General features: G+C 63.5%; 53 protein-coding genes (2 of these 53 running past the window's edge). 42 read left to right on the top strand and 11 right to left on the bottom strand.

Going from position 1 to position 57,552, the window contains the following annotated elements; translation table 11 throughout:
- Positions 1–1,386, top strand: partial view of a cation:proton antiporter domain-containing protein gene (locus ABIE49_RS22415; RefSeq protein WP_192736290.1) — the 3' portion only. The gene continues 423 nt to the left of window position 1, outside the view; 1,386 of the gene's 1,809 nt are visible here — the last part of the coding sequence; the start codon falls outside the window, past its left edge; the stop codon is at positions 1,384–1,386.
- A 60-nt stretch (positions 1,387–1,446) separates the two neighbouring features.
- Here ABIE49_RS22415 and ABIE49_RS22410 read toward each other — a convergent pair whose 3' ends face one another.
- Positions 1,447–2,406 (bottom strand): ABC transporter substrate-binding protein, encoded by a 960-nt coding sequence (locus ABIE49_RS22410; protein ID WP_354066922.1) that lies wholly within the window; start codon positions 2,404–2,406, stop codon positions 1,447–1,449.
- Positions 2,407–2,656: 250 nt separating this feature from the next.
- On the opposite strand from ABIE49_RS22410, the gene murJ reads away from it, so the two are divergent.
- The 17 genes from murJ to trmB all read left to right on the top strand — a co-directional run bounded on the left by murJ (position 2,657) and on the right by trmB (position 18,714).
- Positions 2,657–4,216 (top strand): murein biosynthesis integral membrane protein MurJ, encoded by a 1,560-nt coding sequence (murJ, locus tag ABIE49_RS22405; RefSeq protein ID WP_192736288.1) that lies wholly within the window; start codon positions 2,657–2,659, stop codon positions 4,214–4,216.
- A gap of 53 nt (positions 4,217–4,269) precedes the next feature.
- Positions 4,270–5,322: a tryptophan--tRNA ligase gene (trpS, locus tag ABIE49_RS22400; protein WP_192736287.1), complete on the top strand. Its 1,053-nt coding sequence runs from the start codon at positions 4,270–4,272 to the stop codon at positions 5,320–5,322.
- 93 nt (positions 5,323–5,415) lie between these two features.
- Positions 5,416–5,910, top strand: a complete 495-nt coding sequence (locus tag ABIE49_RS22395; protein WP_192736286.1) for a universal stress protein — start codon at positions 5,416–5,418, stop codon at positions 5,908–5,910.
- Between the two features lie 123 nt (positions 5,911–6,033).
- A complete protein-coding gene (locus ABIE49_RS22390; protein ID WP_192736285.1) occupies positions 6,034–6,603 on the top strand; it encodes a NifU family protein in 570 nt (189 codons plus the stop codon).
- 239 nt (positions 6,604–6,842) lie between these two features.
- The gene (gene tsaB / locus ABIE49_RS22385; RefSeq protein WP_192736284.1) at positions 6,843–7,541 is read left to right on the top strand and encodes a tRNA (adenosine(37)-N6)-threonylcarbamoyltransferase complex dimerization subunit type 1 TsaB; all 699 of its coding nucleotides are present in this window, start codon (positions 6,843–6,845) and stop codon (positions 7,539–7,541) included.
- A 17-nt stretch (positions 7,542–7,558) separates the two neighbouring features.
- Entirely contained in the window at positions 7,559–8,044 is a 486-nt protein-coding gene (rimI, locus tag ABIE49_RS22380; RefSeq protein WP_354066921.1) for a ribosomal protein S18-alanine N-acetyltransferase, read from the top strand.
- A 154-nt stretch (positions 8,045–8,198) separates the two neighbouring features.
- Positions 8,199–8,651 (top strand): Fur family transcriptional regulator, encoded by a 453-nt coding sequence (locus tag ABIE49_RS22375; protein WP_192736282.1) that lies wholly within the window; start codon positions 8,199–8,201, stop codon positions 8,649–8,651.
- A 53-nt stretch (positions 8,652–8,704) separates the two neighbouring features.
- Complete coding sequence (locus ABIE49_RS22370) at positions 8,705–9,382, top strand: HAD family hydrolase (RefSeq protein ID WP_192736281.1); 678 nt, start codon at positions 8,705–8,707, stop codon at positions 9,380–9,382.
- 66 nt (positions 9,383–9,448) lie between these two features.
- Complete coding sequence (locus tag ABIE49_RS22365) at positions 9,449–10,132, top strand: HAD family hydrolase (protein ID WP_354066920.1); 684 nt, start codon at positions 9,449–9,451, stop codon at positions 10,130–10,132.
- Between the two features lie 108 nt (positions 10,133–10,240).
- A complete protein-coding gene (miaB, locus tag ABIE49_RS22360; protein WP_354066919.1) occupies positions 10,241–11,659 on the top strand; it encodes a tRNA (N6-isopentenyl adenosine(37)-C2)-methylthiotransferase MiaB in 1,419 nt (472 codons plus the stop codon).
- A 4-nt stretch (positions 11,660–11,663) separates the two neighbouring features.
- On the top strand, positions 11,664–12,719 hold the full coding sequence (locus tag ABIE49_RS22355) for a PhoH family protein (RefSeq protein WP_192736280.1): 1,056 nt from the start codon (positions 11,664–11,666) through the stop codon (positions 12,717–12,719).
- Positions 12,720–12,802: 83 nt separating this feature from the next.
- Positions 12,803–13,327, top strand: coding sequence for an rRNA maturation RNase YbeY (gene ybeY, locus ABIE49_RS22350; protein ID WP_249133323.1), 525 nt, complete (start codon positions 12,803–12,805; stop codon positions 13,325–13,327).
- A 1-nt stretch (position 13,328) separates the two neighbouring features.
- Complete coding sequence (locus ABIE49_RS22345) at positions 13,329–14,447, top strand: hemolysin family protein (protein WP_249150260.1); 1,119 nt, start codon at positions 13,329–13,331, stop codon at positions 14,445–14,447.
- Entirely contained in the window at positions 14,444–16,054 is a 1,611-nt protein-coding gene (lnt, locus tag ABIE49_RS22340) for an apolipoprotein N-acyltransferase (protein WP_192736277.1), read from the top strand. The genes ABIE49_RS22345 and lnt overlap by 4 nt, the downstream gene beginning before the upstream one ends.
- 248 nt (positions 16,055–16,302) lie before the next feature.
- Positions 16,303–16,719 carry a helix-turn-helix domain-containing protein gene (locus ABIE49_RS22335; RefSeq protein ID WP_192736276.1) on the top strand — a complete coding sequence of 139 codons (417 nt, stop codon included), beginning with the start codon at positions 16,303–16,305 and terminating at the stop codon, positions 16,717–16,719.
- Positions 16,720–16,840: 121 nt separating this feature from the next.
- Positions 16,841–17,974 (top strand): M20 family metallopeptidase, encoded by a 1,134-nt coding sequence (locus tag ABIE49_RS22330; RefSeq protein WP_192736275.1) that lies wholly within the window; start codon positions 16,841–16,843, stop codon positions 17,972–17,974.
- Entirely contained in the window at positions 17,971–18,714 is a 744-nt protein-coding gene (gene trmB / locus ABIE49_RS22325; RefSeq protein ID WP_192736274.1) for a tRNA (guanosine(46)-N7)-methyltransferase TrmB, read from the top strand. Before ABIE49_RS22330 ends, trmB begins: the two co-directional genes overlap by 4 nt.
- 132 nt (positions 18,715–18,846) lie before the next feature.
- Here the strand turns inward: trmB and ABIE49_RS22320 are convergent, their stop codons facing one another.
- Positions 18,847–19,929 carry a DUF2336 domain-containing protein gene (locus ABIE49_RS22320; protein WP_192736273.1) on the bottom strand — a complete coding sequence of 361 codons (1,083 nt, stop codon included), beginning with the start codon at positions 19,927–19,929 and terminating at the stop codon, positions 18,847–18,849.
- A 337-nt stretch (positions 19,930–20,266) separates the two neighbouring features.
- On the opposite strand from ABIE49_RS22320, the gene rimP reads away from it, so the two are divergent.
- The 9 genes from rimP to ABIE49_RS22275 all read left to right on the top strand — a co-directional run bounded on the left by rimP (position 20,267) and on the right by ABIE49_RS22275 (position 31,534).
- Positions 20,267–21,052 (top strand): ribosome maturation factor RimP, encoded by a 786-nt coding sequence (rimP, locus tag ABIE49_RS22315; RefSeq protein WP_192736272.1) that lies wholly within the window; start codon positions 20,267–20,269, stop codon positions 21,050–21,052.
- 3 nt (positions 21,053–21,055) lie between these two features.
- Complete coding sequence (nusA, locus tag ABIE49_RS22310) at positions 21,056–22,669, top strand: transcription termination factor NusA (protein ID WP_192736271.1); 1,614 nt, start codon at positions 21,056–21,058, stop codon at positions 22,667–22,669.
- A gap of 15 nt (positions 22,670–22,684) precedes the next feature.
- Complete coding sequence (locus ABIE49_RS22305) at positions 22,685–23,368, top strand: RNA-binding protein (RefSeq protein ID WP_192736270.1); 684 nt, start codon at positions 22,685–22,687, stop codon at positions 23,366–23,368.
- 59 nt (positions 23,369–23,427) lie between these two features.
- Positions 23,428–26,079 carry a translation initiation factor IF-2 gene (gene infB / locus ABIE49_RS22300; protein ID WP_192736269.1) on the top strand — a complete coding sequence of 884 codons (2,652 nt, stop codon included), beginning with the start codon at positions 23,428–23,430 and terminating at the stop codon, positions 26,077–26,079.
- A gap of 184 nt (positions 26,080–26,263) precedes the next feature.
- Complete coding sequence (rbfA, locus tag ABIE49_RS22295; RefSeq protein WP_192736268.1) at positions 26,264–26,677, top strand: 30S ribosome-binding factor RbfA; 414 nt, start codon at positions 26,264–26,266, stop codon at positions 26,675–26,677.
- A gap of 134 nt (positions 26,678–26,811) precedes the next feature.
- Entirely contained in the window at positions 26,812–27,834 is a 1,023-nt protein-coding gene (gene truB, locus ABIE49_RS22290) for a tRNA pseudouridine(55) synthase TruB (RefSeq protein ID WP_354067572.1), read from the top strand.
- A 2-nt stretch (positions 27,835–27,836) separates the two neighbouring features.
- Positions 27,837–28,106: a 30S ribosomal protein S15 gene (rpsO, locus tag ABIE49_RS22285; protein WP_074272228.1), complete on the top strand. Its 270-nt coding sequence runs from the start codon at positions 27,837–27,839 to the stop codon at positions 28,104–28,106.
- Between the two features lie 315 nt (positions 28,107–28,421).
- Positions 28,422–30,581 (top strand): polyribonucleotide nucleotidyltransferase, encoded by a 2,160-nt coding sequence (gene pnp / locus ABIE49_RS22280; RefSeq protein ID WP_192736266.1) that lies wholly within the window; start codon positions 28,422–28,424, stop codon positions 30,579–30,581.
- Between the two features lie 200 nt (positions 30,582–30,781).
- Positions 30,782–31,534 carry a superoxide dismutase gene (locus ABIE49_RS22275; protein ID WP_192736265.1) on the top strand — a complete coding sequence of 251 codons (753 nt, stop codon included), beginning with the start codon at positions 30,782–30,784 and terminating at the stop codon, positions 31,532–31,534.
- 86 nt (positions 31,535–31,620) lie between these two features.
- Here the strand turns inward: ABIE49_RS22275 and katG are convergent, their stop codons facing one another.
- The gene (gene katG, locus ABIE49_RS22270; protein WP_192736264.1) at positions 31,621–33,762 is read right to left on the bottom strand and encodes a catalase/peroxidase HPI; all 2,142 of its coding nucleotides are present in this window, start codon (positions 33,760–33,762) and stop codon (positions 31,621–31,623) included.
- Positions 33,763–33,865: 103 nt separating this feature from the next.
- Between katG and ABIE49_RS22265 the strand changes: the two genes are divergently transcribed.
- Both ABIE49_RS22265 and ABIE49_RS22260 read left to right on the top strand, forming a co-directional pair.
- On the top strand, positions 33,866–34,801 hold the full coding sequence (locus ABIE49_RS22265; protein ID WP_192736263.1) for a LysR substrate-binding domain-containing protein: 936 nt from the start codon (positions 33,866–33,868) through the stop codon (positions 34,799–34,801).
- Between the two features lie 278 nt (positions 34,802–35,079).
- Complete coding sequence (locus tag ABIE49_RS22260) at positions 35,080–35,676, top strand: glutathione S-transferase family protein (protein ID WP_192736262.1); 597 nt, start codon at positions 35,080–35,082, stop codon at positions 35,674–35,676.
- Between the two features lie 144 nt (positions 35,677–35,820).
- Here the strand turns inward: ABIE49_RS22260 and fabB are convergent, their stop codons facing one another.
- Positions 35,821–37,044, bottom strand: a complete 1,224-nt coding sequence (gene fabB, locus ABIE49_RS22255; protein WP_192736261.1) for a beta-ketoacyl-ACP synthase I — start codon at positions 37,042–37,044, stop codon at positions 35,821–35,823.
- Positions 37,045–37,123: 79 nt separating this feature from the next.
- On the bottom strand, positions 37,124–37,651 hold the full coding sequence (gene fabA / locus ABIE49_RS22250; protein WP_192736260.1) for a 3-hydroxyacyl-[acyl-carrier-protein] dehydratase FabA: 528 nt from the start codon (positions 37,649–37,651) through the stop codon (positions 37,124–37,126).
- A 383-nt stretch (positions 37,652–38,034) separates the two neighbouring features.
- On the opposite strand from fabA, the gene irrA reads away from it, so the two are divergent.
- Positions 38,035–38,490, top strand: coding sequence for an iron response transcriptional regulator IrrA (gene irrA / locus ABIE49_RS22245; protein ID WP_283813786.1), 456 nt, complete (start codon positions 38,035–38,037; stop codon positions 38,488–38,490).
- Between the two features lie 208 nt (positions 38,491–38,698).
- Here irrA and ABIE49_RS22240 read toward each other — a convergent pair whose 3' ends face one another.
- Complete coding sequence (locus ABIE49_RS22240; RefSeq protein ID WP_192736259.1) at positions 38,699–39,226, bottom strand: SH3 domain-containing protein; 528 nt, start codon at positions 39,224–39,226, stop codon at positions 38,699–38,701.
- Positions 39,227–39,671: 445 nt separating this feature from the next.
- Here ABIE49_RS22240 and ABIE49_RS22235 point away from each other — a divergent pair, with 445 nt between their 5' ends.
- The 3 genes from ABIE49_RS22235 to ABIE49_RS22225 all read left to right on the top strand — a co-directional run bounded on the left by ABIE49_RS22235 (position 39,672) and on the right by ABIE49_RS22225 (position 41,648).
- Positions 39,672–40,673, top strand: coding sequence for a 2-hydroxyacid dehydrogenase (locus tag ABIE49_RS22235; RefSeq protein ID WP_192736258.1), 1,002 nt, complete (start codon positions 39,672–39,674; stop codon positions 40,671–40,673).
- Positions 40,674–40,692: 19 nt separating this feature from the next.
- Positions 40,693–41,364 carry a nucleoside/nucleotide kinase family protein gene (locus ABIE49_RS22230; protein ID WP_210337284.1) on the top strand — a complete coding sequence of 224 codons (672 nt, stop codon included), beginning with the start codon at positions 40,693–40,695 and terminating at the stop codon, positions 41,362–41,364.
- Between the two features lie 137 nt (positions 41,365–41,501).
- Positions 41,502–41,648 carry a bacteriocin gene (locus ABIE49_RS22225; RefSeq protein WP_192736257.1) on the top strand — a complete coding sequence of 49 codons (147 nt, stop codon included), beginning with the start codon at positions 41,502–41,504 and terminating at the stop codon, positions 41,646–41,648.
- A 125-nt stretch (positions 41,649–41,773) separates the two neighbouring features.
- Here ABIE49_RS22225 and ABIE49_RS22220 read toward each other — a convergent pair whose 3' ends face one another.
- Positions 41,774–42,694: a LysR family transcriptional regulator gene (locus ABIE49_RS22220; protein WP_192736256.1), complete on the bottom strand. Its 921-nt coding sequence runs from the start codon at positions 42,692–42,694 to the stop codon at positions 41,774–41,776.
- Between the two features lie 121 nt (positions 42,695–42,815).
- Between ABIE49_RS22220 and ABIE49_RS22215 the strand changes: the two genes are divergently transcribed.
- The 3 genes from ABIE49_RS22215 (at position 42,816) to ABIE49_RS22205 (ending at position 44,724) form a co-directional block, all read left to right on the top strand.
- Positions 42,816–43,817, top strand: coding sequence for an aldo/keto reductase (locus tag ABIE49_RS22215; protein WP_192736255.1), 1,002 nt, complete (start codon positions 42,816–42,818; stop codon positions 43,815–43,817).
- 145 nt (positions 43,818–43,962) lie between these two features.
- On the top strand, positions 43,963–44,175 hold the full coding sequence (locus tag ABIE49_RS22210) for a hypothetical protein (protein WP_192736254.1): 213 nt from the start codon (positions 43,963–43,965) through the stop codon (positions 44,173–44,175).
- 114 nt (positions 44,176–44,289) lie between these two features.
- Entirely contained in the window at positions 44,290–44,724 is a 435-nt protein-coding gene (locus tag ABIE49_RS22205; RefSeq protein ID WP_192736253.1) for a hypothetical protein, read from the top strand.
- 19 nt (positions 44,725–44,743) lie between these two features.
- Here ABIE49_RS22205 and ABIE49_RS22200 read toward each other — a convergent pair whose 3' ends face one another.
- Complete coding sequence (locus ABIE49_RS22200; RefSeq protein WP_192736252.1) at positions 44,744–45,544, bottom strand: HesA/MoeB/ThiF family protein; 801 nt, start codon at positions 45,542–45,544, stop codon at positions 44,744–44,746.
- 262 nt (positions 45,545–45,806) lie between these two features.
- On the opposite strand from ABIE49_RS22200, the gene ABIE49_RS22195 reads away from it, so the two are divergent.
- Positions 45,807–47,180 carry a serine protease gene (locus ABIE49_RS22195; RefSeq protein ID WP_192736251.1) on the top strand — a complete coding sequence of 458 codons (1,374 nt, stop codon included), beginning with the start codon at positions 45,807–45,809 and terminating at the stop codon, positions 47,178–47,180.
- Positions 47,181–47,200: 20 nt separating this feature from the next.
- Here ABIE49_RS22195 and ABIE49_RS22190 read toward each other — a convergent pair whose 3' ends face one another.
- The 3 genes from ABIE49_RS22190 to mutM all read right to left on the bottom strand — a co-directional run bounded on the left by ABIE49_RS22190 (position 47,201) and on the right by mutM (position 52,133).
- The gene (locus tag ABIE49_RS22190; protein ID WP_192736250.1) at positions 47,201–49,303 is read right to left on the bottom strand and encodes a HAMP domain-containing methyl-accepting chemotaxis protein; all 2,103 of its coding nucleotides are present in this window, start codon (positions 49,301–49,303) and stop codon (positions 47,201–47,203) included.
- Positions 49,304–49,510: 207 nt separating this feature from the next.
- The gene (ggt, locus tag ABIE49_RS22185; RefSeq protein ID WP_192736249.1) at positions 49,511–51,190 is read right to left on the bottom strand and encodes a gamma-glutamyltransferase; all 1,680 of its coding nucleotides are present in this window, start codon (positions 51,188–51,190) and stop codon (positions 49,511–49,513) included.
- Positions 51,191–51,239: 49 nt separating this feature from the next.
- A complete protein-coding gene (mutM, locus tag ABIE49_RS22180; RefSeq protein WP_192736248.1) occupies positions 51,240–52,133 on the bottom strand; it encodes a bifunctional DNA-formamidopyrimidine glycosylase/DNA-(apurinic or apyrimidinic site) lyase in 894 nt (297 codons plus the stop codon).
- Positions 52,134–52,212: 79 nt separating this feature from the next.
- Between mutM and ubiE the strand changes: the two genes are divergently transcribed.
- The 5 genes from ubiE to ABIE49_RS22155 all read left to right on the top strand — a co-directional run.
- Entirely contained in the window at positions 52,213–52,974 is a 762-nt protein-coding gene (ubiE, locus tag ABIE49_RS22175) for a bifunctional demethylmenaquinone methyltransferase/2-methoxy-6-polyprenyl-1,4-benzoquinol methylase UbiE (protein ID WP_192736247.1), read from the top strand.
- Positions 52,971–54,545 carry a 2-polyprenylphenol 6-hydroxylase gene (ubiB, locus tag ABIE49_RS22170; protein WP_192736533.1) on the top strand — a complete coding sequence of 525 codons (1,575 nt, stop codon included), beginning with the start codon at positions 52,971–52,973 and terminating at the stop codon, positions 54,543–54,545. The genes ubiE and ubiB overlap by 4 nt, the downstream gene beginning before the upstream one ends.
- A 55-nt stretch (positions 54,546–54,600) precedes the next feature.
- The gene (gene coaBC / locus ABIE49_RS22165) at positions 54,601–56,064 is read left to right on the top strand and encodes a bifunctional phosphopantothenoylcysteine decarboxylase/phosphopantothenate--cysteine ligase CoaBC (protein ID WP_210337282.1); all 1,464 of its coding nucleotides are present in this window, start codon (positions 54,601–54,603) and stop codon (positions 56,062–56,064) included.
- A complete protein-coding gene (gene dut, locus ABIE49_RS22160; RefSeq protein WP_192736246.1) occupies positions 56,061–56,519 on the top strand; it encodes a dUTP diphosphatase in 459 nt (152 codons plus the stop codon). Before coaBC ends, dut begins: the two co-directional genes overlap by 4 nt.
- Before the next feature lie 120 nt (positions 56,520–56,639).
- On the top strand, positions 56,640–57,552 hold the 5' portion of the coding sequence (locus ABIE49_RS22155; RefSeq protein ID WP_192736245.1) for an alkaline phosphatase family protein. It continues 887 nt past the right edge of the window; the window shows 913 of its 1,800 coding nt (coding positions 1–913); the start codon lies at positions 56,640–56,642; its stop codon lies beyond the right edge, outside the window.

Genomic DNA, 57,552 nt, shown 5'->3' with positions numbered 1-57,552 from the left:
TCGACCGCGATCGTCATCGAGGTCCTTTCCAACCAGGGCCGGCTTGGCACCACGGCCGGCCGGACCAGCTTCGCCATTCTGCTGGCGCAGGATCTGGCGGTCATTCCGGTCCTGGTCTTCATCTCCATCCTGGGCAAGGGCTCGAGCAGCTCGGTCGTGACCAGCCTCGCCCTCGCGCTGGTCAATGCCACCGTCGCGGTTGTCGCGATGGTCATCTTCGGACGTCTGCTGCTGCGGCCGCTGTTCCGGCTGGTCGCGGCCACCGGCGCCAGCGAATTATTTGTGGCGGCCACCCTGTTCGTCATTATCGGCACCGGCGTCGCCGCCGCCGTGGCCGGCCTTTCGATGGCGCTGGGCGCCTTCATCGCCGGATTGCTGCTCGCCGAGACGGAATTCCGCAAGGCCATCGAAACAACCATCGGCCCATTCAAGGGACTGCTGCTTGGCTTCTTTTTCTTTACCGTCGGCATGAACATCGATGTGCGCGAAGTCGCACGCGAACCATTCTGGCTCGTTGCCTCCGTCATCGGCCTGATCGTAATCAAGGCCATCCTGCTCACCGGCCTCGCCCGGACCTTTCGGCTGCCTTGGCATGCGGCGATCGAAACCGGCCTGCTGCTGGGCCCCGGCGGCGAGTTCGCGTTCGTCGGCATCGGCCTTGCCACCTCGCTCGGCCTGATCAGCGCCAATGTGTCGAGCTTCACGCTCGCGGTGACGTCGATCACGATGGCGCTGATTCCGGTGCTGGCCCTGGTCGCACGGCGGCTGACGCCGAAGTTTCGCGAGCCCAAGGCAATGGATCCGGAGCTCAGCGTTGCACCGAGTGGAGGCGCCGGGCACGCCATCGTCATCGGGCACGGCCGGGTCGGTGAGGTCGTCTGCTCCCTGCTGGGCCGGCACAATTGTACCTATCTCGCCGTCGACAACGACGCCGATGCGGTCCCGGCCCAGCGCAGGAGCGGGCGCGAGGTCTATTACGGCGACGCGACAGACCCGGAATTTCTGAAGAGCTGCGGCGTGATGAAAGCAAAGGCCGTCATCGTAACGGTGGCCGCCAAGGACGCGATCGACGAAATCGTTCATCAGGTACGCGCGCTGAGGGCGGATATCGTCATCGTCTCGCGCGCCCGCGATGCCGACCATGCGCGCCACCTTTACGAGATCGGCGTGACCGACGCCGTGCCCGAGACCATCGAAGCCAGCCTGCAGCTGTCGGAGGCGGCGCTGATCGGGCTGGAGCAGGCGATCGGACCGGTCATTGCCTCCATCCACGAGAAGCGCGATGAATTCCGGCGCGAGCTGCAGCAGGCGGCTGCAAAAAGCCCCGCCGAAACCACGCGTGCGATCCGCCCGAAAAGCTTTCGATCGCCGAGGGCAGGACTTTAGCGACAGCGTCGCCAGGTCCGCTTTGTTTCGTTCGCGTCATTTTGACCGCGCGTCGGCGGATTATTCAATGACTACGTCGGCGGTCGCAAGCAGCGTGTCGGGAACCGTTATCCCCAGCGCCCGAGCTGTCTTGAGGTTCACTGTGAGTATCAGGCGGGTCGGCTGCTCGACCGGCAGGTTGGCCGGCAGGGCGCCCCCGAGAATCTTGCGCACAAAGTAGGCTGTGCGGCGAGAGATCTCACCCAGCGGCAGGCCGTAGCTGACGAGCCCCCCGGCGGCCGTTATGGCAGCAGTGGCGGAGATGACGGGGATGCGATGTTCAAGCCCCCTGGCGGCAATCGGTTTGCCCAGACTGCTGGTGGCAGCATCCGGGATGACGAGGATCGCATCCGGCTTGCGCACGAGGATGGCTACGAATGCGGCATCCAGCATGGCAGGCGTGCTGACTTCGAAGGAGCGCAGCGAAAGCCCGATAGGGCCGGATTGGTCTCGAAGGACGCGCAGCATGGCCAGATTTGATGGATTTCCGGGGTTGTGCACGACCACGACATCTGCCGCCTGGGGAAGCAGAGCGCGCAGATATTGCAGGAGCTTCGTAGCGCTATCCTGATTCAAGGTTGCCAATCCGGTGGTGTTGCCACCCGGACGCGCAAGGCTGGCCACGATCCCCGTGCCGACCGGATCATTGATCCCCATCATCACGATCGGAATCACCGTCGTCGCGCGTTGTGCGGCCTGCACGGCCGCAATCGTGTTGCCGAGGATCACCTGCGGCTGCTTTGCCACGAGTTCCCGGGCCAACGACGGAAAGCGACTGTAGTCACCCTCAGCCCAATAGGATTCGAAAATGTAATCCTTGCCTTCCAGCATTCCGCTTTCCGTCAACGCGCGTTTGAATTCGTCAACAAGCGCGAGACTGCCTTCTTTCGATCCGGCAGCAAGAAAGGCCACGCGTGCCGGCGCTGCACGCTGTGCCCGTGCCGCGAATGGCGAAACCAACACGCATGCGGCACTGGCCATTCCGATGAACTCGCGCCGCCTCATAAAACCCCCTGAAGGAAACGCGTCATCGACGGCCAGACCATAACAGTTTGTGGCCGGACAGCGAGGGAAACCAACCGGTCATGGGTTGCTGCGTTCAAAGGTCCGCCAGGGCTCCAGGCTGACCTCATCGTGCAGGGGCGGAATGCCCGCCGCACCCTCGACAGCGGACATCCTCAGACGCGCCGGGGCTAGCGCCAGCACCGCAAACCGCTGCTATAGAGCAGTCATGATCCGCTCCTTCCTCACGGTATCGACGGGAACGCTGGCCTCGCGCCTGCTCGGATTCGTGCGCGATTCGCTGGTCGCGGCGCTGCTTGGCGCCGGCGCTGTCGCGGATGCGTTCCTGGCGGCCTTTCAACTGGTCAATGTGATCAGGCGGCTGCTTTCCGAAGGCGGGCTGAACGCCGCGCTGGTGCCGGCGTGGCTGCGCGTGCGCGAGACCGGTGGCGCGGTGGCGGCGGCCGCCTATGCGGGCCGCGTGCTCGGCACCGTCACGGCCGCCTTGCTCGTCGCCACCGTGCTGCTCGGACTGTTGATGCCGCTGGTGATCATGGCGCTGGCGCCGGGGTTTTCCGGCCATCAGACGCTGCAGCTTGCCGTCGACAATGCCCGCCTGATGCTGCCGTACCTCGCCTTTGCCGGGCCGGTGACCGTGATGATGGCGCTATTGAACGCGCAAGGCCGTTTTGCACTCACCGCGTTCTCGCCGCTGCTGTTCAATATCGCGCTGATCGCGGTCATGGCCGTGCTGCTGGCATCGCGCTCCGATGCGGTGCTTGCCGCACAGATCCTCGCCGCCACGGTCGGCGTCGCCGGCCTGCTGCAACTGTCCATCCTGGTGCTGCGGCGTGGCGGCAACATCGCAACGCCGCTTCGGGTCTCGTTCGATGCGGAAATCCGCGGCTTTCTCGGCAAGGCGATCCCCGGCATGATCGCGAGCAGCACGCCGCAATTATTGATGGTCGCCGGCGCGATCGTCGCGTCGTCATCGCCCTCGGCGGTGTCGTGGCTCTATTTCGCCAACCGCCTGGTCGAACTGCCGCTCGGCATTGTCGGCGTCGCCATGGGCACGGTTCTGATTCCGGAAATGACGCGCGCGTTGCGCGGCGGCGATCAGGCCGCGGTCGCGCACGCGCAATCGCGCGGCCTCGAACTCGCGGTCGGGCTGGCATTGCCGGCGATGCTGGGGCTGATCGTGCTGAGCGAGCCTGTCGTGCGCATGCTGTTCGAACACGGCGCCTTCACCGCCGATGACACCGCGGCAACGTCTCGCGCCCTGATGTGGCTGGCGCTCGGGCTGCCCGCCAATGTGCTTGTCAAAGCGCTGTCGCCGGCGTTCTTTGCGCGCGAGGACACGCTGACGCCGCTGCTTGCGACGCTCAAGGGCGTGCTGTTTGCCATCGTCCTTTCCGTCCTGCTCGGCCATTGGTTCGGCGCCGGCGGCATCGCCGCCAGTCTCGCGATCGGGGCATGGAGCACGGCCTTCAGCTTGATCCGCAGGGGCGGCGAAACCTTTGGATTTTCGATCGACGCCGCCGCGCGGCGGCGGTTGCCCGGCATCCTTGCCGCCGCGCTGGCGATGGGCGCGGCCTTGTGGCTGGCGACGCGGTTCACACCCGCGCTCACCCAGGGGTCGCACGGCCTGGTACAGGCGATCATCCTGCTCCTCCTGATTATCGCCGGGATTGCGGTTTACGGCCTGTTTTTGCGGCTTTTCGGCATCGCCGGCTGGCGCGAGACGGTTAACGCGATCCGGCAGAAACGGCCCCGCGACTTGCGCGACTAAGCCTTAAATGGCAAACGAGCGCGCCAAACCGACAATTCGCAGGAAGCATTACCATGGCCATGGTTGAACGGGTTTTTTCAGGCGTCCAGCCGACGGGCAATCTGCATCTCGGCAATTACCTCGGCGCGTTCGTCAACTTCGTGAAGTTGCAGGAAACGCACAACTGCATCTATTGCGTCGTCGACATGCACGCGATCACGCAAGGGGTCGACGTCTGGGGCGGTCCAGCCGAACTGACGCGCTGCACCCGCGAGGTGACAGCGGCCTTTATCGCCAGCGGCGTCGATCCGAAAAAGCATATCGTATTCAACCAGAGCCAGGTCACCGGTCATGCCGAGCTCGCCTGGATCTTCAATTGCGTGGCGCGGATGGGATGGCTCAACCGCATGACGCAGTTCAAGGACAAGGCCGGCAAGGATCGCGAAGCGGCCTCGGTCGGGCTTTACGATTATCCGGTGCTGATGGCCGCCGACATTCTGGTCTATCGCGCCACCCACGTGCCTGTCGGCGAGGACCAGAAGCAGCATCTCGAACTTTCCCGCGACATCGCGCAGAAGTTCAACAACGACTTCGCCGACTCGATCCGCGGCCATGGCTTCAACGACGGATTGTTCTTTCCGCTGCCCGAGCCCGTGATCACCGGGCCCGCGACGCGGGTGATGAGCCTGCGCGACGGCACCAAGAAAATGTCGAAGTCGGATTCGTCTGACAATTCGCGGATCAATCTGACCGACGATGCCGAGACCATCGCGGCGAAGATCCGCAAGGCCAAGACCGATCCGGAACCGTTGCCGTCGGAGGAAAAGGGGCTGGAAGGCCGGCCCGAGGCCGACAATCTCGTCGGCATCTATGCGGGCCTGTCAGGCCTCAGCAAAGCCCAGGTGCTGGCCGAATTCGGCGGCGGGCAGTTCTCCAACTTCAAGAACGCGCTGGTGGAACTTTGCGTCACCAAACTCGCGCCGATCGCCTCGGAAATGAAACGGCTGGTCGCCAACCCCGATCATGTCGATTCGATCCTGATCGACGGCGCCGAGCGCGCCGAGGCGATCGCCACTGAGACCATGAAAGCCGCCAAGGACATCGTCGGCTTCATCCGCAAGCGGTAGAATCTGGCGCGATCACCGGATTCGCGACGGCGCTTGTCTGATACGGCTGCGCCGTGGCAGCATGCGTCGGTTTGGCGCAGCACCGGGACATGCATGACCACCCAGCGACGAAGCTACGAGACGGGTCACAAGCCAAAATGTCTCGTCATCGTTGACGACACTGCGGAGTGGGACCGCGCGGTTTACTATGCCAGCCGCTGGGCGATCCGGGTCGGCGGCGGCGTGGTGATGCTGCGCATCATCGAGATCGAGGACCAGAACCAGCAATGGCTGGGGGTTGCCGACATCATGCGCGCCGAAGCCGAGGACGCCGCCAATGAGGCGCTCGACCGCGCCTCCGGCCGCGCCAACGGCATCGCCGCGATCACGCCGGAGCGGGTGATTCGCGAGGGCAATCCGACCGAACAGATCCTCGACGTGATCGACAAGGACGTCGATATCTCGATGCTGGTGCTGGCGGCCAATCCGGGCGCCGAAGGCCCCGGGCCGCTGATCGCCATGATCGCACAGGCCGCCGGCTCGTTCCCGATCCCGGTCACCATCGTTTCCGGCGACCTCAAGGACGCCGAAATCGACGCGCTTTCCTGAGCGAAATGAGGGAATTGCGACCAAGAAGGGCTGGTCTGCGCCCCTTGACCGTGCGCCGGCCGTCGCCATCTGCTAAAGGAAACCCACGCGCCGGCCTTGAACCGGCGACGCCGGAGAGATCAGATGTTTATCCAGACCGAAGCGACCCCCAATCCCGCCACCCTGAAATTCATTCCGGGCCGTACCGTGCTCGACACCGGCACGATGGAATTCGCCAACCGCGAAGCCGCCGCGCGCTCGCCGCTGGCCGAACGGCTGTTCGACGTGCAGGGCGTCAAGAGCGTGTTCTACGGTGCCGATTTCGTCACCGTGACCAAGGACGACAGCGACTGGCAGCACCTCAAGCCGGCGATCCTCGGCGCCATCATGGAACATTACATGTCCGGCGCGCCGCTGCTGGCCGACGGCACCGCCGGCAATGACGAGGCGCTCGACGAGGAAGAGGAATTCTTCAACGAGGCCGACGCCGATACCGTGGCGACCATCAAGGATTTGATCGAGACGCGGGTGCGCCCCGCGGTCGCCAATGACGGCGGCGACATCACCTTCCGCGGCTTCAAGGACGGTGTCGTCTATCTCAACATGAAGGGCTCCTGCGCCGGCTGCCCGTCCTCGACGGCAACCCTGCAGCACGGCATCCAGAACCTGCTCAAGCACTTCGTGCCCGACGTGGTCGAAGTCCGGCCGATGTGAGCTGGCTGCGTAGGGTGGGCAAAGGCGCATTTGCGCCGTGCCCACCACCTATCGACGAGCCGTTATTTTGAATGGTGGGCACGCTCCGCTTTGCCCACCCTACGAAGTCATCACCTGCCCGGGCCCTCCCGGGCATTCACATTTTTGAGCGGTTACAAAGCCGTGGACGGCCGGGTCAAGCCCGGCCGTGACAGTGAGAACACCGCGCCTTTTATCGCGAAAAATGTTACCAATCGTCCATGTTAATCCTAGCCATCGATACCGCGCTTGATGCCTGCGCCGCGGCCGTGCTCGATACCGACACGACGAAGATCATCGCGCAGGAATCGCTGCCGATGAAGCGCGGCCACGCCGAAGCCCTGATGCCGCTGATCGCGCGGGTGATGAAAGCGTCCACCATCGCGTTCACGTCGCTCGACCGTGTCGCCGTGACCAAGGGGCCCGGCAGCTTTACCGGATTGCGTGTCGGCCTGTCGGCCGCCCGCGGCATTGCGCTGGCGGCCGGCAAGCCGGTGGTGGGATTGACGACGCTGACCGCTTACGCGGCGCCTTTCGTCGGCGAGAACAGCGAGCATCCGATCATTTCCGCGATCGATGCGCGCCACGATCATGTGTATTTTCAGGTGGTCAGCGGCGACGGCGGTTCGCTGGTCAAGCCGAAAGTGGCGCCGATTTCGGAAGCACTCGACGCCTCCCGCTTTGGCGCGCCGCACCTGGTCGGCAATGCCGCGAAAATCCTCGCCGACCGCTGGCCATCCGATGCGCCGCCGCCGTTCAGGATCGACGCACAGCCGGCGCCCGACATCACCTGGGTGGCGTGGCTGGGCGCCGCGGTCAGCCCGGAAATGTCGCCAGCCAGTCCGTATTATCTGCGCGCGCCCGATGCCAAGCCGCCAAAGGACCCGTTGCCGCAAGCCTCGCAGCCAGCATCATCATAATGGCCGTGAGAATCGCCTTGGGATCCCTGATTTCCGAATGGTGGCGCGGCGGCACGCCGGTGATTGAGCCGGCCAGCCAGCGCGACGCGGCACGGCTGGCGCAGCTGCATGGCGCCTCGTTTCACCGCGGCTGGGGTGAAGGCGAGTTCGAGGCGATGCTGACCGAGCGAAACACGCTGGTGCATCGCCTCCGGCAGGGGCGCAAGGTGATCGGTTTTGCGGTCTCACGCATGGCCGCGGACGAAGCCGAAATATTGTCGATCGCGATCGATGCCGGCGAGCGTGGCCGCGGCCTGTCGCGCAATTTGCTGCTGACCCACCTTGGCCATCTCGCCGGCCGCGGCGTGCGTTCCATCTTCCTGGAAGTGGAGGAAAACAATCAACCGGCGCGGCGGCTGTATGAATGGGCCGGATTCGGCGTCGTTGGGCGCCGCGAACGCTATTATCAGCAGCCCGGCGGGGAGCAATTGAATGCACTTCTGATGCGGCGCGACTTGTCGTAAACTGCGGGCGGTGGCAAAACACCCCCTGTTCTCTAGAACCTGTTCGGTTCTGACGGGATCAGAACCGAACAGGCTCTAGCTCTTTGTTTTGACGCGTTTTCTTTACGCGAACCGGTACCCACTCGCTTGAAAACGCTATGAGGCCCGAGACCATATGCCCGTCCTGAAATCCCCGCCCGCGCACAAGAATACCGGTATCGAGGCACGCTGCGCCGCCACCGGCATGCGCATGACCGAGCAGCGCCGCGTCATCGCGCGGGTGCTGGCGGATTCGGTGGATCATCCCGACGTCGAGGAACTTTACCGGCGCTGCGTCGAGGTCGACGACAAGATCTCGATCTCGACCGTGTACCGCACCGTAAAGCTGTTCGAGGACGCCGGCATCATCGAACGGCATGATTTCCGCGAGGGCCGGGCGCGCTACGAGCAGATGCCCGACAGCCACCACGATCACCTGATCAACCTGCGCGACGGCAAGGTGATCGAGTTCACCTCCGAAGAGATCGAGAAGCTGCAGGCCGAAATCGCCCGCAAGCTCGGCTACAAACTGGTCGATCACCGGCTCGAACTGTATTGCGTGCCGCTGGACGAAGATAAGTCGTCATAGCGTTTTCAAGCGAAGTGGGTACCGGTTCGCGTGAAGAAAACGCGTCAAACAAAATGCAGATTCCACAGCTCATCATTTTCGATTGCGACGGCGTGCTGGTCGACAGCGAGGTCATTTCATGTCGCGCGCATGCGGAGATGCTGACGCGTCACGGCTATCCGATCACGGCGGACCGGGTGCTGCAGCGGTTCCTCGGCGTCTCCGATCGTGAGGCGCGCCTGACCATCGAGGCCGAACTGGGTTGCAGTCTCCCGGACGATTTCGAAGCGCAGATGAAACAGGCCGCGCTGCAACGATATGCTGACGAGCTCGGAGCAATTCCCCATATCGGCGAAGCGCTTGCCGCAATCGACCTTCCGAAATGCGTGGCATCGAGCGGTACGCCGGAGAAGATTCGCCATGGCCTGACCTGCGCCGGGCTCTACGACGTCCTTGCGCCCAACATCTTTTCCGCCACGCAGGTCACGCGCGGCAAGCCTGCCCCGGATCTGTTTCTGTTCGCTGCCGAACAGATGAATATCCGGCCGGCTCAATGCCTTGTCATCGAGGACAGCGTTGCCGGCGTCACCGGTGGCCGGGCCGCCGGGATGACCGTGCTTGGCTTTCACGGCGGCAGCCATTGCGGCGCAGGTCACGCTGAATTGCTGCGTGACGCAGGCGCTGCGGTCACTTTCGGCGATATGCGGCAATTGCCCGATCTGATCGAGCGGATTGGGCCCGATCAGGCATAGTCATTCCGGGACGTGCGAAGCACGACCCCACATTCAGGTTCCCTGAACCGCCGAGGATGAAGCCGCGTGCAAACCTTGAACGCCAATTTCGATCTCATCATTTTCGATTGCGACGGCGTGCTGGTCGACAGCGAGGTGATCTCGTGCCGCGTTCACGCCGAGGTGCTGACGCGTCACGGCTATCCGATCACCGCCGAGCAGGTGCGTCAGCGATTTCTCGGGCGCACATCGCTCGATGCAACCACCGAAATCGAGCGGGAACTCGGGCGGCCGTTGGCCGAAACGTACGAGCATGAACGGCAAACGACATTGTTTACAGCGCTCGCGGAGGCTGTTGAACCAATCCCGCATCTTCACGAGACGCTCGACGCCATCGACCTGCGCAAATGCGTCGCCTCCAGCGCCGTGCACGAAAAGATTTTCACGAGCCTGTCACGGGTGAAACTGTACGAGCGCTTTGCCCCTCATATCCTTTCGGGATCGCAGGTGCGCAACGGCAAGCCGGCACCGGATCTGTTTCTGCTCGCGGCGAGGCAGATGGAAGTCCCGCCGGCGCGATGCCTCGTGATCGAGGACAGCGTGGCCGGCGTCACCGGGGGCCGGGCCGCCGGGATGACCGTGCTCGGCTTTCACGGCGGCGGCCATTGCCGTCCGGACACCGCGGATACGCTGCGCGCGGCGGGCGCCGCGGTCACTTTCGACGATATGCGGCAATTGCCCGATCTAATTGCGCGGATTGGGGCCGATTAGGCCCGGAATGATCGGCGCAAGTCGCTGGATTTTCGGCCATTTAGGCTATAATTGACCCGGTAGACGGGCGCCGCATGGGCGCCCGCGCCAACTCCGCATTCAGGTTCCATGAAGCCGCCGCGCAAGCTGCATATCAAGTCATATGGCTGCCAGATGAACGTCTACGATGCGCAGCGCATGGTGGACACGCTGGCGGGCGAAGGCTTTGTCGAGACCGACAGCGCCGAGGATGCGGATCTCGTCATCCTCAACACCTGCCACATCCGCGAGAAGGCTTCCGAAAAGGTCTACTCCGAACTCGGGCGCCTGCGTGTCGCCAAGGATGAAGCCGCGCGCCAGGGACGTGAGATGCGCATCGCGGTCGCGGGCTGCGTCGCGCAGGCCGAGGGCGAGGAGATCATCCGCCGCGCGCCGACCGTGGACGTCGTGGTCGGCCCGCAGAGCTATCATCATCTGCCGCAGCTACTGGCGCGTGCCAAAAGCCACGGCCGCGCGCTGGAGACCGAATTCCCGGTCGAGGACAAGTTCGGCTTTCTGCCGCCGCCGAAGCCCGCGGCGATCCGCGCGCGCGGCATCTCGTCGTTCGTCACCGTGCAGGAGGGCTGCGACAAGTTCTGCACCTTCTGCGTGGTGCCTTACACGCGTGGTGCGGAAGTCTCCCGGCCAGTTGCAAAAATCATCGACGACGTGATGCGGCTTGCCGACAATGGCGTGCGCGAGATCACGCTGATCGGGCAGAACGTCAACGCCTATCACGGCGAGGGCCCGGACGGACAGACCTGGCCGCTTGGCGCGCTGCTCACTCGCCTCGCCGAAATCCCCGGCATCGTGCGCCTGCGCTATTCGACCAGCCATCCCCGCGACGTCGATGATTCGCTTCTGGAAGCGCATCGCGACCTGCCCGAACTGATGCCGTTCGTGCATCTGCCGGTACAATCCGGCTCCGACCGCATTCTGGCTGCCATGAACCGGAAGCATACCGCCGATGATTACCGCCGGGTCATCGACCGATTTCGCGCCAGCCGCCAAGATATTGCATTTTCATCGGATTTTATCGTCGGCTTCCCCGGCGAAACCGAGGGAGAATTTGCCGCCACCCTCGCGCTTGTCACGCAAATCGGATACGCTGGGGCTTATTCGTTCAAATATTCGCCGCGGCCCGGCACGCCGGCGGCGGACATGCGGGAGACGGTGTCAGCGACAGAAATGGACGAGCGATTGGGGCGGCTTCAGGAATTGATCGACAGCCAGCAATCGGCCTTCAACAAGGCCATGATTGGCAAGACTGTCGACGTGCTGTTCGAACGCGCGGCCCGCAACCCCGGCCAGATCGTCGGCCGCACCGCCTATCTGCAGCCTGCGCATGTGATGGCATCGCCGGATATCATCGGAAAAGTGCTGCCGGTCTCCATCGACAGCCTGGAGCGCTACAGCCTGCTCGGCGAACTCGCTGGCGCCTCCGCGCGCCCCACTTTATCGACGCTTTCACCCACGACCGATTCTTCTCAAGTCAACGCGGGAGCCTGAACCCTTGCCCAAAAGCGCATCGGATTCATCTTCGCTTGCTCCCAGCCGCAAATTTGATCGCGACATGCAAATACCGCCCGAAACCCAAGTCGTCATCGACTTCGACGACAACCGCGCCGCTTCCGCGCTGGTCGGCCCTTACGGGCAGAATCTCGCGCTGATCGAACGCCGACTCGGCGTCGTCGTGGATTCGCGCGGCAATCACATCACCATCGCCGGATCGCGCGACGGCTGCGACGCGGCGCGGCGCGTGCTCGAGACACTCTACGCCCAGGCGGTGCAGGGACAGGATCTGGCGCAGGGCGACGTCGAAGGCGCCATCCGCGCCGTGATCGCGCAGGGATCGCTGTTTGAATTCGATGCCAAGGCCGCCAAGAACGCCTTCGAGACCATCAATCTGCGCAAGCGCCCGGTGCGGGCGCGAACCGCCGCGCAGGATTCCTACATCCGCGCGCTGAAGCGCCACGAAATGGTGTTCGGCGTCGGCCCGGCCGGCACGGGCAAGACCTGGCTTGCGGTGGCGCATGCCGCGCAATTGTTCGAGCGCAAGGAAGTCGATCGCATCATCCTGACGCGGCCCGCGGTCGAAGCCGGCGAACGGCTCGGCTTCCTGCCCGGCGACCTTCGCGAAAAAGTCGATCCCTATCTGCGGCCGATCTACGACGCGCTGTATGACCTGATGGACGCGCGCGTCGTCGAGCGCGCGCTGCAGGGCGGCGAAATCGAGATCGCGCCGCTCGCCTTCATGCGCGGCCGCACGCTGACCAACGCCGTCATCATCCTGGACGAGGCGCAGAACACCACCTCGATGCAGATGAAGATGTTTTTGACCCGGCTTGGCGAGAACAGCCGCATGATCATCACCGGCGATCCCTCGCAGGTCGACCTGCCGAATGGCCAGACCTCGGGACTTGCCGAGGCCGTCAAGCTGCTCGACGGCGTCGAGGGGATCGCACAGGTGAAGTTCACCGCCGAAGACGTCATCCGCCATGAACTGGTGGCGCGGATCGTCGCCGCCTATGAGGGCTTGCCGCAAAAACCGGCGACCGGCAGATCCTGATGGCCAGACCTTTGGCTTTGGGCCCGCAGCAGGCGGGCCCGGGCCGCAACCAAAATGCTGGACTACAAAACCCTGGAACGAAATTGTCTTCCGTCCACCCCGTAACCGAAGTCCTCGTGGTCGCCGATTGCTGGCAGACCGAGCCCGACGCCGAGGCGGTGATCCATCGCGCCATCAACGCGGCCGCCGAAATCGCCGATGCCGATGTCGGCGAAGCGGAACTGGCAGTCATGCTGACCGACGATTCCGGGATTCGAACCCTGAACAGCAATTGGCGCGGCATCGACAAGCCGACCAATGTGCTATCGTTTCCGGCGTTGCAGCCGACCGGTGCGGGAACGCCCGACGATGCACCGCGCATGCTCGGCGATATCGCCATCGCCTATGAGACGACGCGCAAAGAGGCCGACGACGAACAAAAACCGTTCGATCACCATCTCAGCCATCTTGCGGTGCACGGCTTCCTGCATCTGATCGGCTACGATCACGAAAAAGACGACGACGCCGAAGCCATGGAGGGTCTCGAGCAGGAGATCCTCGCGCAGCTCGGCATTCCGGATCCATATGCGGATCGCGATCCCCATGCGGACCGGGAGCGGATGGACTGACATGCCGGACTCCGACCCTACCCACGACAATCCGCGCAACACGCCCAACCTTCCGGCCGTGGTGCAGGATGGCGAGGTGCTGCGCCCGACAGCGGAAAACTGGCTGACCCGCGCGATCCGCACGCTGTTCGGCTGGAAGCCGGGATCGGTCCGCGCCGATCTGCAGGTCGTGCTCGATGCCTCGACGCCGGACGAGGTCGGCTTTTCCGCCATCGAGCGCACCATGTTGCGCAATATCCTCGGGCTGCACGAACGGCGCATCGCCGACGTGATGGTGCATCGCGCCGACATCGTCGCGGTCAAGCGCGACATCCCGCTCGGCGAATTGATGAGCCTGTTCGAGAGCGCGGCGCATTCGCGCCTCGTCGTCTACAACGAGACCCTCGACGACCCCGAAGGCATCGTGCACATCCGCGACCTCCTGGCGTTCATGACCGCGAAGGCGCGCGTCGGCGACACCACCAAGGCGAAGCGCAAGAAACCCTTCCCCGCGGGCCTCGATCTGCGCGCGGTCGACCTGGCGCAGCCGCTGGCGGACGCCAACATCATTCGTAAGCTGCTCTACGTGCCGCCGTCGATGCGGGCGATCGACCTTCTGGCGCAGATGCAGGCCTCGCGCATCCATCTGGCGCTGGTGGTCGACGAATATGGCGGCACCGACGGGCTGGTGTCGATCGAGGACATCGTCGAGCAGATCGTCGGCGAAATCGACGACGAGCATGACAGCGACGAGCCGCCGGCGATCGTGCGGCAGGCAGACAATTCATTCATCGCCGACGCGCGCGCCAGCCTCGAGGACGCCCGTTCGGTGATCGGCGAGGACTTCATCACCGGCGAGGCCGGCGAAGAGGTCGCAACCCTTGGCGGCTATCTGGTGTCGCAGGTCGGCCGCCTGCCGGTGCGCGGCGAAGTCATTTCAGGGCCCGGCACTTACGAGATCGAAGTGCTCGACGCCGATCCGCGGCGGGTCAAGCGGCTGCGCATTGCGGTTCGCAAGGAACGGCCCGCCCCCCGCACGCAGCGCGAAAGCCGCCGCCGTGAAGCTACGCCCGACGCCAATGCGCCGCAGGCCAATGACAATGCGCCGCCATCGTCCAGCGATGGAGCCGGCTCGCAGTGATATCAGCCAACAAACTTCGCACCGCCGGTCTTGCGATCATCCTGGCGTGGGGATGGAAGCGCGCCGCCCTTGCTCTGGTGGCCGGCGCATTGTCGGCGCTCGCTATGGCGCCGTTCAATGCATGGCCGGTGCTGTTCCTGACCTTTCCGGTCGCGGTCTGGCTGATCGACGGCGCCGGTGCAGGGCGATGGCGCGGTGTGCCGGCGGCGGCGATGTCGGGCTTCTGGTTCGGGCTCGGCTATTTCGTCGTCGGACTTTACTGGATCGGTTACGCCTTCCTGGTCGATGCGCCAACGTTCGCCTGGCTGATGCCGTTCGCGGTGCTCGGCCTGCCGGCCTATCTCGCACTGTTCACCGCGGCAGGCTTTGCGCTGGCGCGCCTGCTCTGGACCCGCGACGCTTCGCGCCTGCTCGCGCTCGCGATCAGCCTGACGATAACAGAGTGGCTGCGCGGCCATCTGCTGTCGGGATTTCCCTGGAATTCGTTCGGCTACGCGCTGTCGGAACCGCTGGCGCTGGCCCAGACGGCATCGCTGATCGGGCTGTGGGGGATGACGTTCCTCACGGTGGCGATCTTCGCAAGCCCGGCGGTCCTGATTGATGGCACCTCACGGGGACGAAAACCATGGCTCGCGCCGGCGGCGGCGCTCGGCCTGCTCGCGGTCATGGCCGTGTTCGGCGCCGTCAGGCTGTCGATGCAGCCGACCGTGCTGACAAAGGTTAAGCTGCGCATCATGCAGCCCAATCTGCAGCAGGACGTCAAATTCAATTACGCCGCCAAGGCGGAGGTGATGCAGAAGTACCTGACGCTCTCCGACCGCGCTTCCGGACCACAATCGACCGGCGTGAGCGATGCACAGATTTTGATCTGGCCGGAATCGGCGTTTCCGTTCTTTTTGACCCGCGAAGCCGATGCGATGGCGCAGATCGCCGAGTTGCTGCCGAGGGGCACCGTGCTGATCACCGGCTCGGTGCGCGCGCCCGACCTCCCGCCGGGCGTGCGAGTCACGCGTGCCTACAACTCGATATATACAATCGACCATGACGGCAGCGTGCTGTCGGTCTATGACAAGCTGCACCTGGTGCCGTTCGGCGAGTATCTGCCGTTCCAGAGCCTGATGGAAAAACTCGGCTTCGTGCAGTTAACGAGGGTCCAGGGCGGGTTCATTCCGGGCACCCGCCGCCGCAACATGGAAATACCGAACGCCCCGCGCGCGTTGCCCCTGATTTGCTATGAGGCGGTATTTCCCGGAGATATAACGACGGGGGACGAACGCCCGGGCTGGATCATCAACGTCACCAATGACGGCTGGTTTGGAATTTCGACCGGCCCCTATCAGCATCTGCAGCAGGCGCGCCTGCGCGCCATCGAAGAAGGCCTGCCCGTTGTTCGTGCAGCAAATACAGGCATTTCTGCCGTGATCGATCCGTCGGGGCGTATTGTCGCACGGCTCGGCCTTGGCATTGAAGGCGTGCTGGACGCCAACCTGCCGACGGCTTTGTCGCCGACGATTTACGCGCGCATTAGAGATATTCCAGCAGGCATGATGGTGGCTGTTGCGTTGCTGCTGGTCACCCGGCGCCGCTTTGCGAGGCGAAAAGCCTAAAGTTTTTCATATTGCCGGTGTTGCGGCCGCCGCAAAAACTCAACCTGCTCCAATCCACTAACTAGTTGACAGACCGACCGCGCAATTCGCATTCTGGGTTCCGCAACCAAAAACAAGAACCAGTCAGTTCATTGCTCAAATTGTCCGCAGTTCAACCCGATCCTCCGAGCAGGATTTGACGGTACCGGCGCCTGAGGCATAGTCCGCTATGCCTCATTCCCCGGCGCGTAATCCCAGGAGTGTTGGAGATGTCCACCAAAGCGCCAGACCCTGTTGACAAATATGTCGGCAGCCGCGTTCGCATGCGACGCATCATGCTGGGCATGAGCCAGGAAAAACTCGGCGAGGCATTGGGCCTCACCTTCCAGCAGGTTCAGAAATACGAAAAGGGCACCAACCGGGTCGGCGCCAGCCGCCTGCAGCGGATCTCGGAAATCCTGCAGGTGCCGGTATCGTTTTTGTTCGACGGCGGGCCGAGCGGTGCCGTCAATGCCGACGGCTTCGGTGAATCCGGTTCGCCCGCCTACGTTTCCGACTTTCTCGCCACTTCCGAAGGCCTGTCTCTGACGCGGGCGTTTACGCGCATTACCGACGCCAAAATGCGCCGCAGTATCGTCGAACTGGTCGAACAGATCGCCGCGCGCGAAGGCCCCGACCAGCGTTGATTTCAGCTGCCATAACCGGATGTTCCGATTGACGCGCCCGCCGGCGCGAGCGCATGACATTTGGCTGAAATTGCTTGGACCGAAAATCCTTGGGCCGAAATTCCTTGAAGGCAAAGCGCTGATGACCGGAACCACCACCAATCCGTTTGATTCCAGTTCGATCCTCGACGGCATCCGCCGCTGGGTCGAAATCGAGACGCCGACCGAGGTGCCCGCACAGGTCAACAAGCTCGCCGACCTCGTCACTGACGGCTACCGAGACCTGCCCGCGACCGTCGAGCGGATCGCAGGAAAGAACGGATGCGGCGATCATCTGGTCGCGCGTTCGTCATGGGGGCAGGACGCGCCGGGCATCCTGGTGCTGAGCCATCTCGATACCGTGCATCCGCTGGGATTCATCGAGCGGCTGCCGTTCAAGATCGAGGGCGACAGCGCCTTCGGTCCCGGCATTTATGACATGAAGGGCGGCGCCTATCTCGCCTACCATGCCTTTCGTCAGATTTGTGCCGACAGCGCGCGCTCTACGCTCGGCATCACCCAGATGTTCGTCTCCGATGAAGAAATCGGCAGCCCGACGTCGCGTGCCCTGATCGAGACGGAGGGGCGCAAGGCAAAATATGTGCTGGTGACCGAGCCCGCCCGCGACGGCGGCAAAATCGTCACCGGGCGCAAGGGCGTCGCGCGCTTCGAAGTCTTCATCAAGGGCGTGCCGTCGCATGCCGGCACGCGGCCCGAGGACGGCCGCAGCGCCATCCGCGAACTCGGCAACGTCATTCAGACGCTGGAGGCGATGAACGACCTCAAGCGTGGCGTGTCCGTCAATGTCGGCGTCGTCAGGGGCGGCACCAAGCCGAACGTGATCGCGGAGGAGGCCTATGCCGAGGTCGACATGCGCGTGCCCGGCATTGCCGATTCCGAAGAACTGGTCCCAAAAATCCTCGGCCTGAAATCACGCACCGAAGGCGTCAGCGTCACTGTCACCGGCGAGCTGAATCGCCCGCCTTACGAAAAGGGCAACGCCGGTGCGGCGCTCTTTGAGCACGCCAAGACGCTGGCGGCCGAAATCGGTTTCGATCTGGTCGACACCTTCACCGGCGGCGGCAGCGACGGCAATTTCACCGCACCCCACACGGCGACGCTTGACGGCCTCGGGGTCGACGGCAAGGGCGCGCATACCCATTACGAGCAGATGTACATCTCCTCGATCGAGCCGAGGGCGCGGCTGCTGCACCGGCTGTACCAGACGCTGCGATGACGGTCTCACCCCGCGACATCGGCGATCGCGACGCGCCGGCGGATGACGGCGCCGCCGCGCATGCGCACGGCTCGTTCTTCGGCCGCCGCAAGGGTCACAAGCTGCGCATCCATCAGGCCGACCTGATCGACAATCTGCTGCCGCATCTGGCGCTGGATATCGGGACGCCCGCGCCCGATGATCTCACCGACATCTTCGAGTCGAAGCCCGACGCCGTCAGGCTGGAAATCGGATTCGGCGGCGGCGAACATCTGATCGCCGAAGCACAGGCGTTTCCCGATATCGGATTCATCGGCTGCGAGCCCTATGTCAACGGCATGGCGAAAATCCTGACGCAGATCGAAGCCCACAACATCGGCAATATCCGCCTGTACGCCGGCGACGCCGCCGAACTGCTTGCATGGGCGCCGCCGCGATCCCTGGCGCGGATCGATCTGATCCATCCCGATCCCTGGCCGAAGCGCCGGCACTGGAAGCGGCGCTTCGTGCAGGACGCCACGGTGGCCGCGATGGCCCGCATCATCAAATCAAATGGCGAGTTTCGCTTCGTAAGCGACATCGATGATTACTGCGCATGGACGCTGGCGCATCTGTTGCGTTCGCCGGATTTTTCCTGGATGGCAGAACGCGCCGCCGACTGGCGCGAGCCGTGGGCGGGCTACACGATGACGCGCTACGGACGGAAGGCCGAGCGTGAGGGACGCGTTGCGGCGTATTTGAGGTTTCGGCGGGTGGGATAGAAAATGCTCTCCATCGTCATTGCCTGCGACAAACGCGCAGCGTTTGCGCAAGGGAGCAAAGCGACGAAGCAATCCATACTTGCTTTGTGGCGCGGTGGATTGCTTCGCTTCGCTCGCAATAACGGCCCAAGCTCAAACCGTCGGGCGGGTCTTCCAGAAGCCGACGACGCGCTCGGCGGTCGTGGGCATCAGGCGCGCGAAATTCATGCGGGCGCTTTCGATATCGGCTGATGACGCCGTCCGGTTCGGGCCCAGCCGCAGCAAGATCAAAGCACGCACGGTGGCCCATTCGAGGCCGACCGCCTTGCCGGCGATCAGGATCGGATCGTAGCGGTCGCCGGCAATCAGCCGGTCGAGGGTCGCGATCTTCACGCCGGTCATCGCCGCCAGCGCAGCGACGGATTCCTCGTATTTGTTTGCCTTGGCGAAATTGAGCAGCGCACTTTCGACCAGTTGGCCCTCGCGATGCAGCGACAGGATCGTGCGCTGCGCTGCCTCGAAGTCGCGGCCGCTGTCGGTTCGTTCGACAGCGCCGGAGATTTCGTTGATCGCCCGCTTGATCGCCACCTGCCGCGCCGGCTTGACGACTGTGAACAGGCGGCGGCGGACCACATCGATCGTTCCGGCCAGAAGGTCCTTCAGTTGTTCGCCGGAGAGATCGTCGCGCTGGCCGATCTTGAGCGTCAGCACGCCGTCCTGGCTGGCGCGCTTGATCAAGGTCGAATAGCCGTCCGACGAGAACGCTGCACCGGCATTGCCCGCCGCGCGCCTGACGACATCGCGGTCGCCGCGGCGCACGATGACATCGGTAAGGTCGGGAGAGAGCGTCGGCCGATCCGACATCGCCAGCAGATGGCCCTGCCCCTTCACGCTGGCGATTTCGACCAGGATCTGTTCGTCGATGACAGGCGAGCGCCGCAGCAGCGGGCCGGCAATGGCAATTTCGTCCTCATGGGCGAGCTGCCCGACCAGCCCGCGCGGCGCGTTGACAAGCAGCGACAGCCGCTCGGCGAGTTCGGCCCGCGCGGCAAGGTCGGCATGGGGGACCAGGCTGCTCAATACGCCGTCGAACAGATCGACATGATCGGCGCCGAAATTGGCAGCCCCCTGCAGGAATAATTCACTGATCCGGCGCGCGGCGTCGGCGCGGCGCTTGGGATCGCCGCCCCTGACGATGTCGTCCAGTCCTGGGATCAGCGTTGTCGCTGGCGTCATAAACCTATCCAAACCGGCCGAATTGGCTGGTTTTCGGCAATCTAGGTACCGTTCGTGAATGAAGGGTTAGGCTTTGGCCCGCCCGGACAGGACTCAAAATCTCCCTTAACGGGGCGTGCAAGGCCTTGCCGGATTGCGGAAAAACCGCTATATCCGCCGCAACTTATGGTTCTCATACGATCGCGTATTGAGAGTGGGCCCTTCGGGACCCGCTCTTTTTTATTACCTGAACGAGCCCAGCCCAGAAGGGGCTGCACGGCACGGTTCAGGGAACCGGCCGGATCCGGGTTAGACCCGGCCTAACCTCATGTAAGTAAAGACGCTTTTGACCCTGGACATGACCGAGCCAACTGCTGTTTCAGAGGATCTTGACCTGCTCGCCGAGCCGCGGCTCGTGGTCGAGCCGGGCGTCGCCGCGCGAGTTTCCGCCGTGGCAGGACCGGTATTGCAGGGCATGGGCTACCGGCTGGTACGGATCAAGATTTCCGGCGAGGCCGGCTGCACGGTCCAGATCATGGCCGAACGGCCCGACGGCACCATGCAGATCGAGGATTGCGAGGCGATTTCGCGTGCGCTGTCGCCGGTGCTGGACGTCGCCGATCCGATCGAGCGCGCTTATCGGCTGGAGATCTCATCGCCCGGCATCGATCGTCCGCTGGTGCGCCGTTCGGACTTCGAACGCTATGTCGGTCATCTCGTAAAGGTCGAGATGGCGCTCGCCCATCAGGGCCGCAAGCGCTTTCGTGGCACGCTGCAGGGCGTCGAGGGCGACGCGGTGCGGCTTCATCGCGATGACATCCGCGCGGAAGAAGATGCGGACGTGCTGCTTGTCATGGAAGACATCTCCGACGCCCGTCTGGTGCTCACCGACGAGCTGATCGCCGAATCGATGCGCCGCGGCAAGGCCGCCGAGCGCGAGCTGCGCCAGAATCTCGGGCTCGAGCCGCCGCCTCCGCCGCACGCCAAAAAAAGCGATCCGGCCAAGAGCAACAAGCCGAAGCCCAAGACACTGAACAAGACACTGAAACCGCTGAAGAAGCCGTTACCGAAGAATACCAAGAAACATCGCCTCGCCGCGCAAGGTTTGCCCGGCGGCGAATTCGATCCCACCGAAGGAGACTGAGCCATGGCAGCTGTCAGCGCCAATAAACTCGAACTGCTGCAGATCGCAGACGCGGTTGCCCGCGAAAAGTCGATCGACCGCGGCATCGTGATCGCGGCGATGGAAGACGCCATCGCCAAGGCGGCCCGCGCCCGCTACGGCAGCGAGACCGACGTTCACGCCGAGATCGACGCCAAGAAGGGCGAGCTCCGGCTGTCGCGCCACATGCTGGTCGTCGACGTGGTCGAAAATTCATCGAACCAGATTTCGCTGGCCGATGCGCAGCGCGCCAATCCGGGCGCCCAGGTCGGCGACACCATCGCCGACACCCTGCCGCCGCTGGAATATGGCCGCATCGCCGCCCAGTCCGCCAAGCAGGTGATCGTGCAAAAGGTGCGCGAGGCCGAGCGCGACCGGCAGTACCAGGAATTCAAGGACCGCATCGGCGATATCGTCAACGGCATCGTCAAGCGCGTCGAATATGGCAGCGTGATCGTCGATCTCGGCCGCGGCGAAGCCATCGTGCGCCGTGACGAGATGCTGCCGCGCGAAGTGTTCCGCAACGGCGACCGCGTCCGCGCCTATATCTTCGACGTCCGCCGCGAAACCCGCGGGCCGCAGATTTTCCTGTCCCGCACCCATCCGCAGTTCATGGCAAAGCTGTTCGCGCAGGAAGTGCCGGAAATTTATGACGGCATCGTCGAGATCAAGGCGGTCGCCCGCGATCCTGGTTCGCGCGCCAAAATCGGCGTTATTTCGCGGGATTCCTCGGTCGATCCGGTCGGCGCCTGCGTCGGTATGCGCGGTTCGCGCGTGCAGGCGGTGGTGAACGAACTGCAGGGCGAGAAGATCGACATCATTCCGTGGTCGCCCGATATCGCGACCTTCGTCGTCAATGCGCTGGCGCCCGCCGAAGTCGCCAAGGTCGTGATCGACGAAGACCGCGAGCGTATCGAGGTCGTGGTGCCCGACACCAACAACCAGCTGTCGCTGGCGATCGGCCGCCGCGGACAGAACGTGCGGCTCGCTTCGCAGCTGACCGGCTGGGACATCGACATCCTCACCGAGCAGGAAGAATCCGAGCGCCGTCAGGCCGATTTCGAGAACTCGACGCGGGTGTTCATGGAAGCGCTGAATGTCGACGAAGTGGTCGGCCAGCTGCTGGCGTCGGAAGGCTTCACCTCGGTCGAGGAACTCGCGCTGGTCGACGTCAAGGAACTCGCCGGCATCGAGGGCTTCGACGAGGAAACCGCCAACGAACTGCAGAGCCGTGCAAAAGAATACCTGGAACAGCTCGAGACCGAGCTGGAAAACAAACGCAAGGAACTCGGTGTGGATGACGCTTTGAAGACGGTACCCGGCGTGACCTCGAAGATGCTGGTCAAGTTCGGCGAGAACGACATCAAGTCGGTCGAGGATCTGGCCGGTTGCGCCACCGACGATCTGGTTGGCTGGACCGAGCGCAAGGAAGGCGCCGAGCCGACCAAGTTCCCCGGCATTCTCGACGCCAACGAAATCTCGCGCGACGATGCCGAGCGCATGATCATGCAGGCCCGCGTCATCGCCGGCTGGATCACCGAGGCCGACCTTGCCAAGCAGTCCGAGGCGGCGGAAGCCACCGAAGACCAGACGGCGTAAGGAGATGCCCCGCGCATGCTCGCCATGGCTGACCCCGATCTCGACAACGGACCGCGGACCGACAAGTCCGCGACGATGCGGATGTGCGCGGTCACCCGTGAGGTGCGCCCGATCGACGAACTGATCCGGTTCGTGGTCTCGCCCCAGGGCGAGGTCGTTCCGGATCTGAAGCGCAAGCTTCCCGGCCGCGGCCTGTGGGTCTCGGCATCGCGCCGGACCGTTGCGGAAGCGGTGCGGCGTAACCAATTTAGCAGGGGTTTCAAGCGCGACATCCGGGCCGCTGCGACCCTCCCCGCCGACACCGAGGCTTTGCTGGTTCGAAGCTGCACCGAGGCGCTGGCGATGGTCGCCAAGGCCGGCCAGGTCGTCTCCGGTTTCAGCAAGGTCGAGGGCGCGCTCCGGGACGGGGAGGCCCAGGCCCTTATCCACGCTTCCGACGGGGCGGCCGACGGAATCCGCAAATTGGACGCGATCGTGCGGCAAAAGCGCGGAAATGCGGATGAATCGGCGGAATTTCCGATCGTCAATGTTCTGACGTCGGCAGAATTGGATTTGGCACTGGGGCGGTCAAATGTGATACATGCTGCCCTGCTCGCGGGCCCGGCGAGCAAGACGTTCCTGTCGCGCTGCCAGATCCTGGTCCGATACCGGATGGCCGAAGACGACAAGACCGCCCGAGCGGCCAGAAATTCTGACTAACAAGACTTGCTTTAACGACTGTGCGAATGCGCACAACGCAACAAGATTAGGACTGCTGAATGGTTGATACCAAAACGCCTGGCGACAAGACTTTGAGTGTCCCGACCAAGACCTTGACGCTCAAGCCGCGCGTCGAGACGGGCACCGTACGCCAGAGCTTCAGCCATGGCCGGACCAAGCAGGTCGTGGTCGAGAAGCGCGGCAAGCGCCGCCTCGGCGGCGACGCCCCCGCCGGCGAAACCCAAGCGCCCGAACCGGTGGTCGCCAAGCCTGCGCCGGTCGTCGCCAAGGCACCGAGCCGGCCCTCCGCGCCAGCCGCACCCCGCGCCGGCTCCGGCGTGGTGCTGCGCACGCTGACCGAGGATGAACGCTCCGCGCGCGCCAGCGCCCTGGCCGACGCCAAGGTCCGTGACATCGAGGAACGTCGTCTCGCCGAAGAAGAAGCCAAGCGCCGCGCAAGCCGCGAAGGCATTGAGCAGGCCGAGCGCGAAGCCGCCGAAGCGCGCCGCAAGGCCGAGGAAGAACGTCACCGCATCGAAGAGGAAGCCAAGCGCAAGGCGGAAAGCGAAGCCAAGAAGCGATTTGGTGAAGCCGAAGCCAAGACCGCGACGACGACCGCACCCGGCACGACCACCACCACCACCGCGCGTCCCGCGGCCCGGCCGACGGCGTCCGCAGTGCCGCCCGCGCGCGCGCCGGGCGTCGCCGCCGACGCTTCCGATGAGGATGAAGGTCCGCGCCAGATCCGCCGTGGCCCCGGCGGCGCCATGCGCCCCGCCGTGCCGCCGAAGACGACCCACAAGCCCGGGCCGCAAAAGGAACGCGGCCGCCTGACGCTGGTCACCGCCCTCGACGCCGACAATGTGCGCGAGCGTTCGATCGCCTCGTTCCGCCGCCGCACCCAGCGCCTGAAGGGACATGCCTCGAACGAGCCGAAGGAAAAGATCATCCGCGAAGTGGTGATCCCGGAAGCCATCAACATCCAGGAACTCGCCAACCGCATGTCGGAACGCGCGGTCGACGTCATCCGCCTGCTGATGAAGCAGGGCGCGATGCACAAGATCACCGACGTGATCGACGCCGACACCGCGCAGCTGATCGCCGAGGAATTGGGCCACACCGTCAAGCGCGTGGCCGCGTCCGACGTCGAAGAGGGCCTGTTCGACATCGTCGACGATTCCACCGACACCGAACCGCGTTCGCCGGTCGTGACCGTGATGGGCCATGTCGACCACGGCAAGACCTCGCTGCTCGACGCGCTCCGCCATGCCAACGTGGTTTCGGGCGAAGCCGGCGGCATCACCCAGCATATCGGCGCCTATCAGGTGACCTCGCCGGAAAGCGGCAAGAAGATCACCTTCATCGATACGCCCGGCCACGCCGCGTTCACCGCGATGCGTGCGCGCGGCGCCAAGGTCACGGATATCGTGATCCTGGTGGTGGCGGCCGATGACGGCGTCATGCCGCAGACCATCGAGGCGATCAACCACGCCAAGGCGGCGAAGGTTCCGATGATCATCGCGATCAACAAGATCGACAAGCCCGACGCCAAGCCGGAGCGCGTGCGCACCGAGCTGTTGCAGCACGAGGTTCAGGTCGAGTCGTTCGGCGGTGAAGTCGTCGACGTCGAGGTGTCAGCCAAGAACAAGACCAATCTCGACAAGCTGCTGGAAATGATCGCGCTGCAGGCCGAACTGCTCGACCTCAAGACCAACGCGGAACGTCCCGCCGAAGGTACTGTGATCGAAGCCAGGCTCGACCGCGGCCGAGGTCCGGTTGCGACCGTGCTGGTGCAGCGCGGAACCCTGCGCATCGGCGACATCATCGTGGCCGGCGCCGAAATGGGCCGCGTCCGCGCCCTTATCAACGACCAGGGCGTCAACATCGACGAGGCCGGACCTTCGGTTCCGGTCGAGGTGCTCGGCTTCAACGGTCCGCCCGAAGCCGGCGACCGCCTCGCGGTGGTCGAGAACGAAGCCCGCGCCCGCCAGGTCACGAGCTATCGCGCCCACCAGAAGCGCGAAAACGCGGCTGCCTCGATTTCCGGCATGCGCGGTTCGCTCGAACAGATGATGTCGCAGCTCAAGACGTCGGGCCGCAAGGAATTCCCGCTGATCATCAAGGCCGACGTGCAAGGTTCGCTCGAAGCCATCCTGGGATCGCTGGAAAAGCTCGGCACCGACGAAGTCGCCGCCCGTATCCTGCATGCGGGCGTCGGTGGCATCTCCGAATCCGACGTGACGCTGGCGGAAGGTTTCAACGCCGCCATCATCGGCTTCTCGGTTCGCGCCAACAAGGAAGCGGCGGCCGCGGCCAAGCGCAACGGCATCGAGATCCGCTATTACAACATCATCTACGATCTGGTCGACGACATCAAAAAGGCGATGTCCGGCTTGCTCGCACCGACGCTGCGCGAAACCATGCTGGGCAATGCGCAGATCCTGGAAGTGTTCAACATTTCCAAGGTCGGCAAGGTCGCCGGCTGCCGTGTCACCGACGGTACCGTGGAACGCGGCGCCAACGTTCGCCTCATTCGCGACAACGTCGTTGTGCACGAAGGCAAGCTCTCGACGCTGAAGCGCTTCAAGGATGAAGTGAAGGAAGTGCAGTCCGGTCAGGAATGCGGCATGGCGTTCGAGAATTACGGCGACATGCGTGTCGGCGACGTCATCGAGTGTTATCGCGTGGAGACGATCCAGCGGAGCCTGTAAGTCTGAACCTTACGGCTTCGTCGGAAGACATTGTACTAGTTCGACGTCATGCCCGGTCAAAAGCGCGAAGCTAAGTCTTCGCACTAATGTATCGGGCATCCACGTCCCAGAGAATTCAGCAGCAAGAACGACGTCGATGGCCGGGAATAGCCCGGCCATCAGCAATTATTTTCGAGAGACGGCCATGCCCCGCCACCACAGCAAGAGTTCCGCCCCCGGCGGCTCGCAACGCCAATTGCGCGTCGGCGAAACCGTGCGCCATGCGGTTGCCGATATTCTGGCGCAAGGTAGCGTGCATGACCCCGATCTCGAGGGGCACATCATCACGGTTCCGGAGGTGCGCATGTCACCGGACCTGAAGCTTGCAACCGTCTATGTGATGCCGCTCGGCGGACGCGACACCGATGTCGTGCTCGCGGCGCTGGCGCGCAACAAGAAGTTCCTGCGCGGCGAGATTGCGCACCGCGTTAACTTAAAGTTTGCGCCTGATCTTCGCTTTCGCGTCGACGAACGATTCGATGAAGCGGAACGGATCGAGAAATTACTGAGAACACCTGCGGTGCAAAGAGACCTCGCACCCGATTCGGACGACAAGTGATGATTGTGAGCACTGCCAACAGCGTGATCGGTTCGGAAAACGCCGAATCGCATGACGTGGAAAAAAATATTTTTACCGAGGCCCGCAACGACGGCAACAGCCGCGTTGGCGAAGAGGTACGGCGCGGCGACGATATGCGTCGCGGCAATAACGATCCGCGTCAGAAGCATCAGGGCAAGCAACGTCAGAACAATCAGCCGCGCCGCGACAAGCGCGACGTCCATGGCTGGGTGATTCTCGACAAGCCGATCGGCATGACCTCGACGCACGCGGTCGCCGTGCTCAAGCGCCTGTTCCAGGCCAAGCGCGCCGGCCATGCCGGTACCCTCGACCCGCTCGCCTCCGGCGGTCTGCCGATCGCGCTCGGCGAAGCCACCAAGACGGTCCCGTTCGTGATGGACGGCCGCAAGCGATATCGCTTCACCGTGAGCTGGGGCGAGGAACGCGACACCGACGACACCGAGGGCCGGGCGACCAGGACCAGCGATCTCAGGCCTTCTGCCGATTCCATCCGGGCGCTGCTGCCGCAATTCACCGGCCTGATCGAGCAGATCCCGCCGCAATATTCCGCGATCAAGGTCCAGGGCGAACGGGCCTATGATCTGGCCAGAGACGGCGAAACCGTCGAACTGAAGCCGCGTCCGGTCGAAATTCACGAATTAACCCTTGTAGAACATACGGATAGCGGCCAATCCGTGTTCGAGGCCGAGTGTGGCAAGGGAACCTATGTCCGGGCGCTGGCCCGCGATATCGGCCGGATTCTGGGCTGTTTCGGCCATATCAGCGCCTTGCGACGGACCCTGGTCGGTCCATTCCGCGAAGCGGACATGATTCCGCTGGAACAGTTGGAGGCTTTGTGTAATAGAGCCGCGTCGGGCGAGGGCAGCCTCGCCGACGCGCTTTTGCCCGTTGAGACCGCGCTGGACGACATCCCGGCACTGGCCGTCACACGGGCTGATGCGGCAAGGCTCCACCGGGGCCAGGCCGTTTTGTTGCGCGGACGGGATGCGCCCAATTGTAGCGGCACAGTCTATGTCACGGTGGCAGGCCGGCTTCTGGCCCTCGCCGAAATTGGCAATGGCGAACTCATCCCCAAGCGTGTGTTCAACCTGACCGGACTGACAGCCAGTTCCGGTCGTAACGATGAGAAAGTTTGACGATGTCGATTACCGCCGAACGCAAAGCGGAAGTCATCAAGACGAATGCCAACAAGGCCGGCGACACCGGCTCGCCCGAGGTTCAGGTTGCGATCCTGTCGGAACGCATCAACAACCTCACCGGGCACTTCAAATCCCACGTGAAGGACAATCATTCGCGCCGGGGTCTTTTGAAGATGGTCGCCACGCGCCGTTCCCTGCTTGATTACATCAAGCGGAAGGACGAGGCGCGCTACAAGGCGCTGCTCGAAAAGCACAACATTCGTCGTTGATCCCAGAGTACGCGCGCGCCTGTTGCGCGCGTTTTCGTATGGTCTTCCGGAAGAAACCCGGACTCCGGATTTTCGGAGACGATCATGCGCAAGGGCATGAAGAAACTCATGCCCAATAGACGTCCAGCAGCAATCCGGCCGCTGGGCAGGGCAAGGTGCCCGGACTACCGAGAGGATGGACGCCATCCGAAATATAAAGACCATGGCAGGATCGCCGGATGCTGATCTCGTGTTGCGATCAGTGTCTCGCAATCTTGCGCATGGTCTTTGTGTTTCAGGCGCCCCTGCTTTCGCGAAACCATGAAAGAAATCGAAATGTTTAATGCTCATTCAGTCGAGATCGACTGGGGTGGACGTCCCCTCAAGCTTGAAACCGGAAAGATCGCCCGTCAGGCCGACGGCGCCGTATTGGCGACCTATGGCGAGACCATCGTGCTCGCTACGGTCGTCGCGGCCAAGAACCCGCGCGAAGGCGTCGACTTCCTGCCGCTGACCGTCGACTACCAGGAAAAGACCTATGCCGCGGGCCGCATTCCCGGCGGCTATTTCAAGCGCGAGGGCCGGCCGACCGAAAAGGAGACCCTCGTCTCCCGCCTGATCGACCGTCCGATCCGTCCGCTGTTCGTCGACGGCTGGCGCAATGAAACCCAGGTCATCGTCACCGTGCTGTCGCATGACATGGAGAACGATCCCGACATTCTGGCGCTGGTCGCGGCCTCCGCGGCGCTGACGATCTCGGGCGCCCCGTTCAAGGGCCCGATCGGTGCGGCCCGCGTCGGCTTTGCCAACGACGAGTATGTGCTCAACCCCACGCTCGACGAAATGCTCGAGACCCAGCTCGACCTGGTCGTCGCCGGCACCGCCGACGCCGTGCTGATGGTGGAATCGGAAGCCAAGGAACTCAACGAAGACATCATGCTCGGTGCTGTCATGTTCGGGCACCGGCACTTCCAGCCGGTGATCAAGGCGATCATCGAGCTCGCCGAGAAGGCCGCGAAAGAGCCGCGCGAGGTCAAGGTCGTCGACGAGAGCGCGCTCGAGAAGGAAATGCTCGGCCTGATCGAGCAGGAGCTGCGCTCGGCCTACGCTATTCCGATCAAGCAGGACCGCTACGCGGCGGTCGGCAAGGCCAAGGAAAAGGTGATGGCTCACTACTTCCCGGAAGGGCAGGAGCCGCAATACGACAAGCTGCGCATCGCCGGCGTGTTCAAGGAACTCGAATCCAAGATCGTCCGCTGGAACATCCTCGACACCGGCAAGCGCATCGACGGCCGCGATTCCAAGACCGTGCGCAGCATCATCGCCGAGGTCGGCGTGCTGCCGCGCGCCCACGGTTCGGCGCTGTTCACCCGCGGTGAAACCCAGGCGATGGTCGTGACCACGCTCGGCACCGGCGAGGACGAGCAGTACATCGACTCGCTGTCAGGGACCTACAAGGAGCAGTTCCTGCTGCACTACAACTTCCCTCCCTACTCGGTCGGTGAAACCGGACGCCTCGGCGGCACCAAGCGCCGCGAAATCGGCCACGGCAAGCTCGCCTGGCGCGCAATCCATCCGGTCCTGCCGCCGCACCACGAATTCCCCTACACGGTGCGCGTGGTTTCCGAGATCACCGAATCCAACGGATCGTCGTCGATGGCGTCGGTCTGCGGCGCTTCGCTGGCGCTGATGGATGCGGGCGTTCCCCTGAAGCGGCCGACCGCGGGTATCGCGATGGGCCTGATCCTGGAAGGTTCGCGCTTTGCAGTCCTGTCCGACATCCTCGGTGACGAGGATCATCTCGGCGACATGGACTTCAAGGTGGCCGGCACCGACCAGGGCATCACCTCGCTGCAGATGGACATCAAGATCGAAGGCATCACCGAGGAGATCATGAAGGTCGCACTCGGCCAGGCCAAGGATGGGCGTATCCACATCCTCGGCGAAATGTCGAAGGCGCTCACCAATGCCCGCGCCGAACTCGGCGAATACGCGCCGCGCATCGAGACCTTCAAGATCCCGACCGACAAGATCCGTGAAGTGATCGGCACCGGCGGCAAGGTGATCCGCGAGATCGTCGAAAAGACCGGCGCCAAGGTCAACATCGAGGACGACGGCACCGTGAAGGTCGCCTCCAACGACGGTGAGGCGATGAAGGCCGCGATCAAGTGGATCAAGTCGATCGCCTCCGATCCAGAGATCGGCCAGATCTACGAAGGCACCGTGGTCAAGGTGATGGAGTTCGGCGCGTTCGTGAACTTCTTCGGCGCCAAGGACGGTCTCGTCCACATCAGCCAGCTCGCCGGGGCCCGGGTGCAGAAGACCTCCGACGTCGTCAAGGAAGGCGACAAGGTCAAGGTCAAGCTGCTCGGCTTCGACGATCGCGGCAAGACGCGGCTGTCGATGAAGGTGGTCGATCAGGCGACCGGCGAGGACCTCGAAGCCAAGCAGAAGGCGGCGGAAGCCTCGGCGCCCCGCGAAGCGGCCGGCGAGTAAGCGCCTCGACATCGAAAATCAGAAAAGGGCGGCTTCAAAGCCGCCCTTTTTATTTGCCGCAGATGTGATCGTGCGCTCTTACGCCGCAGCGCCTAACCCATTTAAAATGAAACCGGAATGGGGCTGACTTCGCAGCTGGAAGCTGGACCCGTTACGATCGTCCGAACCGAGCAACAGGCTCGTCACGCAGGGAGAGACTTATGTCCGCACTTTCGCGCCGTCATTTTTTCAGCGCCGCCGCCGGCCTCGTTGCCGTCGCGGCGGCACCGCGTGTCGTCTTTGCCCAGGCGCCCGCCGCGACACCAGCGGCTGCCCCGGCCGCGGCAGGCCCGTTCACGCTGCCGCCGCTCCCTTACGCCTTCAACGCGCTTGAGCCGCATATCGATGCCAAGACCATGGAAATCCACCATGGCCGGCACCATGCCGCATACGTCAACAATCTGAACACCCTCGCCAAGACCAATGCGCAGCTCGGCACCAGCAAGGTGACGGATATTCTCGGCAATCTGAACGCCCTGAACGACGACATCAAATTCGGCGTGCGCAACAATCTCGGCGGCCATGCCAACCACACCATGTTCTGGGAAATCATGGCCCCGGGCGGCGGCAAGCCGGAAGGCGAGGTGCTGGCCGCGATCGACAAGGACCTCGGTGGCCTGGAAAAATTCCAGAACGACTTTAACGCCGCTGGCGGACGTCAGTTCGGCTCCGGCTGGGTGTTCGTGACCGTTGCCAAGGACGGCAAGCTTGCGATCGAAACCCGCCCCAACCAGGACAGTCCGATCATGGACGGCAAGCGCGCGCTGCTTGGCAACGACGTCTGGGAGCACGCCTATTATCTCAACTACCAGAACCGCCGCGCCGATTATCTCAAGGCGTGGTGGAACACGGTGAACTGGACCAAGATCGCGGAGCGCTATGCCGCGGCGAAGGCCGGTACGCTCGGCGTCTGATCGCGCTGTTCATTCCAAAGGTAAAAGGGCGGCTCGTGAGCCGCCCTTTTTTTTGTCAGTGTTGCGCTCGTCCAGTGCTCAGGTGATCAGAAACGATCGGCGTTCATCACCTTGGTCCAGGCCGCCGCGAAGTCCTTGGCGAACTTCTCTTTCGAGTCCGCGCAGGCATAGACCTCGGCGAAGGCACGAAGCTGCGCGTGCGAGCCGAAGATCAGGTCGACGCCGGTAGCCGTCCATTTGACCGCCTTGGTCTTGCGGTCGCGGCCCTCATAGACGTTGTCGCCCGACGGCTGCCACTCCGTGCTCATGCTGAGCAGATTGACGAAGAATTCGTTCGTCAATGTCCCCACCTTGCTGGTGAAGACGCCGTGCTTCGATCCGCCGGCATTCGCGCCGAGCACGCGCAGGCCGCCGACCAGCGCGGTCAGTTCGGGCCCCGTCAACCGCAGCAATTGCGCCCGGTCCACCAGCGCTTCCACGGGCGCCAGGAACTGATGCTTCTTGCCGTTGACGTAGTTGCGGAAGCCGTCGGCACGCGGTTCGAGCGGGGCAAAGGAAGCAACGTCGGTTTGATCCTGCGACGCATCCATGCGCCCCGGCGTGAACGGCACCTTGACGTCGACGCCGGCGTCCTTTGCGGCCTTTTCAACCGCCGCGGAGCCGCCGAGAACGATCAGGTCGGCAAGCGAAACCTTCTTGCCGAACTCCTTCTGGATCGCCTCGAGCTTCTGCAGCACCGTGTTCAGCTCGGCGGGCTGGTTGACCTCCCAGTCCTTCTGCGGGCTGAGACGAATACGCGCGCCATTGGCGCCGCCGCGCTTGTCGGAGCCGCGGAACGTCGATGCCGACGCCCATGCGGTCGAAACGAGCTGCGACACCGACAGGCCCGAGCCGAGAATCCTGGTCTTCAGCGCGGCGATATCAGCATCGCCGATCAGCGGATGATCCACCGCCGGAATCGGGTCCTGCCAGATCAGCGTTTCCTTCGGCACCAGCGGGCCGAGATAACGCACGACCGGACCCATGTCACGGTGCGTGAGCTTGAACCAGGCACGCGCGAACGCATCCGCGAACTGGTCCGGGTTTTCGTAGAAGCGCCGCGAAATCTTCTCGTAAGCGGGATCGAAGCGCAGCGACAGGTCGGTGGTCAGCATCATCGGCACATGCTTCTTCGACTTGTCGAAGGCGTCCGGGATCGTGGCTTCCGCGCCCTTCGCCTTCCACTGCTTGGCACCGGCCGGGCTCTTGGTCAGCTCCCATTCGTTCTCGAACAGGTTCTTGAAGAACAGATTGCTCCACTGCGTCGGCTGCTGCGTCCAGGTGACTTCGGGACCGCCGGTGATGGTATCGGCGCCGATGCCGGTACCATGCTTGCTCTTCCAGCCGAGGCCCTGATCCTCGAGAGCGCCGCTTTCCGGGTCCGAACCCACCAGCGACGGATCGCCGGCACCATGGGCCTTGCCGAAGGTGTGGCCGCCGGCAATCAGAGCAACGGTCTCTTCGTCGTTCATGGCCATGCGGAAGAAAGTTTCGCGGATGTCTTTCGCCGCCGCGAGCGGATCCGGGTTGCCGTTCGGGCCTTCCGGATTGACGTAGATGAGGCCCATCTGCACGGCGCCGAGCGGTTCGGCGAGCTGGCGTTCGCCGCTGTAGCGTTCATCGCCCAGCCAGGTGCCTTCGGGGCCCCAGAACAGCTCTTCGGGCTCCCAGACATCGGCGCGACCACCCGCAAAACCAAACGTCTTGAAGCCCATCGATTCGAGCGCGACGTTGCCGGCGAGAATCATCAGGTCGGCCCACGAGATCTTGCGGCCGTATTTCTGCTTGATCGGCCACAGCAGCCGGCGTGCCTTGTCGAGGTTGGCGTTGTCGGGCCAGCTGTTCAGCGGCGCGAAGCGCTGCTGGCCGGCCCCGGCGCCGCCGCGGCCGTCCGTGATGCGGTAGGTGCCGGCGCTGTGCCACGCCATGCGGATCATCAGACCGCCATAGTGACCGAAATCGGCCGGCCACCATTCCTGCGATTCCGTCATCAACGCGGTCAGGTCCTTGACCACGGCATTGAGGTCGAGGGTCTTGAATTCCTTGGCGTAATCGAACGCCTCGCCCATCGGATCGGACAGGGTGGAATTGCGGTGCAGAACCGAAACGTCCAGCGCGTCCGGCCACCAATCGCGGTTCGAGTGTCCGCCCTTGCCGCCCGAGAACGGGCATTTTGTTTTGTCGTCCATGATTGCCTCCTAAGGGCCGCTTCCTGTCAGATTGGAAGCACTCTAAGAGCCGCTTTCCATCAGGGGAAGTTGATTTTAATGATCGACACGATAAGATATTCTGATGATACAGATGACGCTCAGACAGCTTCGCTATTTTGATGCGCTGGCCCGTCACGGCCATTTCGGGCGCGCGGCGGAAGCCTGTTCGATCTCGCAGCCGGCCCTGTCGATGCAAATCAAGGAAATGGAGCAAGCGCTCGGCGGCGCGCTGCTGGAACGAAGCGCGCGACAGATCACGCTGACGGAATTCGGCGAAGAGATCGTCCAGCGTGTCCGCGACATCCTGCGCTCGGTCGATGAACTCGGCGACTTCGCGCGCGCGGCGCAGGACCGGCTTGCCGGACGGCTGCGCATCGGCATGATCCCGACGATCGCGCCTTATCTGTTGCCGAAAGTGATCGAGAACCTCGCGCGCATGCATCCGGAACTCGACATCCACGTGCGCGAGACGCTGACGCCGAAGCTGATCAAGGAGGTCGTGGAGGGCCGGCTCGATACGGCGATCGTGGCATTGCCGGTATCGGAGCCGTCGCTGACCGAGGTCGCGTGCTTTTCCGAGAACTTCCTCTTGGTGCGGCCGGGCGAGGACGAGGGAACGCCGGTGCCGAGCCACGAGACGCTGCGCGAGATGCGACTATTGCTGCTCGAAGAGGGGCATTGTTTCCGCGACCAGGCGCTGTCGTTCTGCAACATGCAGTCGCCGCCGCGCGAGGTGCTGGACGCAAGCTCGCTGTCCACGCTCGTTCAGATGGTCGGCGCCGGCATCGGCGTCACCCTGATTCCGGAAATGGCGGTCACGGTGGAAACCCGCTCGGCACAGGTCTCGGTCGCGCGGTTCTCTAATCCGCAACCGTCGCGAACCATCGGCATGGTGTGGCGCAAGACAAGCCCGCTGGCCGCACAGCTGCAGCAAATCTCGGAAGTGGTCTGCCTCGCCGCCGACGCCTTGCGCGAACAGCGCAAGGCGAGACCCTCGTTGCGGAAATCGCGGGTGTGATAAGCGGCGGCCTCACGGCCGCGCTTTATTTTTTGCTGGCCATTTATCTTGCTAGCCATGCCTCCTGCTGCCCAACTACCCCAAAGACAATTGAGCAGGGTGGCTGGTGACTCTCCGCGATTCGCGCGAAATCGCCGGCCAGTCGACCGCACGAAATAAAGTTGACCAACATATCGCTCGACGTTGATCCGTTCGTCCTAGGCGTAGTGCATTGCCAATTCGCGTCAGACGCGCAATGAAGATGGCATTGTCCGCCCCCGGCGATGAAAGGTTCCGCCATGATGCAGCTTTATTGGTCGCCCCGCTCGCGTTCGTTTTCCTCGCTGTGGCTGTTCGAAGAGACCGGGCAACCCTATCAACGCGTGCTGACGGACATCTCGACCGGCGCGCAGCGCAAGCTCGAATATCTTGCGATCAATCCGATGGGCAAGGTGCCGGCGCTCCGGGATGGCGAGGCCACGCTTGCCGAGGCCGCAGCGATCGCGGCCTATGTCGCCGAGCGCTATCCGGAAGCGAAGCTGGCGCCGCCGCTCGGAGATCCGCTGCGCGCAAAGTATCTCTACTGGCTGTTCTTCAGCCCCGGTTGTATCGAGCCTGCGATCGTGCAGCTCGCGACCAAGATCGAGATGAATCCGGTCGCGGCCGGCTGGGGCGATTCGCAACGCGTGATCGACGTGCTCGACAACGCACTGGAGAAAGGTCCGTGGATTCTCGGCGACAATTTTTCCGCAGCCGACATCATCATTGGCTCCGGGCTGAATTTCGCCGTGCGGCTGTTCAAGATGGTGCCGTCACGGCCCTCGTTCGACGCCTACATCGATCGATGCGCGGCGCGCCCGGCGTTCCAGCGCGCAGAGAAGATCGCGGCGGGATAGGCGTTCACGACTGTCGTCACCGGCAAATGTCGTAGGGTGGGCAAAGGCGCGCCTTCGCGCTGTGCCCACCATCTATCGATAGAACGTTGGCTTGGATGGTGGGCACGCTTCGCTTTGCCCACCCTACGGACCCGCGCTTGGGGGTCACGCATCCATGCGCTTGAACACCAGCGTGGCGTTGGTGCCGCCGAAGCCGAACGAGTTCGACAGCACGGTGCCAAGCTTGGCGTTGTCGATGCGCTTGCGCACGATCGGCATGTCGGCAAACACCGGGTCGAGCTCGGTGATGTTGGCGCTCTCGCACACGAAACCGTTGTTCATCATCAGCAGCGAATAGATCGCTTCCTGGACGCCGGTGGCGCCGAGCGAATGTCCAGTCAGCGCCTTGGTCGCCGAGATCGGCGGGCATTTTTCGCCGGTGCCGAACACCTTGCGGATCGCCTCGATTTCCGGCGGATCTCCGGCGGGCGTCGAGGTGGCGTGCGGATTGATGTAGTCGATCGGCGTCTTCACGGTCTCCATCGCCATCCGCATGCAGCGCTCGGCGCCTTCGCCCGACGGTGCCACCATGTCGTAGCCGTCAGACGTCGCGCCATAGCCGACCACTTCGGCGTAGATGCGCGCGCCGCGCGCCTTGGCATGCTCAAGCTCTTCCAGCACCACCACGCCGGCGCCGCCCGCAATGACGAAGCCGTCGCGGCTGACGTCATAGGGACGCGACGCGGTGGCGGGCGTGGCGTTGTATTTCGAGGACATCGCGCCCATGGCGTCGAACAGCACCGACAGCGACCAGTCGAGTTCCTCGCAGCCGCCGGCGAAGATCACATCCTGCTTGCCGATCTGGATCGTCTCATAGGCATTGCCGATGCAATGGTTGGACGTCGCGCAGGCCGACGAGATCGAATAGTTCACGCCCTTGATCTTGAACCAGGTCGCCAGCGTGGCTGAGGCGGTCGACGACATCGCCTTCGGCACCGCGAACGGCCCCACGCGCTTGGGACCCTTGGTCCTGGTGATATCGGCCGCTTCGACGATGGTTCGCGCGGACGGGCCGCCGGAGCCCATGATGATGCCGGTACGGACGTCGGAAACTTCGGTCGGGCTGAGACCGGCATCCTGGATCGCCTGCTCCATCGCGATGTGATTCCACGCCGCGCCCTCGCCGAGAAAGCGCATCGCGCGCCGGTCGATGACATCGGCGGGATTGAGGGACGGAGCGCCCTGCACCTGCGATCGGAAGCCGAGCTCGGCGTATTTTTCCGCGCGCGTGATCCCCGATTTCGCCTCATGAAGGCTCGCAAGCACTTCCTGCGTGTTATTTCCGATGGATGAGACGATGCCCATCCCCGTGATGACAACCCGCCTCATGATCGCCTCGTCCTGTCGTTTGCGTTTTGTGTGATGGCCGCCGTCAAACCGAATGCCGCCTTATTGGAGAGCCGGTAACTTACGCTCCCGGCAATGCGGCACCCTGCTTTAGCAGCCCCACCCTCAGATCCTTCGCGCGATAGATAATCTCGCCGTCGGCCGAAAGCCAGCCGTCGGCGATACCCAGCCAGAGCTTTAGACGCATCACGCGCTTGATATCGACGTTGTACACAATCTTGCGGACGTTCGGCATCACTTGACCGGAGAACTTCAGTTCGCCGAGGCCCAACGCCCGGCCGCGGCCCTCGCCGCCGGTCCAGCCGAGATAAAAGCCAACCATCTGCCACAGCGCGTCGAGGCCGAGACAGCCCGGCATCACCGGATCGCCTTTGAAATGGCAGCCGAAGAACCAGAGATCCGGGTTCACGTCGAGTTCGGCACGAACGATGCCCTTGCCGTATTCCCCGCCGGTTTCGGAAATTTCGGTGATGCGATCGAACATCAGCATCGGCGGCAGCGGCAATTGCGCATTTCCCGGGCCGAACAGCTCGCCACGGCCGCAGGCCAGCAAATCCTCGTATTCGTAACCGCCGCGGCGATCCAGCATCGTTTCAGCCTCTCTAAGATGTCCCGATGAGCGCTTTCGAGCGAACCGGACCGGTTTCCCGCGGGAGAATGACCGTTTCCCGCAAATTGGCGCTACTTAGGGTGCCACCGGCAAATGTCCCTGCCGAATATGCATATGTGGTCCGCGCGCTCTGTAACATAGGCCTTGGGGGCGGCAAAGCACTGGATACGGGCTAAAAACACCATGTCCCATCGTGGGTTCCGCCTTAACCTTGGGACCGTTCTAGTTGCGAAAAACTTGCATCTAAAGGATTTCCTTTTATATTGGGCAAGAATATTGCCCAAGTTTGTCAGCGTGGTACCGAAGTGGAAATGAACGACCAGGTCTCGACTGTGAACGACGACGCCGCTGACTTAGCCGCGATGGATCCGGCCGCCCGTGCCGCCGGACATCAACCGGCGTTGACCGGCTGTCCCTGGCATGACGTCAACGAAATGCTGCAAGCTGCAGGCCTGCGGCCGACCCGCCAGCGGATGGCGCTCGGCTGGCTGCTGTTCGGCAAGGGCGCGCGGCATCTGACCGCTGAAATGCTGTACGAGGAAGCGACCCTGGCCAAGGTGCCGGTCTCGCTCGCCACCGTCTACAACACCCTCAACCAGCTCACCGATGCCGGCCTGCTGCGTCAGGTCAGCGTTGACGGCACCAAGACCTATTTCGACACCAACGTGACGGCGCATCACCACTTCTATCTCGAGAACAACCACGAGCTGGTCGACATTCCCGATCCGCATCTGGTGCTGTCGCGGATGCCGGACGTGCCCGAAGGCTACGAAATCGCCCGCGTCGACATGGTCGTGCGGCTGCGCAAGAAGCGCTGAGCTTTTTCAGCTCGTCGTCCCGGCCTTGAGCCGGGACCCATAGCCACAAATGTTTGTTGTTTAGGGAAGGCGTCTACTCTCGCGCCTCATCGAGGATTGGTAGGGTGGGCAAAGGCGCGCTTGCGCCGTGCCCACCATCTATCCGGAATATGATCGAAATTGGTGGGCACGCTCCGCTTTGTCCGCCCTACGGCAGAGCGAACCTGCCTCAATCCACCTTCTCGTCGGCGTAGACGCCCCACAGCCGCTGCTGTTCGATCCAGCCGTCAAACCCGTTGCCGATCACGCGGCACCAGCCGGCGGCGCATTTCTTGACCTGGGCAACGACGCCGGCCTGCAGGCGCGCGGCGACCGCGCTGGACGGATCGGCGCGATCGTAGAGCGGCGCGAGTTCGTCCTTGGTCTTCATGGTGACGACGGCGGTGCGGCGGCCCGACAGCAGGGAGTGATAGACCCAGCCCTCGGCGCCTTCGGAATCGCGCACCCGGCGCCAGTTCTCGAATTCAGCTGTGATTTCGACCGGCAGGCCGGAGCGGGTGTAGACCCAGGCGACGTCATTGTCCTTGGTCGGGCCGGCTCTGACGTTCACATGATCGGACTTGAGGCTGACATAACGCGGCACCGGGAGGCCGCTGGTGGTGGAGCCTGCTTCCTTGGCTGAAAAACCTGTGCTGACCGACGCGCCCAGCATGCACCCTGCCAGCACCGCCATCGAACAGAAACGCCCCAACGCCATCAACTCGTCTCCTGCCGAAAACCTCTCAACTCGAATTCTTCGAGTTGAAACAATCCACTCAACGCCTGAAGCCCAAGACCCTTAAGCCCAAGACCCTTAAACCCAAGATCCTTAAACCTAGGTCCCCCTGTGCCCGCCTTGGTCGCAACTCGGATTGCCGTTCCCGAGGGGTTCTTGTCTTGGCCCGGCCTTCTGCTAGAGAGGACGGAACGCTTGAGAACCAGAACGCCCGAATTTCCCTGATTACCTTGACCCTTCCCTTGGCGGCCCCAAGGTAAGGACCGGGGAACCCGAGGAAGCTTTCAGGAAACCAAAGGAAACGACCAGGTAGCCGTTCGAACCGCGCAGCGATTGCAGTGTCGAACAACCAGGTTAATGAGGCCTCAACGGCGAAGCTTCTGACTCGTCAAAGGTTGGGCGAGCCATTGCCTCATGAGAGCAGGACATGTCGGTTAAGAAAAAGCCTCTCGTCGTGGTCACCCGCAAACTCCCGGACTCGATCGAGACCCGGATGCGCGAACTGTTCGATGCGCGGTTAAATCTCGACGATACGCCGATGACGCCGGAACAGATCGCCGAGGCGGTCCGTACCGCCGACGTGCTGGTGCCGACCGTGACCGACCTGGTCAACGAGGAAATTCTCAAGCAGCCCGACTGCAAGCTGCGGATGATCGCCAATTTCGGCAATGGCGTCGACAATATCGACGTCACGGCGGCGCATGCGCGCGGCATCACCGTGACCAACACGCCGAAGGTTTTGACCGAAGACACCGCCGACATGACCATGGCGCTGATTCTCGCGGTGCCGCGGCGGCTGATCGAGGGCGCCTCTATCCTCACCGACGGCAAGAACTGGCCGGGCTGGTCGCCGACCTGGATGCTCGGTCATCGCATCGGCGGCAAACGCCTCGGCATTATCGGCATGGGCCGCATCGGCCAGGCGGTGGCGCGCCGGGCGCGCGCCTTCGGCCTGCAGATCCACTATCACAACCGCCGCCCCGTCGCGCCCGTGATCGCCGACGAATTGGGCGCGACCTATTGGGAAAGCCTCGACCAGATGCTGGCGCGGATGGACATCATCTCGGTGAACTGTCCGCACACCCCGGCGACGTTCCACCTCTTGTCGGCGCGGCGCTTAAAACTGATCCGGAAAGAGGCCTATATCGTCAACACCGCGCGCGGCGAGGTGATCGACGAGGACACGCTGATCAAGCTGATCGAAGGTGGCGAGATCGGCGGCGCCGGGCTCGACGTCTACGAGCATGAGCCCGCCGTCAATCCAAAACTGGTCCGGCTGGCAAAGGCCGGCAAGGTCACGCTGCTGCCGCATATGGGCTCGGCCACGATCGAAGGCCGCGTCGAGATGGGCGAGAAGGTGATCATCAATATCAGAACCTTCCTCGACAACCACAAGCCGCCGGACCGCGTGCTGCCCAGCATGCTGTGAGGCGGCCGCCGAGGATGATGTGAGCGAAGCCCACGCATCGCTGCTGAACCGTCTCGCCGCCACCATCGTCGCACGACATCCCACGCGGATCATTCGCGTCGCGATCGATGGCGTCGACGGCGCGGGCAAGACCACGCTGGCGGATGCGCTGGCGCCGATCGTGGCAGCGCAAGGCCGCCCCACCATCCGCGCCTCGGTCGATGACTTCCATCATCCCCGCGCCGTTCGTTATGCGCGGGGGCGCTACTCGCCGGATGGCTTTTATCTCGACTCGTACGACTACGATTCATTTCGGACGCTGTTGCTCGATCCATTGAGTCCCGGTGGCTCCGGTCGATACGTCGCAAGGCGTTTTGATCTCGACGACGACCGGCCGTTCGAACCGGTCACGCAGCAAGCGCCGCCAGCCGCCGCGCTGATCGTTGACGGCATCTTCCTGCACCGTCCCGAGCTTCGCACCTATTGGGATCTCTCGGTATTCCTGAAGGTCGACTTCAATGTCTCCGTGCCGCGCGGCGCGCAGCGCGGTACGGATTTGGGCGCGTCCGATCCGGCTTCGCCGTCCAACCAGCGCTATGTCGGCGGGCAGCAGCGATATCTGAGCGAGTGCGACCCGGAACAACGCGCCGCTATCGTGATCGGCTACAACGATTTGCGCGAGCCGCAGATACTGAAGTGGCCTCGGACATAGCCCGGCGCTCGGCTCGCCCGGACACGCCGTTTCAGCCTGGCACCTGGGGAACAGCGCTCAGGTTCGGTCTCAGGCATTCTCCAAATCACAGGAAACAAACGCGGTGGTCGCGCTCACCTGCCAGATGGAGAACTGCCATGAATACCCAGAATGCTCAGATCGATGCGCTTTCCGACGAAGAGCTCAACGCCGTCTCGGGTGGCAAGGACCGGGTTCAAGTGACCAAGGAGCAGTATGAAGAGATCCTCGAGGTCGAGTTCATGTTCGCCAGCCTCAAGAAGTAAGCCCGAATGCCCTCAGCGGATTAGCAAGACGCAGTCCTCCGCCTTGGAAAATACGAGTACGGCGGATCAGGCCTCATGGCCGATCCGCCGGACTTGTAAAGTATGTAACTTCCCTCCAGCGGAAGCTACGCCGTCTTTTCTTTCCGTCTCTCGCGCTTGCGCCATTCCCCGACAAACGAGACGAACGCGCCCAGCGCCGGCGGCGGCTGGCGGCGGCTCGGGTAGTACAGAAACGGTCCGGGAAACGGCGCGCACCAGTCGTCGAGCACGCTGACCAGCGCACCAGATTTGATGCCAAAGCGTACATATCCTTCAAACGTCAACCAGAAGCCGATCCCATCATGGACGGCGCGCAACGCGAGGCCGAGATAGGTCGCGACCAGTTTTGCCGGCGGCGAAACCACCACGACACGTCCCGCCTTCTCGAATTCCCAATCCAGCATGGCGCCGCTGCCGAAGCGGGTGCGGATGCAGGCGTGATCGAGCAGATCCTTCGGCTGCATCGGCTTGCCGTGTCGCGCCACATATTCCTTCGATGCCACCACCGCGTAGCGCTGCGGCGCCCCGAGCGAAACCGCAATCATGTCCTGTGCCAGATGCTCGCCGTAGCGCACGCCGGCGTCGAAACCGCCGGCGACGATATCGACGAATGCACTCTCGCCGACGATCTCCAGTTCGATCTGCGGAAACTTTGCAAGAAACGGCGCAACCATCGGGGCCAGCACGAGGTCGATTGCCGGCGGCGGCGCATTGATCCGCAGACGGCCCGAAGGCACGCCGCGCAGGCCGCGCACCTGATCCAGCGCGTCGCCGACATCCGACATCGCCGGCCCGACCCGGGCCAGCAGCAACTCGCCGGCTTCGGTCAATGCGACGCTGCGGGTGGTGCGGTTCATCAGGCGGACGCCAAGCCGCTCCTCCATGTCGCGCAGCCGCTGGCTGAGACTGGAGACGGAGACGCGCTGCTCGATCGCGGCGCGCCGGAAATTCCGGGTGCGCGCCACGGCGACGAAGGCATCGAGATCGCGGAGGTCAAAATCCTGCATTGTTCGATATACTGAACAAGCTATTCAGCATTGTCCAGCTTATCGCTGTAATCGCGTTCGGCCATACCAGCCTCGTCAACCCGGCGCGGGAATCCCCGCCGCCAACACGAGGAGCACCACCATGGAACACCGCAAACTCGGCAAGACCGGCCCCGATGTCGCCGCCATCGGTCTCGGCTGCATGGGCATGTCGGACTTTTATGGTCCGGCCGACCGCGGCGAGAGCATCAGCACCATCCACGCCGCGCTCGACGCCGGCATCACCCTGCTCGACACCGGTGATTTCTACGGCATGGGCCACAACGAATTGCTGATCCGCGAGGCCCTGGCCGGCCGCAGCCGCGGCGATGTACAGATCAGCGTCAAGTTCGGCGCGCTACGCGATCCGGCGCGCGGTTTCATCGGCATGGACGGCCGCCCCGCAGCGGTGAAGAATTTCATCGCCTATTCGCTGCAGCGCCTCGGCGTCGATCACATCGACATCTACCGGCTGGCGCGGCTCGATCCGGCGGTGCCGATCGAAGACACGGTCGGCGCCATCGCCGACATGATCAAGGCCGGCTATGTCAAACACATCGGCCTGTCCGAAGTCGGCTCCGACACCATCCGTCGCGCCCATGCCGTGCATCCGATCGCCGATTTGCAGATCGAATACTCGCTGATCTCGCGCGGCATCGAGGCCGACATTCTGTCGACCTGCCGCGAGCTTGGCATCGGCGTCACCGCCTATGGCGTGCTGTCGCGCGGCCTGATCAGCGGACACTGGTCGAAGAACACTTCCGGCCAGCAGGATTTCCGGCAGATGAGCCCACGCTTCCAGGGCGCCAATCTCGACGCCAATCTGGCGCTGGTCGAGCCGCTGCGCACGGTCGCCGCCGAACTCGGCGTGTCGGTGGCGCAGGTCGCGATTGCCTGGGTGGCGGCGCAGGGCACCGATATCGTGCCGCTGGTCGGCGCCCGCCGCCGCGACCGCCTGACGGAGGCGCTCGGCGCGCTCGACGTCAAACTAACGCCGGCTCATCTGGCCGCCCTCGCCAAGGCATTCCCGCCGAATGCAGCCGCCGGCACACGCTATGCCGCCGAGCAAATGACGCATCTCGACAGCGAGAAAAAGCAGGCCTGAACGCAACCGCACGAGTTCCTGCGCCCCCACTCGCCGGCGCGCGAGGGCTGCGTGAGGAAAATCACGGTAACTCATCAAGCCTGTCTCTAGCCTCCTGTAGCAGCCGAAGCGGATGGCCCCTTCGTCTCGCGACAGGAGAAGACAGATGAAGAAGTCCGACATTAACGCAGTCGAGCCTGCGAAGCCCGCGCTCGAAGCACCGGTCCAGCTCACCCCGGAACAGCTTGAAATCGTCGCAGCCGGTTTCAGGGCTGCGATCAACCGCGGATCGCTGGGCGATATCATCAAGGATATCACCATCTTCGGCAGATTTCCGACGCCGACGATGCCGGTACCCACAAAGACGGTTCTATTCTGAGTCGATCAAGAGACGAGATGGCGTTCGGCGCGTCGTGCGTCGGACGCCATCCCGGACGCCTTTTCATTTCAGGATAGACGCAGCTCACCCGGCAGCAGCGAGATAGAGGGATTCATGTCCAAGGATTTAAAGAAGCAGATCGACTGCCCGAGTTCGCAGGCGACCGACGAGGGCGCCCGAATCTTTGGCGTAATCACCGGTACGCCGGAGCAGCACCGGGTCGGATATCTCACCGAGACCGTGCCAATCTCCGAACAGGTCCTTGCCCTTGCGGGAGATGCCAAGCCCACGGAACTGTTCCGCATCGCGGCACCCTGCGCGGGCGCCAGCGGCGGCTGCAAGCATTTCAAGGGCAACACCTGCAGCTTGGCCAAAAGGATCGTTGAAGGCGTCCCCGCCGTCGTGAACGCGCTTCCCGCCTGCGAAATTCGCCCCACCTGCCGCTGGTTCCGTCAGGAAGGCAAAGAGGCCTGCTTCCGTTGCCCGCAGGTCATGACGGATAAATCAAACGCGTCTGACTACGAGAAGCAGATTGCCGACATCGACTAACGCGGACGTCGGCCAGGCATCATTGATGCGCACTTAGATCAGTGATCGTGGGCGCATCGCCATTGAGCGGGTTCGCCGGATCACGCCGGTAGCGCAGGGTTTCGAACCGCATCGCGCGGGCGTCCACCATCACCAGCCGTCCGACCAGGCTATCGCCAAAGCCGACGATTTCGCGAATCGCTTCCAGCGCCATCATCGAGCCCAGCATGCCCGCAAGCGCCCCCATCACGCCGGCCTCGGCGCAGGCCGGCACCGTGCCCGGCGGCGGCGCCTCCGGAAACAGACAGCGATAGGTCGGATTGAACTCGCCGTCGGCGCCCCGTTCATGGGCGCGGATCGTGGTCAGCGATCCGTCGAACTGGCCGAGCGCCGCCGTGATCAGCGGCTTGGCCGCGAGGAAGCAGGCGTCGGAAACCAGATAGCGGGTTTCGAAATTATCTGACCCGTCGAGCACCAGATCATAGCCGCCGATCAGCGACATCGCGTTGCCGGCATCGAGACGCGCCGCATGCGCCTCGAAGTTGACATGGGGATTGAGCGCGTCGATCTGCTGCGCGGCGCTGTCGACCTTGCGCTTGCCGATATCGGGCGTGGTGTGGATGATCTGGCGCTGCAAATTGGACAGCGAGACAATATCGTCGTCGACCACGCCGAGCGTGCCGATGCCGGCGGCGGCGAGATACATCAGGACCGGGGCGCCGAGACCGCCGGCGCCGATCACCAGCACGGACGCCTCCTTCAGGGCGGCCTGGCCGGGGCCACCGACCTCGCGCAGCACGATGTGGCGGGCATAGCGTTCGAGTTCGTCGGCGGTCAGCATGGTCGTGTTAAATCCTTCCACGTCACGTCTTTAAACCCTCATGGTGAGGAGCGCGAAGCGCGTCTCGAACCATGAGGCCCCAGTCGGGCCTTCATCCTTCGAGACGCGGCTGACGCCGCTCCTCAGGATGAGGGCAAAGTGCAGTTAGCCCCCTTGAACCGGGGCGCTGTTGTTGCTGACCAAGCAGATGTGCTTAGTTGACCCGAGGTCAATGATCGCTCCAATATTCCCTCCCGATTCCGAGTATTCCCTGGGATTTGTCATGAGATCGGTGTTTTCAGCAACATTGATGGTCTCGGCCGCCATTTTCGCGAGCCTGGGATCGTCAGCTCAGGCCCAGTTGACGCCGCCCTCCACGGCCGGCGCCAAGCCGAAGCCGGTCACGACGGTGCCGATCCGCCCCGCGCTGCAGAAGCCCGAGGAGACCGCCAACGCGATGTCGCAGGCCGAACGACTGGCGGTGCAATCCGACCTCGCCTGGGTCGGCCAGTACAATGGCGCGATCACCGGTGACGTCAGCGAGCGCATGGTCAAGGCAATCAAGGAATTCCAGAAGAGCCGCAACGGTAAGGAAACCGGCGTACTCAATCCGCAGGAGCGCGGCGTCCTCGCCGACACCGCCAGGAAGCGGCAGGAGAATGTCGGCTGGAAGATCGTCACCGATCCCCTCACCGGCGTGCGGCTCGGCATTCCCTCGAAGCTGGTGCCGCAGCAGGCCAGCGATGCCAACGGCACCAAATGGACCTCGCCGACTGGAACCATCCAGATTCAACTGGCGCGGCGCAAGGAAGCCAGTCCCACCACGGCGAAGCTCGCCGAGCTGGAAAAGAAGGAAGCCCAGCGCAAGGTCGACTACACGGTGGTGAAGCCGGACTTCTTCGTGCTCTCCGGCCTGCAAGGCCTGAAGAAGTTCTATGTGCGCGGCACCTTCAAGGGCGATGAAGTCCGCATCCTCACCATCCTCTACGATCAGGCCACGGAAAACACCGTGGAGCCGGTGGTGATTGCGATGTCGAGCGCATTCAACGCGTTTCCAACCGGCCCGCAGGTCGCAGGTCCCCCGCCGCGCAAGACCGTGGAATATGGCACCGGCGTCGTGGTCAGCGACGACGGCGCGATCATCACCGACCGCCAGATCACCGACGGCTGCGTCGCGGTCGCGATCGCGGGGTTCGGCAATGCCGACCGTGTGGCCGAGGACAAGGAGCATGATCTCGCTTTGCTGCGGATCTATGGCGCGCGCGGACTGAAGCCGCTCAACCTCGCGAGCCCGGCCTCGAAGACGGCGCTCGACCTGACCGGCATTGCCGATCCGCAGAACCAGGGCGGCGGCGGCGCGGTCAGCAGCGTCAAGGCTTCGGTCGCGCAACTTGGCGGCAGCAGCGACGTCGCGTTGTCGCCGCCGCCCGCGCTCGGCTTTTCCGGGGCGGCCGCGCTCGACGGCGACGGCAAATTCGCCGGCATCGCGCTGCTGAAGCCGGTGGTCGTTGCAGGTCCGGCGAACGGCGCCGCACAGGCGGTGCTGGTGACATCGGATGCCGTGCGCGATTTCCTCAAGGCCAATGGCGTCACTGGCGCCAGCGGATCACCGGACGCAAAAGCATCCGTGGTGCGCGTGATCTGCGTGCGGAAGTAGACTGACGACGTCAGTGCGTATCAGGCAGCCTTGATGTTGCTGAGGAAAGTTTCGACGTGGCTTCGCATCGTCTCGGACTGCCGCGATAATTCGCTGGAAGCCTGCAGCACCTGATGCGCGGCGGCACCGGTGTCGCCGGCGGCCTGCTGAACGCCACTCACGTTCGACGAGATTTCGCCGGTGCCGAGTGCAGCCTGCTGTACGTTGCGGGCGATCTCCTGGGTCGCCGAGCCCTGTTCTTCCACGGCACCCGCAATCGCGGAGGCGATCTCGCTCATTTCGTTGATGGTCGCGGAGATCCCCTTGATGGCAGCAACGGCTTCGCTCGATGAAGCCTGGATCGACGAGACCTGCGTGCTGATTTGGTCCGTCGCTTTCGCGGTTTGTTCGGCGAGACTCTTGACCTCGGCCGCCACCACCGCGAAGCCGCGGCCGGCCTCACCGGCGCGCGCCGCCTCGATCGTCGCATTGAGCGCCAGCAGATTGGTCTGGCTGGCGATCTCGCTGATCAGCTTGACGACGTCGCCGATGCCGGCCGCGTCCTTGAACAGGCCCTGCACCGTCGCATTGGTGCGATCCGCCTCACCCACGGCCTTCTGCGCGATCGAGGCCGACTGCGCGACCTGACGGCTGATCTCGGTAACGGAACTGGCCAGCTCCTCCGACGCAGCCGCGACGGTTTGCACGTTCGTCGAAGCTTCCTCGGTCGCAGCCGCCACCGCGGTCGCCTGGTTGCTGGTCTCTTCCGCCGTCGCCGTCATCGACGACGCGGTCGCCTGCAGTTCGGTCGAGGCCGACGACACCGACCTCAACACGGTCGATATATTGGCGTCGAACGTCTGGGTCAGCTCATTGACCCGCGCCGCCCGCGCCACGCGCGCGCTGATGGCTTCGGCTTCTTTTTCGGCGAGCTCCTTGGCCTTGATCATGTTCTCCTTGAAGATCAGGACCGCCCGCGCCATCAGGCCGATTTCGTCCTTCTTGTCGGTCGCCGGGATCGCGACCGAATGATCGCCGCCGGCAAGTTGGCCCATGGCGCCGACCATCTTCAGAATCGGCGGCACGATCGAACGGTTGGTCAGATGCACGACTGTCGCCGCAACGCCGATGCCGACACCGAGCAGCACCCAGAGCAGCGTCATCAGGAAACTGGTTTCGGCGAGAACCGCCGCACCGTCGCGTTTCAGATTGTCCTGTTGGCGCGCAACCATCCCGCCGGAACGCGATCCGGTAGCGTCCTTTGTTCCCGCGAAGATATCGAGCAGTTTGTTGGCTCGGGGAGCCGCCTCGTTGGTCAGGAACCACTGCGCCATGTTCCAGCGGTCCGAGGCTCGGATCTCGAACATCTTCTGCGGCATCGGCGCGAACCTGGCGCGGGCATCGACCAGCGCGTCAAACGCCTTCTGCTGCTCGCCTGTCATTTCCGCGCGTCGCTTCGAGAGCGCCTCGAACTTTGTCTGGTTGAGCGCCCAGAGATCCTCAAACTCCTTCTTGAAGGCCATGTCCGCGGTCAGCAGATAGGCGCGGATCGCGCCGATCGCCATCGCCATACTGCCGCGCATGTCTGCAAAACCGATCAACAGGCTCTTGCGCGCATCCGTCGAAGCAATGCCGCCCTCCTCGTCGATGATCGACGTCGCCTTTTGCAGCATGAGTTTCGCCAGCGGCGCGGCCTCGGTGGCGAGAATCTTTGCTGCGGGTTGCTCGTCGATGGTGTGGGCAATTGCTTCGGCCTTGTCCTGCGCGCTACGCAGTTCGTCGAGCAGTGGCTTGGCCTGCCTCCAGTCCGTCTTGTTCTGTTCAGAGGTCCAACGCGTCGAGAGGCCATCCATCTCCGCACCATGGCGCTGAATGTCTTTCCAGAGCAACACGCGCTCGGCCTTGAATGTGTCGTTGCCGGTGATCAGCCAGCCGCGCAGTGAAGCGAGTGAGGCATAAACCCCGGCCACCACATCATTCGCGGCCATCGCGGTCGGCACGCGAAGATTGACGGTCCGCTCGGTGGATTCGTTGACGTTGCCAACCTTGACGATGGTGATGACGACCACGCATGCAAGCAATGCGCAGAGCACGCTGAAGCCCAGGATCAGACGCCCACGAATATTCAACTTCAGAATTGCCATGGCGAACTTCCTCCAGGATGCAGGCGGACAACAACCGTCGGCGCATCAGGGTGGGCGTTAACCATGAAGAATGGAGAAACAGGCGGCCCGTACTAGTACGCAATTTCCCGCCGCAACGACGGAATCGCACGAGAATATTTGCGCTATTTTCAACCACAACGAAGCTGCGGCAATCTTCGAATCCGAGAAATTGCGTCCGACGATTTGCTAAGCCAGCCCGAACCTCACGCCGGCGCGCGCAAGCCCGCCTGCGATGCCGATCGGTGTGCCGTCGGCGCGCCAGCACGCCGCGCCCGACATCCGGCCGTCGTCGTGGAATTGAATGGCGTTCATGCCACCGGCCACCGTCGGCACCGCCTGCACTCTGTGGCCCATCGCAGTGAGTTTGCCGCGAACGCTTTCCGGCACCGCCGATTCCACTTCGAGCGCATTGCCCTCGGTCCAGACCCGCGGCGCCTCGACGGCTTCCTGCAGGCTCATGCCATGGTCGATCAGATTGATCAGCGCCTGCATCGCACTCGGAAAGATCCGCTTTCCACCGGGCAGGCCGAGCGCATAGACCAGCTTGCCGTCGCGCAACGCCATCATTGGCGACATCGAGGTGGTGACGCGCTTGCCGGGCGCCAGTGACAGCGCATGGCCGGGCCGGGGATCGTAGAGGTTCATGTAGTTGTTCGGCACGGTGCCGAGACCGGGGATCATGATCTTGGCGCCGAACAGATTGTTGATGGTCTGCGTCGTCGCGACCACGTTTCCAAACGCATCCGCCGCCGTCATATGCGTGGTGTGGGCGCTTTCGAGCTGCGCGACGCCGGCACCCCATTGCTGTGCGCGGCCGGGATCGATCGCACGGCGGCGTTCCCCGGCATAGCCCTTCGACGTCAGCTGCTCCACCGGCACGTTGATGAAATCAGGATCGCCGCTGGCGGCCGCGCGATCGGCAAAGGCGATCTTCAGCACTTCGGCGAGGTAATGGATCGTCTCCGCGGAGCCGAAGCCAAGCCTGGCGATATCGTAGCCTTCCAGAATGTTGAGCATCTGGGTGATGTGCACGCCGGAGGCCGCGGGCGGCGGCGGTCCCTGAATTTCCCAGCCGCGATAATCGGCTCGGATCGGCTGGCGCTCGACCGTTTTGTAGCTGGTGAGGTCTTCACGGCTGATGAAGCCGCCATGCGCTTTCATATAGTCGACCAGGATATCGCCGAGCGGTCCCTGGTACAGCGCCGCTGCGCCGTGCTGCGAAATGTGAGTCAGCGTCTGTGCATATTCCGACTGCACCACGCGCTCGCCGGCCTTCAGCGGCGTCCCCTTGGGCAGATAGACCGCCGAGATCGCCTTGTCCTTCAGCATCTCAGCCGCGCTGTCGCTGATGCATTCGTGCAGATAGGGTGTGGCGGCATAGCCCCGCGAGGCGTGCTTGATCGCGGGCTGCATCACGTCGGCAAGGCTCATGGTGCCGAATCTTTGCAGCGTCTCGCACCAGGCTTTCAGCGAGCCCGGCGTCGCCACCGCTTTCAGACCGTTGAGATTTTCGTTGCCAACGGTGTCGAACACGTCATGCGCCGAACCCGGTTTCGATTTGAAGGTGTCGGGACGGACCGACAGCGGCACGGTGCTCTGGCCGTCGATGAAGCGATGGCTGCCGTCGGCGAGGCGAATATGTGCCATGCCGCCGCCGATGATGCCGACCATCATCGGCTCGACCACCGTCAGCGTGAACAGCGTCGCGATCGCCGCATCGATGGCGTTGCCGCCGGCGGCCAGCATCTCGGCGCCCGCGCTCGAGGCCAGCGGATGATTGCTCACCACCATGCCGCGGCTGGAAGTCGCCGGCTGCTTCTGACATTGAAAAGTGGTGGCCGCGCGATCCCGCCAATTGCTGGTCATGTTGTTTCCCGTTTCTTTGTTGTTCTACGGCAGGGGCGCGTTGCGCGTCTTACTTCTGGCATTTCGGGCACCAGAAGGTCGAGCGGCCGTTCTGGACGAAGCGCCGCACGACGCCGCCGCAGCGCGCGGTCTGGCATTTCTCGTCCTCGCGGTCATAGACCTGGAACGAGTGCTGGAAATAACCGAGTTCGCCTGAGGTCTGGCGATGGTCGCTGATCGAGGAGCCGCCGGCCTTGATCGCCTGGTTCAGGACATCGTGGATTGAGCCCACCAGACGCTTGGCGTGTTCGGTCGGTTCGGCCTTCTTCGTCGCCAGGGTCGCAGCGAGCCGGCGCGGCGACAGATGGGCGCGATAAAGCGCTTCACAGACATAGATGTTGCCAAGTCCCGCCACCACGCGCTGGTCGAGCAAGGCGGCCTTCAGGCTGGTTTTCTTGTTGTGGCAGGATTGCGCCAGCATTGTTGCGTCAAATTCATTGCCGAGCGGTTCGGGACCGAGCCCTTTCAGCAGCGGCTCCTCCTCCAGCGCGTTGCGGGCGATGATCTTCATGTAGCCGAAGCGGCGCGGATCGTTGAACACGACAGAGGCGCCCGATGACATGTGGAACACGACGTGATCATGGGCGCGGTCTTCGCTGCGCGGGAGATGGAATTGGCCCGGTGTGTTCTTGCCTGTGCTGTTGGCAGCGTTTTCCAGCACCCGAAACGAGCCCGACATGCCCAGATGCATCAGCAGCACGTCGCCCGAGGTCAGGTCCGCCATCAGATATTTGGCGCGGCGGCCAAGGCCGGTCACGGTCTGGCCCTCCAGCCGCGCGATAAAGTCCTTTTGAAAGGGAAACCGCAGATCTTTCCGCCGGGCTTCCGCCTTGACGATTTTTGACCCCTCCATGGCGGGTTGCAGGCCGCGGCGGACGGTCTCAACTTCGGGTAATTCAGGCATGCAGGTATTCACCTTATGAAGGTGACGTGATAGCGCCATTGCGGCGGGCGCGCTATGGTCAGGCCATGGAGATAAGTTGATGGATCGGCCGGACCAAACGACGCATTTTGGCTTCAGGGACGTCCCCCTTGGGGACAAGCAGACGCTGGTAAACGACGTGTTTCACAGCGTGGCGTCGCGCTATGATTTGATGAACGATCTGATGTCGGCGGGCCTGCACCGGGCCTGGAAAGACATCATGATCAATAAGCTCAATCCGCCAAAGGGCGATGCGCCGTTCGCGCTGCTGGATGTGGCGGGCGGCACCGGCGATATTGCGTTCCGCGCCGCCAAGGCGGCAGGCACCGGCTTCGGCGCCACGGTCTGCGACATCAATACCGAGATGCTCGGCGTCGGCCGCAACCGTGCATTGGCGCAGCATCTCGACCAGCAGGTATCGTTCGTCGAGGGCAACGCCGAGGCGCTGGAATTTCCGGATCGCGCGTTCGACGCCTATACGATCGCGTTCGGCATCCGCAACGTGCCGCGGATCGATGCCGCGCTGAAGGAAGCCTACCGCGTGCTTAAGCCCGGGAGCAGATTCCTGTGCCTTGAGTTCTCCACCGTCGATGTGCCCGGGCTCGACCGGCTCTATGACTTCTTCTCGTTCAAGGTGATCCCGCCGCTCGGCCGCGCCGTCACGGGCGACGCCGACTCCTACCAATACCTCGTCGAATCGATCCGGAAGTTTCCGAGGCCGAGCGCCTTTGCCGAGATGATCAGCACCGCCGGCTTCTCGCGGGTGAAATGGGAAAGCCTCTCCGGCGGTATCGTGGCGCTGCATTCGGGCTGGCGTTTGTGATTTCTGCGGCGACCCACATCGCGCGGCTTGTCCGCGCCGGCTTTGTGTTCGCACGCGAGGGCGTGTTCGGCGTTGTCGATCCGAGCCTGGTGCCGCCGCCCGGGCAACTTGCGCTCAAGCTGGCGCGGATCATCGAGCGGCCCGGCGCCAAATCCGGCCCGCGGCTGTCGCGGGCGCTGACCCGGCTTGGTCCCGCCTATCTCAAGCTCGGACAATTCCTGGCGACGCGGCCCGACGTGGTCGGCGTTGCGATGGCGCGCGATCTGGAAGCCTTGCAGGACCGGCTGCCGCCGTTTTCACAGAGCGAGGCTGAGGCCGTCATCGCGACATCGCTGGAACGCCCTGTGGCGCAGGCGTTTATGAACCTCGGGCCGTCGGTTGCCGCAGCTTCCATCGCGCAGGTGCATCGCGGTGAAGTCGAGCGCGACGGCGTGCGCAAGGCCGTTGCCGTCAAGGTGCTGCGCCCCAATGTCGCCGCGCGTTTCCGCCGCGACCTCGCTGATTTCTTCTTTGTCGCGCACAATGCCGAAGCGCATTCGGCTGAAGCGCGCCGGCTGCGGCTGATCGAGGTCATCAACACGATGTCGCGCTCGGTCGCGATGGAGATGGATCTGCGGCTGGAAGCGGCCGCGATGTCCGAGATGGCGGAGAACACGCGCGACGATCCGGATTTCCGCGTGCCGGCGGTGGATTGGGACCGCACCACCCACAACGTGCTGACGATGGAGTGGATCGACGGCATCGCGCTCAACGACCACGCGCGCCTCGCACAAGCGCAGATCGACCTGCCCGATCTCGGGCGCAAGGTGATCCAGAGCTTCCTGCGCCACGCGCTGCGCGACGGCTTCTTCCATGCCGACATGCATCCCGGCAATCTGTTCCTCGATGACACCGGCCGGCTGGTCGCCGTCGATTTCGGCATCATGGGCCGGCTTGGCATGAAGGAGCGGCGCTTCCTCGCCGAAATTCTTCTGGGCTTCATCACGCGCGACTATCGCCGCGTCGCCGAGGTGCATTTCGAGGCCGGCTATGTGCCCGGCCATCACTCGGTGGAGAATTTCGCGCAAGCGATCCGCGCCATCGGCGAGCCGATCCATAACCGCATCGCCGAAGACATCTCGATGGCGAAGCTGTTGACCTTGCTGCTCGAGGTCACCGGGCTGTTCGACATGCAGACCCGCCCCGAACTGATCCTGCTGCAAAAGACCATGGTGGTGGTCGAGGGCGTGGCGCGCGGTTTCGACCCCAAGCTCGATATCTGGAAGGTCGCCGATCCCGTGGTGCGCGAATGGATCGAACGCAATCTCGGACCCATAGGGCGCATTCAGGGCGCGGTGTCCGGCGCGGGCGATCTTGGCCGCGTGCTGACGGGCCTGCCGGCCATTGCCACGCGTTCGGTGGCGGTGCTGGAGCAGCTGGAAAAGATGACCCGGGAGGGCGTCACACTGTCGCCGGAGACGATTGCGGCGCTGGGCCGGGCCGAGGGGCGCAAGAGCCGCTGGCGCACCGTGGCGCTCTGGATCATCGCGGCGACCTTCATCGGGATTCTGGTGGCTGTCCGGCAAATGTGATTGCAATGCATGCACTGTATGCTAGCGTTGAGATCATGCCTGCCTGGAGCCACCCATGGCCAGCCTCACCATCCGAAAGCTCGACGACGCCGTAAAGGCCTATTTGCGGCTGCGATCGGCCGGCAACGGCCGTTCCGTGGAAGAGGAAGTCCGGGTCATCCTAGGTGACCTGATCCAAGGCCGCCCCGAATTTCCCACTTCGCCGTCTGCCGCCATGGCGTCGCCTGCAGAGGCCTCCGCCGGGGCCCCGGCGATCGCCCACGCGGCGCATCAGGCCAGCGTCACGCTGATCATCGGCGGCGGCATCGCCGCCTTCAAATCGCTCGAACTGATCCGGCGGCTGAAGGAGCGGCGCATCGAGGTGCGCTGCGTGCTGACCAAGGCGGCGCAGCAATTCGTCACGCCGCTGTCCGCGAGCGCGCTGTCGCATGAGCGCGTCTATACGGACCTGTTCGACCCCGGCAGCGAATTCGATGCCGGTCACATCCGCCTGGCGCGTGAATGCGATCTGATCGTGGTCGCGCCGGCGACGGCCGATTTGATGGCGAAGATGGCGCATGGCCATGCCGACGATCTCGCCAGCGCGATCCTGCTGGCTGCCGACAAGCCGATCCTGCTGGCGCCGGCGATGAATCCCTTGATGTGGAACAACGCCGCCACCCGCCGTAACGTGCTGCAGCTCCGCCGCGACGGGGTCACCATGATCGGCCCCAATGCCGGCGAGATGGCCGAAACCAACGAGGCCGGCGTCGGACGGATGTCTGAGGCCGTGGAAATTGCCGCTGCCGCAGTCGACATCCTGCGTCCGCCGCGCCCGCGTCCGCTGTTGGGAAAACGCGTGCTGATAACAGCGGGCCCGACCCATGAGCCGATCGATCCGGTGCGCTATATCGCCAACCGCTCGTCGGGCAAGCAGGGGTTTGCGATCGCCGCCGCGGCGCAGGCCGCGGGCGCCGACGTGACGCTGGTGTCCGGCCCGGTGGACTTGCGCGATCCCGCAGGCGTTACGGTGATCCGGGTGGAATCGGCGCGCGACATGCTGCATCGGGTCGAGGCCGCACTGCCGGCGGACATCGCGATCTTCGCCGCCGCCGTGGCAGACTGGCGCGTCGCCAATGAAGGCGAACAGAAATTGAAGAAGACATCGGCCGGCATGCCGCCGCTGCAGCTGGTCGAAAATCCCGACATCCTGGCTACGATTTCAAAAATGAAGGACAAGCGCCCGCCGCTGGTGATCGGCTTTGCCGCCGAGACCGAACATCTGATCGACAACGCAAAAGCCAAGATCGCGCGCAAGGGCTGCGACTGGATCGTCGCCAATGACGTGTCGCCGGCAACCGGCGTGATGGGCGGCGACCGCAACACCGTGCATCTGCTGACGCGGGGCGGGACAGAAGTCGGCGTCGATAACATTGCAGTGGACAATATTGAAGTGGACTCTTGGCCGGTCATGACGAAAGAACAGGTCGCGACCGAACTGGTGGCGCGGATCGCAAAATCACTGGAGAAGAATTCGTGAGCGCAACGGTCAAGGTCGACATCATGCAATTGCCGCACGCCAAGGGCCTGGCGCTGCCGGCCTATCAGAGCGCGGACGCGGCGGGGCTGGATCTGCTGGCGGCGGTGCCGGCGGAAACGCCGTTGATCCTGCCACCGGGCAAATATGCGATGGTGCCGACGGGGCTGACCATCGCGTTACCGTCCGGCTACGAGGCGCAGGTGCGGCCGCGCTCGGGCCTTGCAGCAAAGCACGGCGTCACCGTTTTGAACTCCCCCGGCACGGTCGATGCGGATTACCGCGGCGAGATCAACGTGATCCTGATCAACCATGGCGAGGCGCCATTCCCGATCCGGCGCGGCGAACGCATCGCGCAGATGGTGATCGCGCCGGTCACGCAGGCGCAACTGGTCCAGGTCGACACGCTATCGACCACCGACCGCGGCGGCGGCGGTTTCGGCTCGACCGGACGCTGAGCCACTTCAACTCCGGCTGAGTTGGTACGGCCCGGCAGCTGCCGGGCCGTGAGGGCGCTTGGCGCAAACGTCGATGTCCCTCATACTGCGCTCCAATAATTCGCAATGCCGGGGGACGCCATGGAGAAATTAATCGTCTGCGCGGTGTTCGCTATCCTGTCGGGCACGCTACCGTCGAATGCTCAACAGAACGTCATCCTGTTCGTCGCTGACGGTCTTCGAGCCGCGGCTGTCACGCCCGAGCGAGCCCCCACATTCGCCCGGATACGGGACACAGGTGTCAACTTCTCAAACAGTCATTCGGTCTATCCGACCATTACGACGTCGAACGCCTCGGTGATCGCGACCGGTCATCTGATCGGCGACACCGGAGATTTCGGCAACGTGTTCTACACCGGTTTTCCGGTTGCCAGCGCAGCCGGAACCATAACGCCTTTCATCCAGAACAATGCGGTGTTGAGTGAGCTGAACCAGCATCACGGCGGAAATTTCATTGCCGAGCGCTCGATCATGGCGGCGGCGCGTGACAAGGGCTACCTCACGGCCGCCCTCGGCAAGGTCGGGCCGGTGGCGATCCATGACCTCACCCAGCTCGACGGCAAGACCACGATTTTCTTCGACGACGATACCGGCAAGAAGGATGGCATCGTGTTGCGGCCGGATCTCGTCGAGATGCTCAAGAAGGCCGGATTGGCGCTGGAAACACCGGGGCGTGCGCAACGCGAGAATCCCGGCAAGTCCACCAATATCGTTCAGCAGAAATACTACCGGGACATCGTCACGAAGGTGCTGCTGCCGTATTTCAAGGAGAACAAGAAGCCGTTCATGCTGCTGTATTGGTCATCCGATCCGGACGGCACCCAGCACTCCCAGCGCGACAGCGTCAATGAACTTGTTCCCGGCATCAACGGTCCGACCTCGCTTGCCGCAATCAAGGTGGCCGACGGCGATCTTGCGGCGATCGTCGCTGCGCTCAAAGAACTTGGGCTCGAGGCCGACACCAACATCTTCATCACCGCCGACCACGGCTTCA

The organism is Bradyrhizobium sp. OAE829 (genome assembly GCF_040546575.1).
In the GTDB taxonomy this organism is placed as follows: Bacteria; Pseudomonadota; Alphaproteobacteria; order Rhizobiales; family Xanthobacteraceae; genus Bradyrhizobium.
Note: the sequence above shows the minus strand (reverse complement) of the source record. Positions and strands in the feature narration are given on the sequence as shown.

Bases quoted from the DNA above. Each gene is read 5' to 3' on its own strand.
- ABIE49_RS22275 (WP_192736265.1), top strand. From the start codon at position 30,782: ATGTCCGCACTTTCGCGCCGTCATTTTTTCAGCGCCGCCGCCGGCCTC.
- rbfA (WP_192736268.1), top strand. From the start codon at position 26,264: ATGCCCCGCCACCACAGCAAGAGTTCCGCCCCCGGCGGCTCGCAACGC.
- ABIE49_RS22335 (WP_192736276.1), top strand. From the start codon at position 16,303: ATGTCCACCAAAGCGCCAGACCCTGTTGACAAATATGTCGGCAGCCGC.
- ABIE49_RS22205 (WP_192736253.1), top strand. From the start codon at position 44,290: ATGTCCAAGGATTTAAAGAAGCAGATCGACTGCCCGAGTTCGCAGGCG.
- ABIE49_RS22330 (WP_192736275.1), top strand. From the start codon at position 16,841: ATGACCGGAACCACCACCAATCCGTTTGATTCCAGTTCGATCCTCGAC.
- ABIE49_RS22220 (WP_192736256.1), bottom strand. From the start codon at position 42,694: ATGCAGGATTTTGACCTCCGCGATCTCGATGCCTTCGTCGCCGTGGCG.
- ubiE (WP_192736247.1), top strand. From the start codon at position 52,213: ATGGATCGGCCGGACCAAACGACGCATTTTGGCTTCAGGGACGTCCCC.
- mutM (WP_192736248.1), bottom strand. From the start codon at position 52,133: ATGCCTGAATTACCCGAAGTTGAGACCGTCCGCCGCGGCCTGCAACCC.
- fabA (WP_192736260.1), bottom strand. From the start codon at position 37,651: ATGCTGGATCGCCGCGGCGGTTACGAATACGAGGATTTGCTGGCCTGC.
- ABIE49_RS22305 (WP_192736270.1), top strand. From the start codon at position 22,685: ATGCTCGCCATGGCTGACCCCGATCTCGACAACGGACCGCGGACCGAC.
- ABIE49_RS22395 (WP_192736286.1), top strand. From the start codon at position 5,416: ATGACCACCCAGCGACGAAGCTACGAGACGGGTCACAAGCCAAAATGT.
- rpsO (WP_074272228.1), top strand. From the start codon at position 27,837: ATGTCGATTACCGCCGAACGCAAAGCGGAAGTCATCAAGACGAATGCC.
- ABIE49_RS22345 (WP_249150260.1), top strand. From the start codon at position 13,329: ATGCCGGACTCCGACCCTACCCACGACAATCCGCGCAACACGCCCAAC.
- pnp (WP_192736266.1), top strand. From the start codon at position 28,422: ATGTTTAATGCTCATTCAGTCGAGATCGACTGGGGTGGACGTCCCCTC.
- tsaB (WP_192736284.1), top strand. From the start codon at position 6,843: ATGTTAATCCTAGCCATCGATACCGCGCTTGATGCCTGCGCCGCGGCC.
- ABIE49_RS22410 (WP_354066922.1), bottom strand. From the start codon at position 2,406: ATGGCCAGTGCCGCATGCGTGTTGGTTTCGCCATTCGCGGCACGGGCA.
- murJ (WP_192736288.1), top strand. From the start codon at position 2,657: ATGATCCGCTCCTTCCTCACGGTATCGACGGGAACGCTGGCCTCGCGC.
- infB (WP_192736269.1), top strand. From the start codon at position 23,428: ATGGTTGATACCAAAACGCCTGGCGACAAGACTTTGAGTGTCCCGACC.
- ABIE49_RS22210 (WP_192736254.1), top strand. From the start codon at position 43,963: ATGAAGAAGTCCGACATTAACGCAGTCGAGCCTGCGAAGCCCGCGCTC.
- coaBC (WP_210337282.1), top strand. From the start codon at position 54,601: ATGGCCAGCCTCACCATCCGAAAGCTCGACGACGCCGTAAAGGCCTAT.
- miaB (WP_354066919.1), top strand. From the start codon at position 10,241: ATGAAGCCGCCGCGCAAGCTGCATATCAAGTCATATGGCTGCCAGATG.
- ABIE49_RS22260 (WP_192736262.1), top strand. From the start codon at position 35,080: ATGATGCAGCTTTATTGGTCGCCCCGCTCGCGTTCGTTTTCCTCGCTG.
- ABIE49_RS22240 (WP_192736259.1), bottom strand. From the start codon at position 39,226: ATGGCGTTGGGGCGTTTCTGTTCGATGGCGGTGCTGGCAGGGTGCATG.
- truB (WP_354067572.1), top strand. From the start codon at position 26,812: ATGCGTCGCGGCAATAACGATCCGCGTCAGAAGCATCAGGGCAAGCAA.
- ABIE49_RS22235 (WP_192736258.1), top strand. From the start codon at position 39,672: ATGTCGGTTAAGAAAAAGCCTCTCGTCGTGGTCACCCGCAAACTCCCG.
- irrA (WP_283813786.1), top strand. From the start codon at position 38,035: ATGGATCCGGCCGCCCGTGCCGCCGGACATCAACCGGCGTTGACCGGC.
- ABIE49_RS22320 (WP_192736273.1), bottom strand. From the start codon at position 19,929: ATGACGCCAGCGACAACGCTGATCCCAGGACTGGACGACATCGTCAGG.
- nusA (WP_192736271.1), top strand. From the start codon at position 21,056: ATGGCAGCTGTCAGCGCCAATAAACTCGAACTGCTGCAGATCGCAGAC.
- rimP (WP_192736272.1), top strand. From the start codon at position 20,267: ATGACCGAGCCAACTGCTGTTTCAGAGGATCTTGACCTGCTCGCCGAG.
- ABIE49_RS22195 (WP_192736251.1), top strand. From the start codon at position 45,807: ATGAGATCGGTGTTTTCAGCAACATTGATGGTCTCGGCCGCCATTTTC.
- ABIE49_RS22265 (WP_192736263.1), top strand. From the start codon at position 33,866: ATGATACAGATGACGCTCAGACAGCTTCGCTATTTTGATGCGCTGGCC.
- ABIE49_RS22390 (WP_192736285.1), top strand. From the start codon at position 6,034: ATGTTTATCCAGACCGAAGCGACCCCCAATCCCGCCACCCTGAAATTC.
- ggt (WP_192736249.1), bottom strand. From the start codon at position 51,190: ATGACCAGCAATTGGCGGGATCGCGCGGCCACCACTTTTCAATGTCAG.
- ABIE49_RS22190 (WP_192736250.1), bottom strand. From the start codon at position 49,303: ATGGCAATTCTGAAGTTGAATATTCGTGGGCGTCTGATCCTGGGCTTC.
- ABIE49_RS22215 (WP_192736255.1), top strand. From the start codon at position 42,816: ATGGAACACCGCAAACTCGGCAAGACCGGCCCCGATGTCGCCGCCATC.
- ABIE49_RS22225 (WP_192736257.1), top strand. From the start codon at position 41,502: ATGAATACCCAGAATGCTCAGATCGATGCGCTTTCCGACGAAGAGCTC.
- ABIE49_RS22370 (WP_192736281.1), top strand. From the start codon at position 8,705: ATGCAGATTCCACAGCTCATCATTTTCGATTGCGACGGCGTGCTGGTC.
- trmB (WP_192736274.1), top strand. From the start codon at position 17,971: ATGACGGTCTCACCCCGCGACATCGGCGATCGCGACGCGCCGGCGGAT.
- ABIE49_RS22200 (WP_192736252.1), bottom strand. From the start codon at position 45,544: ATGCTGACCGCCGACGAACTCGAACGCTATGCCCGCCACATCGTGCTG.
- ABIE49_RS22375 (WP_192736282.1), top strand. From the start codon at position 8,199: ATGCCCGTCCTGAAATCCCCGCCCGCGCACAAGAATACCGGTATCGAG.
- fabB (WP_192736261.1), bottom strand. From the start codon at position 37,044: ATGAGGCGGGTTGTCATCACGGGGATGGGCATCGTCTCATCCATCGGA.
- katG (WP_192736264.1), bottom strand. From the start codon at position 33,762: ATGGACGACAAAACAAAATGCCCGTTCTCGGGCGGCAAGGGCGGACAC.
- trpS (WP_192736287.1), top strand. From the start codon at position 4,270: ATGGCCATGGTTGAACGGGTTTTTTCAGGCGTCCAGCCGACGGGCAAT.